This is a genomic window from Micromonospora sp. MGP-C2, assembly GCF_057766525.1.
Map to the genome: position 1 here is coordinate 4,429,353 of NZ_JBYMEN010000002.1, position 56,010 is coordinate 4,485,362.

At 71.1% G+C, this 56,010-nt stretch carries 53 protein-coding genes (2 of these 53 running past the window's edge); 27 read left to right on the forward strand and 26 right to left on the reverse strand.

Going from position 1 to position 56,010, the window contains the following annotated elements; translation table 11 throughout:
- Positions 1-1,030, forward strand: partial view of an LCP family protein gene (locus AC3CF1_RS20310; protein ID WP_355160270.1) — the 3' portion only. Its footprint begins 32 nt before the window's first position; 1,030 of the gene's 1,062 nt are visible here — the last part of the coding sequence; its start codon lies beyond the left edge, outside the window; its stop codon occupies positions 1,028-1,030.
- 75 nt (positions 1,031-1,105) lie between these two features.
- Here the strand turns inward: AC3CF1_RS20310 and AC3CF1_RS20315 are convergent, their stop codons facing one another.
- Positions 1,106-2,668: an LPXTG cell wall anchor domain-containing protein gene (locus AC3CF1_RS20315; RefSeq protein WP_488451043.1), complete on the reverse strand. Its 1,563-nt coding sequence runs from the start codon at positions 2,666-2,668 to the stop codon at positions 1,106-1,108.
- Between the two features lie 146 nt (positions 2,669-2,814).
- Entirely contained in the window at positions 2,815-3,027 is a 213-nt protein-coding gene (locus AC3CF1_RS20320) for a hypothetical protein (protein ID WP_088950922.1), read from the reverse strand.
- Between the two features lie 123 nt (positions 3,028-3,150).
- On the opposite strand from AC3CF1_RS20320, the gene AC3CF1_RS20325 reads away from it, so the two are divergent.
- Together AC3CF1_RS20325 and fbaA are read left to right on the forward strand one after the other, a co-directional pair.
- A complete protein-coding gene (locus AC3CF1_RS20325; RefSeq protein WP_088950923.1) occupies positions 3,151-3,534 on the forward strand; it encodes a phage holin family protein in 384 nt (127 codons plus the stop codon).
- Between the two features lie 135 nt (positions 3,535-3,669).
- On the forward strand, positions 3,670-4,695 hold the full coding sequence (gene fbaA, locus AC3CF1_RS20330) for a class II fructose-bisphosphate aldolase (protein WP_488451044.1): 1,026 nt from the start codon (positions 3,670-3,672) through the stop codon (positions 4,693-4,695).
- A 51-nt stretch (positions 4,696-4,746) separates the two neighbouring features.
- Here fbaA and AC3CF1_RS20335 read toward each other — a convergent pair whose 3' ends face one another.
- The gene (locus AC3CF1_RS20335) at positions 4,747-5,940 is read right to left on the reverse strand and encodes an LOG family protein (RefSeq protein WP_354982130.1); all 1,194 of its coding nucleotides are present in this window, start codon (positions 5,938-5,940) and stop codon (positions 4,747-4,749) included.
- Positions 5,941-6,188: 248 nt separating this feature from the next.
- On the opposite strand from AC3CF1_RS20335, the gene AC3CF1_RS20340 reads away from it, so the two are divergent.
- Positions 6,189-6,617: a DUF3151 domain-containing protein gene (locus AC3CF1_RS20340; protein ID WP_088950926.1), complete on the forward strand. Its 429-nt coding sequence runs from the start codon at positions 6,189-6,191 to the stop codon at positions 6,615-6,617.
- Positions 6,618-6,662: 45 nt separating this feature from the next.
- Here AC3CF1_RS20340 and AC3CF1_RS20345 read toward each other — a convergent pair whose 3' ends face one another.
- Positions 6,663-8,936 carry a MinD/ParA family ATP-binding protein gene (locus tag AC3CF1_RS20345; protein WP_488451045.1) on the reverse strand — a complete coding sequence of 758 codons (2,274 nt, stop codon included), beginning with the start codon at positions 8,934-8,936 and terminating at the stop codon, positions 6,663-6,665.
- 93 nt (positions 8,937-9,029) lie between these two features.
- Positions 9,030-10,148, reverse strand: a complete 1,119-nt coding sequence (locus tag AC3CF1_RS20350) for a diacylglycerol kinase family protein (RefSeq protein ID WP_488451046.1) — start codon at positions 10,146-10,148, stop codon at positions 9,030-9,032.
- 124 nt (positions 10,149-10,272) lie between these two features.
- Here AC3CF1_RS20350 and AC3CF1_RS20355 point away from each other — a divergent pair, with 124 nt between their 5' ends.
- The 3 genes from AC3CF1_RS20355 (at position 10,273) to purD (ending at position 14,010) form a co-directional block, all read left to right on the forward strand.
- Positions 10,273-11,562, forward strand: coding sequence for an adenylosuccinate synthase (locus tag AC3CF1_RS20355; RefSeq protein WP_088950929.1), 1,290 nt, complete (start codon positions 10,273-10,275; stop codon positions 11,560-11,562).
- Between the two features lie 167 nt (positions 11,563-11,729).
- Positions 11,730-12,659, forward strand: coding sequence for a type IV toxin-antitoxin system AbiEi family antitoxin (locus AC3CF1_RS20360; protein ID WP_488451047.1), 930 nt, complete (start codon positions 11,730-11,732; stop codon positions 12,657-12,659).
- Between the two features lie 100 nt (positions 12,660-12,759).
- A complete protein-coding gene (purD, locus tag AC3CF1_RS20365) occupies positions 12,760-14,010 on the forward strand; it encodes a phosphoribosylamine--glycine ligase (RefSeq protein ID WP_330464480.1) in 1,251 nt (416 codons plus the stop codon).
- Positions 14,011-14,041: 31 nt separating this feature from the next.
- Here purD and AC3CF1_RS20370 read toward each other — a convergent pair whose 3' ends face one another.
- The 3 genes from AC3CF1_RS20370 to AC3CF1_RS20380 all read right to left on the reverse strand — a co-directional run bounded on the left by AC3CF1_RS20370 (position 14,042) and on the right by AC3CF1_RS20380 (position 17,469).
- On the reverse strand, positions 14,042-15,604 hold the full coding sequence (locus AC3CF1_RS20370; RefSeq protein WP_488451048.1) for an AMP-binding protein: 1,563 nt from the start codon (positions 15,602-15,604) through the stop codon (positions 14,042-14,044).
- A gap of 196 nt (positions 15,605-15,800) precedes the next feature.
- Positions 15,801-17,015: an acyl-CoA dehydrogenase family protein gene (locus AC3CF1_RS20375; RefSeq protein ID WP_327647896.1), complete on the reverse strand. Its 1,215-nt coding sequence runs from the start codon at positions 17,013-17,015 to the stop codon at positions 15,801-15,803.
- Position 17,016: 1 nt separating this feature from the next.
- A complete protein-coding gene (locus tag AC3CF1_RS20380; protein ID WP_354982121.1) occupies positions 17,017-17,469 on the reverse strand; it encodes an SCP2 sterol-binding domain-containing protein in 453 nt (150 codons plus the stop codon).
- 68 nt (positions 17,470-17,537) lie between these two features.
- On the opposite strand from AC3CF1_RS20380, the gene AC3CF1_RS20385 reads away from it, so the two are divergent.
- The gene (locus tag AC3CF1_RS20385) at positions 17,538-18,176 is read left to right on the forward strand and encodes a TetR/AcrR family transcriptional regulator (RefSeq protein ID WP_088950934.1); all 639 of its coding nucleotides are present in this window, start codon (positions 17,538-17,540) and stop codon (positions 18,174-18,176) included.
- A gap of 157 nt (positions 18,177-18,333) precedes the next feature.
- On the opposite strand, the gene AC3CF1_RS20390 is transcribed toward AC3CF1_RS20385, so the two are convergent.
- The 7 genes from AC3CF1_RS20390 to AC3CF1_RS20420 form a co-directional block, all read right to left on the reverse strand.
- A complete protein-coding gene (locus AC3CF1_RS20390) occupies positions 18,334-18,951 on the reverse strand; it encodes a DedA family protein (protein WP_488451049.1) in 618 nt (205 codons plus the stop codon).
- Positions 18,952-19,021: 70 nt separating this feature from the next.
- Positions 19,022-20,281, reverse strand: coding sequence for an adenylosuccinate synthetase (locus AC3CF1_RS20395; protein WP_488451050.1), 1,260 nt, complete (start codon positions 20,279-20,281; stop codon positions 19,022-19,024).
- Positions 20,278-21,237: a hypothetical protein gene (locus AC3CF1_RS20400; RefSeq protein ID WP_088950937.1), complete on the reverse strand. Its 960-nt coding sequence runs from the start codon at positions 21,235-21,237 to the stop codon at positions 20,278-20,280. Before AC3CF1_RS20400 ends, AC3CF1_RS20395 begins: the two co-directional genes overlap by 4 nt.
- Before the next feature lie 11 nt (positions 21,238-21,248).
- Entirely contained in the window at positions 21,249-22,223 is a 975-nt protein-coding gene (locus tag AC3CF1_RS20405) for a protein kinase family protein (RefSeq protein ID WP_354982118.1), read from the reverse strand.
- Positions 22,220-22,972: an NUDIX hydrolase gene (locus tag AC3CF1_RS20410; RefSeq protein ID WP_488451051.1), complete on the reverse strand. Its 753-nt coding sequence runs from the start codon at positions 22,970-22,972 to the stop codon at positions 22,220-22,222. Before AC3CF1_RS20410 ends, AC3CF1_RS20405 begins: the two co-directional genes overlap by 4 nt.
- Positions 22,973-23,052: 80 nt before the next feature.
- Positions 23,053-23,928, reverse strand: coding sequence for a MaoC/PaaZ C-terminal domain-containing protein (locus tag AC3CF1_RS20415; RefSeq protein WP_488452110.1), 876 nt, complete (start codon positions 23,926-23,928; stop codon positions 23,053-23,055).
- A gap of 80 nt (positions 23,929-24,008) precedes the next feature.
- Positions 24,009-25,373 (reverse strand): 3-oxoacyl-ACP reductase, encoded by a 1,365-nt coding sequence (locus AC3CF1_RS20420; RefSeq protein ID WP_488451052.1) that lies wholly within the window; start codon positions 25,371-25,373, stop codon positions 24,009-24,011.
- A gap of 55 nt (positions 25,374-25,428) precedes the next feature.
- On the opposite strand from AC3CF1_RS20420, the gene AC3CF1_RS20425 reads away from it, so the two are divergent.
- Both AC3CF1_RS20425 and purB read left to right on the forward strand, forming a co-directional pair.
- Entirely contained in the window at positions 25,429-26,721 is a 1,293-nt protein-coding gene (locus AC3CF1_RS20425; RefSeq protein WP_088950941.1) for an acetyl-CoA C-acetyltransferase, read from the forward strand.
- A gap of 68 nt (positions 26,722-26,789) precedes the next feature.
- Positions 26,790-28,214, forward strand: a complete 1,425-nt coding sequence (purB, locus tag AC3CF1_RS20430) for an adenylosuccinate lyase (protein WP_488451053.1) — start codon at positions 26,790-26,792, stop codon at positions 28,212-28,214.
- Positions 28,215-28,335: 121 nt separating this feature from the next.
- Here purB and AC3CF1_RS20435 read toward each other — a convergent pair whose 3' ends face one another.
- Together AC3CF1_RS20435 and AC3CF1_RS20440 are read right to left on the reverse strand one after the other, a co-directional pair.
- On the reverse strand, positions 28,336-28,899 hold the full coding sequence (locus AC3CF1_RS20435) for a YbjQ family protein (protein ID WP_354982115.1): 564 nt from the start codon (positions 28,897-28,899) through the stop codon (positions 28,336-28,338).
- 24 nt (positions 28,900-28,923) lie between these two features.
- Positions 28,924-29,607 (reverse strand): S1 family peptidase, encoded by a 684-nt coding sequence (locus AC3CF1_RS20440; protein WP_088950943.1) that lies wholly within the window; start codon positions 29,605-29,607, stop codon positions 28,924-28,926.
- A 356-nt stretch (positions 29,608-29,963) separates the two neighbouring features.
- On the opposite strand from AC3CF1_RS20440, the gene purS reads away from it, so the two are divergent.
- The 4 genes from purS to AC3CF1_RS20460 all read left to right on the forward strand — a co-directional run bounded on the left by purS (position 29,964) and on the right by AC3CF1_RS20460 (position 34,404).
- Positions 29,964-30,227, forward strand: coding sequence for a phosphoribosylformylglycinamidine synthase subunit PurS (purS, locus tag AC3CF1_RS20445; RefSeq protein ID WP_030491392.1), 264 nt, complete (start codon positions 29,964-29,966; stop codon positions 30,225-30,227).
- On the forward strand, positions 30,224-30,907 hold the full coding sequence (gene purQ / locus AC3CF1_RS20450; protein ID WP_088950944.1) for a phosphoribosylformylglycinamidine synthase subunit PurQ: 684 nt from the start codon (positions 30,224-30,226) through the stop codon (positions 30,905-30,907). The genes purS and purQ overlap by 4 nt, the downstream gene beginning before the upstream one ends.
- Before the next feature lie 67 nt (positions 30,908-30,974).
- Positions 30,975-33,644: a phosphoribosylformylglycinamidine synthase subunit PurL gene (purL, locus tag AC3CF1_RS20455; RefSeq protein ID WP_088950945.1), complete on the forward strand. Its 2,670-nt coding sequence runs from the start codon at positions 30,975-30,977 to the stop codon at positions 33,642-33,644.
- Between the two features lie 4 nt (positions 33,645-33,648).
- On the forward strand, positions 33,649-34,404 hold the full coding sequence (locus AC3CF1_RS20460; RefSeq protein ID WP_488452111.1) for a 2-phosphosulfolactate phosphatase: 756 nt from the start codon (positions 33,649-33,651) through the stop codon (positions 34,402-34,404).
- Positions 34,405-34,477: 73 nt separating this feature from the next.
- Here the strand turns inward: AC3CF1_RS20460 and AC3CF1_RS20465 are convergent, their stop codons facing one another.
- Positions 34,478-37,024, reverse strand: coding sequence for an NPP1 family protein (locus tag AC3CF1_RS20465; RefSeq protein ID WP_488451054.1), 2,547 nt, complete (start codon positions 37,022-37,024; stop codon positions 34,478-34,480).
- Positions 37,025-37,256: 232 nt separating this feature from the next.
- Positions 37,257-39,155 carry a carboxypeptidase-like regulatory domain-containing protein gene (locus AC3CF1_RS20470; RefSeq protein ID WP_435794499.1) on the reverse strand — a complete coding sequence of 633 codons (1,899 nt, stop codon included), beginning with the start codon at positions 39,153-39,155 and terminating at the stop codon, positions 37,257-37,259.
- A 346-nt stretch (positions 39,156-39,501) separates the two neighbouring features.
- Between AC3CF1_RS20470 and AC3CF1_RS20475 the strand changes: the two genes are divergently transcribed.
- From AC3CF1_RS20475 to amcA, 5 genes are all read left to right on the forward strand, one after another.
- Positions 39,502-39,825 carry a sterol carrier family protein gene (locus AC3CF1_RS20475; RefSeq protein WP_355160215.1) on the forward strand — a complete coding sequence of 108 codons (324 nt, stop codon included), beginning with the start codon at positions 39,502-39,504 and terminating at the stop codon, positions 39,823-39,825.
- Between the two features lie 167 nt (positions 39,826-39,992).
- On the forward strand, positions 39,993-41,531 hold the full coding sequence (gene purF, locus AC3CF1_RS20480) for an amidophosphoribosyltransferase (protein ID WP_088950947.1): 1,539 nt from the start codon (positions 39,993-39,995) through the stop codon (positions 41,529-41,531).
- Positions 41,532-41,590: 59 nt separating this feature from the next.
- Entirely contained in the window at positions 41,591-42,745 is a 1,155-nt protein-coding gene (gene purM, locus AC3CF1_RS20485; RefSeq protein ID WP_141912148.1) for a phosphoribosylformylglycinamidine cyclo-ligase, read from the forward strand.
- Positions 42,746-42,871: 126 nt separating this feature from the next.
- Positions 42,872-43,963: a cyclophane-forming radical SAM peptide maturase AmcB gene (amcB, locus tag AC3CF1_RS20490; protein WP_354982226.1), complete on the forward strand. Its 1,092-nt coding sequence runs from the start codon at positions 42,872-42,874 to the stop codon at positions 43,961-43,963.
- Positions 43,944-44,171: a multiple cyclophane-containing RiPP AmcA gene (amcA, locus tag AC3CF1_RS20495; protein ID WP_088950950.1), complete on the forward strand. Its 228-nt coding sequence runs from the start codon at positions 43,944-43,946 to the stop codon at positions 44,169-44,171. The genes amcB and amcA overlap by 20 nt, the downstream gene beginning before the upstream one ends.
- A 137-nt stretch (positions 44,172-44,308) precedes the next feature.
- On the opposite strand, the gene AC3CF1_RS20500 is transcribed toward amcA, so the two are convergent.
- Positions 44,309-44,524: a DUF3073 domain-containing protein gene (locus AC3CF1_RS20500; RefSeq protein WP_088950951.1), complete on the reverse strand. Its 216-nt coding sequence runs from the start codon at positions 44,522-44,524 to the stop codon at positions 44,309-44,311.
- A 303-nt stretch (positions 44,525-44,827) separates the two neighbouring features.
- Complete coding sequence (locus AC3CF1_RS20505) at positions 44,828-45,910, reverse strand: Glu/Leu/Phe/Val family dehydrogenase (protein WP_355160206.1); 1,083 nt, start codon at positions 45,908-45,910, stop codon at positions 44,828-44,830.
- A 193-nt stretch (positions 45,911-46,103) separates the two neighbouring features.
- On the opposite strand from AC3CF1_RS20505, the gene AC3CF1_RS20510 reads away from it, so the two are divergent.
- Positions 46,104-46,943 carry a DUF8083 family protein gene (locus tag AC3CF1_RS20510; protein ID WP_488451055.1) on the forward strand — a complete coding sequence of 280 codons (840 nt, stop codon included), beginning with the start codon at positions 46,104-46,106 and terminating at the stop codon, positions 46,941-46,943.
- Between the two features lie 251 nt (positions 46,944-47,194).
- A complete protein-coding gene (locus AC3CF1_RS20515; protein ID WP_007073996.1) occupies positions 47,195-47,404 on the forward strand; it encodes a BldC family transcriptional regulator in 210 nt (69 codons plus the stop codon).
- 84 nt (positions 47,405-47,488) lie between these two features.
- On the opposite strand, the gene AC3CF1_RS20520 is transcribed toward AC3CF1_RS20515, so the two are convergent.
- Entirely contained in the window at positions 47,489-47,878 is a 390-nt protein-coding gene (locus AC3CF1_RS20520; RefSeq protein WP_088950953.1) for a PPOX class F420-dependent oxidoreductase, read from the reverse strand.
- Positions 47,879-47,932: 54 nt separating this feature from the next.
- On the opposite strand from AC3CF1_RS20520, the gene AC3CF1_RS20525 reads away from it, so the two are divergent.
- Positions 47,933-48,712, forward strand: a complete 780-nt coding sequence (locus AC3CF1_RS20525; protein ID WP_354982111.1) for a class I SAM-dependent methyltransferase — start codon at positions 47,933-47,935, stop codon at positions 48,710-48,712.
- A 50-nt stretch (positions 48,713-48,762) separates the two neighbouring features.
- On the opposite strand, the gene AC3CF1_RS20530 is transcribed toward AC3CF1_RS20525, so the two are convergent.
- The gene (locus AC3CF1_RS20530; RefSeq protein WP_088950954.1) at positions 48,763-49,050 is read right to left on the reverse strand and encodes a hypothetical protein; all 288 of its coding nucleotides are present in this window, start codon (positions 49,048-49,050) and stop codon (positions 48,763-48,765) included.
- Between the two features lie 175 nt (positions 49,051-49,225).
- Here AC3CF1_RS20530 and AC3CF1_RS20535 point away from each other — a divergent pair, with 175 nt between their 5' ends.
- Together AC3CF1_RS20535 and AC3CF1_RS20540 are read left to right on the forward strand one after the other, a co-directional pair.
- Entirely contained in the window at positions 49,226-50,083 is an 858-nt protein-coding gene (locus tag AC3CF1_RS20535; protein WP_488451056.1) for a 3-hydroxyacyl-CoA dehydrogenase family protein, read from the forward strand.
- A gap of 52 nt (positions 50,084-50,135) precedes the next feature.
- Positions 50,136-50,879 carry an enoyl-CoA hydratase/isomerase family protein gene (locus tag AC3CF1_RS20540; RefSeq protein WP_488451057.1) on the forward strand — a complete coding sequence of 248 codons (744 nt, stop codon included), beginning with the start codon at positions 50,136-50,138 and terminating at the stop codon, positions 50,877-50,879.
- A 64-nt stretch (positions 50,880-50,943) separates the two neighbouring features.
- Here the strand turns inward: AC3CF1_RS20540 and AC3CF1_RS20545 are convergent, their stop codons facing one another.
- Positions 50,944-52,287 (reverse strand): ABC transporter substrate-binding protein, encoded by a 1,344-nt coding sequence (locus AC3CF1_RS20545; RefSeq protein ID WP_488451058.1) that lies wholly within the window; start codon positions 52,285-52,287, stop codon positions 50,944-50,946.
- 155 nt (positions 52,288-52,442) lie between these two features.
- Between AC3CF1_RS20545 and AC3CF1_RS20550 the strand changes: the two genes are divergently transcribed.
- The gene (locus tag AC3CF1_RS20550) at positions 52,443-52,832 is read left to right on the forward strand and encodes a hypothetical protein (RefSeq protein WP_488451059.1); all 390 of its coding nucleotides are present in this window, start codon (positions 52,443-52,445) and stop codon (positions 52,830-52,832) included.
- A gap of 57 nt (positions 52,833-52,889) precedes the next feature.
- Here the strand turns inward: AC3CF1_RS20550 and AC3CF1_RS20555 are convergent, their stop codons facing one another.
- Entirely contained in the window at positions 52,890-53,330 is a 441-nt protein-coding gene (locus tag AC3CF1_RS20555) for a hypothetical protein (RefSeq protein WP_099849712.1), read from the reverse strand.
- A gap of 126 nt (positions 53,331-53,456) precedes the next feature.
- Here AC3CF1_RS20555 and AC3CF1_RS20560 point away from each other — a divergent pair, with 126 nt between their 5' ends.
- The gene (locus AC3CF1_RS20560; RefSeq protein WP_488451060.1) at positions 53,457-54,164 is read left to right on the forward strand and encodes a DUF2786 domain-containing protein; all 708 of its coding nucleotides are present in this window, start codon (positions 53,457-53,459) and stop codon (positions 54,162-54,164) included.
- Positions 54,165-54,177: 13 nt separating this feature from the next.
- Here the strand turns inward: AC3CF1_RS20560 and AC3CF1_RS20565 are convergent, their stop codons facing one another.
- Complete coding sequence (locus AC3CF1_RS20565; RefSeq protein WP_354982105.1) at positions 54,178-54,702, reverse strand: SRPBCC family protein; 525 nt, start codon at positions 54,700-54,702, stop codon at positions 54,178-54,180.
- 165 nt (positions 54,703-54,867) lie between these two features.
- On the opposite strand from AC3CF1_RS20565, the gene AC3CF1_RS20570 reads away from it, so the two are divergent.
- Positions 54,868-56,010: the 5' portion of a hypothetical protein gene (locus AC3CF1_RS20570; protein WP_488451061.1), read on the forward strand. It continues 24 nt past the right edge of the window; the window shows 1,143 of its 1,167 coding nt (coding positions 1-1,143); its start codon is at positions 54,868-54,870; the stop codon falls past the right edge of the window.

Genomic DNA, 56,010 nt, shown 5'->3' on the forward strand with positions numbered 1-56,010 from the left:
CCGGCACGAGCCGTTGACCCCGTCGACAGGTCCGCTGCGGGCCGCGATCGACCGGATAGCCGCGACCCGCCGTCGTCGCCGGCAGCGGTTCCAGGCCACCGGCGTCACGCTCGCCCTGCTCGCGGCGCTCGGCGTCGGCGTGCCGCAGTTGCGCCCCGACCGGCCGGCATCGGATTCGTTCCAGTCCGGACAATCGGCTGGCTCGTCGAACGGGTCGCTGAACGTCCTGCTGGTCGGCGTGGACGGCTTCGGGGAGGAACCGCCGTACCGGTTGGCGGACTCCGTCCTGCTGGTGCACGTCCCGGCCGACCGGAGCCGGCCGTACCTCATCTCGTTGCCGCGCGACCTGGAAGTGTCGGTCCCCGGACGGGGGATCGACAAGCTCAACAGCGCGTTCTTCACCGGTGCCACCGAGCCCCGGCCCGACCTGGACGCCGGCTACGACCTCACCCGCCGGGTGGTCGCGGACCTGACCGGGGTACGCGTCGACGCCGGCGCGGTGCTGACCTTCGCGGGGCTGCGCCGGATCACCGACGCGGTCGACGGGGTGAAGGTCTGCCTCCCGAAGGAGGTGAAGTCCTGGCACACCCGCCGGACCTTCCCGGCCGGTTGTCAGCAGCTCGACGGAGCTGCCTCGGTCGACCTGCTGCGGCAACGGCGGGACCTGCCCTCCGGTGCGCTCGACCGGGACCGTAACGCCCAGCGCTACGTCGCCGCGCTGATCCGGCGGGCTGTCGCGCAGGACGTGCTGACCAACCCGGCCCGGCTCGCCGCGCTGCTGTCCGCGGCCGGTAAGGGGATGACGGTCGACGACGACGGCCTGCCGCTGACCCGGCTGATGGCGGTGCTACCCGAGCTCAAGAGCGTCGACCCGGTGGGGCTCAGCCTTCCGGTCGGCCCGCCGGTGCACCCCTCGGCGCGGCTGCCGCTGGATCCGAAGCAGGGCCCGGCGTTCCTCGCCGCGTTGGGCGAGGACCGGTTGGCACAGTGGGTGGCGCAGCACCCGGAGCAGGTCAACCCCATCAAGTGAGGTGACCCCCACGGACCGCGACAGCGCCGCGCCACCCTGGTACGGGACGGCGGGGCGCTGGTCACGCGGGGTGGGTCAGGCGACGAAGCGGCTGGCTCGGCGCCGGGCGAGCAGGTAGGCGCCCGCACCGGCGACGAGCAGCAAGCCGCCGAGGCCGGCGATCTGCCCGGTGGAGGTGCCGGTGATGGGCAGCGAACCACCGCCACCACCGCTGCCTCCACCGTCGCCACCGCCGCCACCGCCGCCCGGGGCCGGGTTGACCACGATGGTGGCGCGGTCGTTGGCCGGTTTGATGTCGTCCTCGAAGTTGCCGCCGCCGGGGCACTCGCACGGCGCGTTGACCCACACCGAGCCCCGGGCATTGCGGATGACCTTGTCGATGCGCAGCCGGAAGTCGATGGTGTAGGTCTCACCGGCTATCAGGAGCATCTCCGACTCGCACTGGTACGTGCGGGTGCCTGGCCGCAACTGGCAGTTTCCGGGGACCTCGACGGCGGTGGTGCCCGGTGGCAGCTCGACGACCGTGTGGGTGGCGGCCTCCCAGTCCGCGTTCGTCTTGTCGAGCGTCGCGGGGCCGTTGTTCCGGAAGCCGACGGTTGCCGTGACGACGGCACCGGCCCCGCCCCTGAGCGTGTCGCCGATCGCCGCGAGATCGGTGCCGTTCCTGCCAGTGACCTTGATGGTCCATCCGGTGTAGTCGTAGCCCGGGCCGACGTCGGTCTGGTCGGCCTGCCGCATCCGGCTGGGTGCCTCGGCCAGGGTCAGCTTCGGGCCGATCCCGCGGGTGGCGGCCCGAGCGCCGGCGGCCTCCCGCACCCGGGTCAGGTCCTCGAAGTCGGCAGTCGTCAGGAACTGCGCGTAGCCGGACTGGTTGGTCGGTGCGTAGGTGTCCTTGGCGAGTTCGAAATTCAGTGTGGTGGCGAGTCCCTCGCCCACCGGGATCTCCTCGTCAAACCGGCAGGACTCCAGGTGGTCGCCCGAGTAGAGGCAGTTGCTGAACCGATCCCTGGTTCGGATCGAGTAGCCGAGGTCGAAGACCGCGACGAATCCCGTGATGGTCTTCTTGCCGGCGTTGGACACGGCCAGCGGCACGCTGACCTTTCCGCCCGGCTTGGAGGTGTGCTCGGTGAACGGCCCGCCGGCCAGGTCCACCCCCTCGCCGATGCGGACCTGCGAGGTGTAGCTGCCCCGCTGCCCGCCGGCCGCCTGAAAGCTGACCACGACGTCGCCGGAGTCGCCGACCTGCGCGTCCTGGGTGGCGGCCATGTTCACCCGCTGGGTCACGCCGCGGTGGATTCCGCTGCCACGAGGCGGGAGCTCGCTGAGGGAGACGCCGTAGCGCTCCTCGCAGACGAGAACGCCGGGCTCCGGTGCCGCGCACTCCTGCCCATCGGCGGGGGCGACGGTGATCTTGCTGGCGAGGGAGCGGTAGTCGTACCGCACGGAGACGTCGTTGAGGGTCGTCGGCTCGTCGGCGTACAGGAGCAGGCGGTTGGTTTTCGTCGAGCCGACGGCCAGTGTGGTGTCCTGGAAGTAGGGCTCGATTTCGGCAGCGGCGACGGCCGGGGTGGCGGAGGCGGCGACCAACGCGCCTGCGGCGCCGAGTCCTACCAGGCAGCGGAGCCAATGCTTGAGCATGGGGGTCCTCCCGTGGGATACAGGTGGCGCCCGTCCAACCTAGGCAGACCCCGGCTCCTCCGACAGACCTAGCGGATCGATGACTGTCTAACGAGCCGAACGGCTGAGCAGGTCTGTCGCAACGGACAGCCGACCCTGCGACGGGGTCAGCGGTAGTCGTCCTCGTCACCGGTGACCACCCGGGCCTGCTCCATCGCGTCCCAGTCGTCGACCTCGAGGCCGCGCTGGGGCTCGCCGTCGGCGTCGGCGGGGCCGACCACCGTGGCCTGCTCGACCGCGTCGGCCGAATCGGCCTCGGGGTCGCGCTCGTCAGGGGCGAGGTGGTCGCCGGGAATGAAGTCCTCGTCGGGCTGACCCATCGTCCCTCCCGGGGTCTCGGGGCACGGTTCCCACCCACCGTACGGGTTGCGTCGGCGCCGCGCCCGGAAGCGGAGTAGGCGGAATCAGCCCTCGACGACGCGACCCGATGCCAGGATGGTGCCGTGGGCTTCCTCATTCGACTGGCGATCACCGCGGTCGCTCTGTGGATAACCACCCTGATCGTGCCCGGTGTCGACGTGCACGGTCGCTCGGGTGGCAACACCGCGCTCACCCTGATCGTGGTGGCGCTGATCTTCGGCGTGATCAACGCCGTGCTGAAGCCGTTGATCAAGGTCGTCGGCTGCGTGTTCTACCTGCTGACCCTGGGCCTGTTCGCGCTCGTGGTCAACGCCCTGCTGTTCCTGCTCACCGACCGGATCGCCCGCGGGCTCGACCTGCCGTTCCAGGTGGACGGTTTCTGGGCCGCGTTCTGGGGAGCCATCGTGATGACAGTGGTCACCTGGCTGATCAGCGTCATCGTGCCGGACAACCTGGACCGCCGGTGAACAGCTGACACCCGGGTCGGTTGTTCCGGCGCACCTCACCTACGGGATACTGCCGGGCGGAGGACAGCGCGGTCCGGCGCACAAATGAACAACAGCGGCCAGCACGGCCGAGAGTGGTAAGTAAGGAGCGTCAACATGCCCATCGCTTCCCCCGAGGCTTACGCGGAGATGCTGGACCGCGCCAAGGCTGGCCGGTACGCGTACCCCGCGATCAACGTGACCTCCTCCCAGACGCTGAACGCGGCGCTCAAGGGCTTCGCCGACGCGGAGAGCGACGGCATCATCCAGGTCTCCACCGGTGGCGCCGAATACCTCTCCGGCCCGTCGATCAAGGACATGGTCACCGGCGCGGTGGCGTTCGCCGCGTACGCGCACGAGGTCGCCAAGAAGTACTCGGTGAACATCGCCCTGCACACCGACCACTGCCCGAAGGACAAGCTGGACGGGTTCGTGCGTCCGCTGATGGGCATCTCGCAGGAGCGGGTGAAGCGCGGCGAGGAGCCGCTGTACCAGTCGCACATGTGGGACGGTTCGGCCGTGCCGGTCGCGGAGAACCTGGAGATCGCCGCCCAGCTCCTCGACGAGGCCGCCAAGGCCAAGATCGTCCTTGAGATCGAGGTCGGTGTCGTCGGTGGCGAGGAGGATGGCGTCGAGAACGCCATCAACGACAAGCTCTACACCACCACCGATGACGGCCTGGCCATGGTCGAGGCGCTCGGCCTGGGCGAGAAGGGCCGTTACATGGCGGCGCTGACCTTCGGCAACGTGCACGGCGTCTACAAGCCGGGCAACGTCAAGCTGCGTCCGGAGATCCTCAAGCAGATCCAGGACGCCGTCGGCGCCAAGTACGGCAAGGACAAGCCGCTCAGCCTGGTCTTCCACGGCGGCTCGGGGTCCCTGCTGAGCGAGATCCGTGAGGCCCTGGACTACGGCGTGGTGAAGATGAACATCGACACCGACACCCAGTACGCCTTCACCCGGCCCGTCGTGGACCACATGCTGCGCAACTACGACGGCGTGCTGAAGATCGACGGCGAGGTCGGCAACAAGAAGCAGTACGACCCGCGTGCCTGGGGCAAGGTCGCCGAGGCTGGCCTGGCCGCCCGGGTCGTCGAGGCGTGCGAGCACCTTCGCTCCACCGGCACCACGATGACCAAGTAACGACGTACCACCGACGGCCGGCTCCCCCTCGGGGGAGCCGGCCGTCGTCGTTCAGGCGGTGAGCAGGCGGACGGCCTCGCGTACGTCGTCGGTGAGGTGGATCGTCGCCGACAGGTCACCGAACGGGGACGCGGCCAGCAGCGGACGCAACAGCGCCTCCACCGGCAACTCCACCGTCCAGTACGCGCGGTCCAGGAAGATGTACGCGCCGCTGGCCCCGTCGGTGCCGTAGTAGGTCTTGGTGGCCGCCTGGAACACCTCCTGCACCGTGCCCGCCCGCCCCGGCGCGAAGACGATGCCGCCCCGGGCGAGTCGCAGGATGGTGTCCTCCCGGATCGCGTTGGAGAAGTACTTGGCGATCCGCCCGGCGAACAGGTTCGCCGGCTCGTGCCCGTACAGCCAGGTCGGGATGGCCAGTCCACCGGCTCGCGCCCAGCCCAGGTCGTCGCCACGCTGACGGGGAACGCTCGCGTACCGCTGCCGGACCGTCAGCGCGGTGGCCGTGTACAGGTGGTGGTCGGTGAAGTCCGGTGCGGTGGCCAGCAGGTCGATCGCCGCCGTCACGTCGGTCGCCGGCCGGTCCGCCAGGTAGGCGCCGAGGTTCGCCGCCTCCATCACCCCGGGACCGCCGCCGGTCACCACCAGGCGGTCGGCCCGCGCCAGCTCCCAACCCAGCACTGCCGCCATCCGGTACGCGGGACTGCCGCGCCGCACCGCGTGCCCACCCATGATGCCCACCACCGACTGCGGCCCGTGCCCTGCCAGCCAGGCGCGGGTGGCGTCGGTCAACGCGTTGTCCACGCCGTGGTCGTGCAGCCGCTGACCCAGCGCCTCCTTGACGTCCGGCAGCGCGCCGCCGTGCGCCCGGTAGTGGTCGTACACCCGGGTGTCGTACATCCCGGTGAACCCACCCTCGGCAAACCCCTCAGCCAGTTCCTCCGGGGTGTAGAGGTGTGTCGGCTGGGTCGGGTAAGGCAGCCCCGAGAACGGCGGCACCACGTTGGCGCCGCGTCGGACCAGGTCGGCGCCGACGTCCCGGGACGCGAAGCGGCAGCCCACGAAGAGGGTGCCGGCGACGTCGACGCCGGTCAGGTCGGGCACCGGTGCGAGGTCGAGACGCAGGCCCTGCACGGTCAGCCCGCTCAGTCGGCCGGCGGCCAGTTGGCGGTCGAACTCGTCCCGGGTCTGGATCTCGCCCGCGTGCAGGTGCGGCTCGATGACGTCCGCAGGAGGTGGGGTCGGCACCCGGCCATCCTGCCCCCGCAGCGGGTGCGGCCAAACCTCGGGCCCGGGTTGAAACGACAGGAGCCCGGTGGTCGTGGCCACCGGGCTCCTGCGTTGCCGGTTCCTGGGGAGGCTCCGGACCATTAGTTGTAGTGGAAAACACCTGGCAGCGGCATAGGCCGCAGGCGTGACCAACTCCTCAGCCGTTCAGCGGAACGTGTCGGCCGACCCGCTCGCGTGTCGCCCTGTCCAGCGGGTTGAATGGGGCGATGCAGAACCTTTTGCCAGAGCCACCGGCCACCCGCCTGCCCGCGAACAACGAGGCCGACGCCGCCCTGGCTGCCGCCGAGGAGGCCGGCACCGATGAGGCGTTCGCCAGCGTGGCGGCCGGCTTTCCCACCTACAGCGCGGCCTGGGCGGAGCTCGCGGCCCGGTCCTTCGCGCAGGGCCAGGTCGTGACCGCGTACGCCTACGCGCGCACCGGCTACCACCGGGGCCTCGACCAGCTGCGCCGCAGCGGGTGGAAGGGGCACGGCCCGGTGCCGTGGTCGAACGAGCCCAACCGGGGCTTCCTCCGCTGCCTCTACGTGCTGTCCCGAGCTGCGGACGAGATCGGCGAGGCCGACGAGGCAGCCCGCTGCGCCCAGTTCCTGCGTGACTGCGACCCGGCGGCGGCGGACGCGCTCGCGAGCAACTGAGCCCGATCCGACGGCCGGCCCGACACCGGGCCGGCCGTCGGAGGCTCACAGCCCTTCGGCGACCGCGGCGGCGATCTTGAGCCAGGCGTCCCGGGTGGCCGAGGAGAGCCCGCCGTACCGGATCGGCTCACCCGTGTCGATGAGCCGCTCGTACGGGGCCAGCAGCACCGCCCGGGTGCGGGCCGCGAAGTGCTCCTGGATGGCCGGCAGGTCGATCTCCTTGCGGGACGGCGGCATCGACACCACAGTCACCGCCTGGCGGACCAGCCGTTGCCGGCCGCTCTGCTCCAGGTGGTCGAGCATTCGGGCGGCCGTCTCCGCCGAGTCGTTACGGGCCGACATGGTGACCACCAACTGGTCGGTGGCGTCCATCGAGGCCTGCCAGTTCTGCGCCCGCACGTTGTTGCCGGTGTCCACGAAGATCAGTTTGTAGAACCGGCTGACCACCTCGCGGATCTCGGCGAACGCGGCCGCGGTCAACATCTCGCCGCCCGTGGCCGACTCGTCCGAGGCCAGGACGTCGAACATTCCCTCGCCCTGCGAGCGCACGTACTGCGACAGGTCGCCGACCCGCCCGTGCGCGCCCTGGAACTGCCCGAGGTCACGCAGCATGTCCCGCACAGTGCGGGAGTGGAAGTCCTGCTGGGCGCGCATCCCCAGGGTGCCCTGGGTCTCGTTGTTGTCCCACGCCAGCACGTAGCCACCGCGCTTCTGACCGAACGTCATCGCGAGCAGCAGGATGGCCACCGTCTTACCGGCACCGCCCTTCGGGTTGACCACGGTCACCTGCCGCAGCCCGCCGAAGTTGCGGCGCACCATCTCGATGTCCCGCTTGAGCTCCTGCTCGTGCCGCCCGGGAGAGAGCCGGAGCAGCCCCATCTTGTTGACCACCGCGCGTACGCCCATGGTCGCCACCGGGTCGGCGGGCCGGACCTGTCGACGCTTGCTGAAGTCCTCGGCGGTCGGCACCGCCGTGGACTCCGGCGTCCAGCTCGCGTCCGGGTATCCGGTGGTCGGCACCTGGGCCACCCCCTCGGCCTCCTGGTAAGGCTGACCAGGAGGTGCGCCGGGCGGGCCCTGCTGCCACGGCGGGGGATACCAGCCAGGGGACGGCGGGAACGGCCCGGGCGGTGCGGCCTGCTGGGGAACCTGCGGCGGCAGGTTGCTGAACTGCGTCAGGTCGGGCGGAGGCGGGATCGGCGTCGGGCCGGCCTGACCGGGAATCGCCGGGTTGAACGCCTGGACGGCCTGGCCGGCCTGGCCAGACTGACCGGCCTGCCCGGGGCCGGCCTGCGGGACGCCGGAGTGCGGCTGCGGCGGGGCCGGGATCGGGGGCGTCGCCGTGGCGCCCTCGTCGTGGGTCGGTGCGGCTGCGCCGGCCGGCCGTTGCGGCGGATACGCCCACGGCGACTCGCTGGCCGGCCGTGCCGCTCCACCAGCGGGCCCGTCCTCGCCGGTCCCGCCAGCCTGCGGCGCTGGTCCGGCCGTCGCGGACTCCGGCGTCGCCGGAGCTGCCGGGGCGGGGCCCGCGGCGGTGCGGCCGGTGGGCTCTGCCGGGGCGGGGGCCGCGGCAGTGGGCTCTGCCGCGGCGGTGCGGCCGGTGGGCTGTGGCACGGTGGCGCGGCCGGTAGACGGGGCACCTGCGGTGGGGTTGTCCAGGGTGAACGGCAGGTCCAGGTCGACACCGCCCGGGTTGACCGGCGGGGCGGGGACGGCGGCCGTGCCGCGGTCACCTGGCTGCGCCTGCGTCGCGCCGGCTGCGGTGCTCGCCCCCTCGGGTCGGCTGTCCGTCGGCCCGAAGGCGGTGTTCGGTGCCGGAGGAACCCCGGTGCCGCCCGGGACGCCGTTGCTCGCCGGAGCGTTGCCCGCTGGCGGCGTGCCCATCGCCGGCGGCGTGCCCGTCGCCGGTGGACCGGGCGGCGTCGCCGCGGCGGTCGGAGCGGCCGCTGGTGGCCAACTCGGCTGCGGCGGCCCCCAGCCCGACCCTCCGCCGGCCGGGCCGCCAGCGCCCCAACCCCCGGGCGCCGGAACGGCACCGCTCAGCGACGGGTAGTCGGACGGCGAGGGTGGCGGCAGCGGGGCAGCTCCGGGCTGTCCGGGGACCGGCGGCCGGTTGATCGGCGGGGCCGCCACCGGCGGCGTAACCGGCCCGGGGGCGGCCGACGACGGCGCGCCCCGCTGCTCGGCGACCGCCGCCCAGGGCGGTACGACGGTCCCCGCGCCCCGGTCGGTCGGATCCGGTGGCCAGAGTGGTTCGATGTCCCGCTCTGGCACCGGCTGCTGGCCGTGCACCTGCGCCCGGTCGGCGTTCTCGTCCATTAGGGCCCTCCCCAGTCCTCCTGCGAGGATAGGCGCATCCGCCCACGAGGGGCGGGCGGCGCAGCCGAGGTCGGCCGCTCCGCGCCGTCGACGTCAGATCGACCAGACCGCCCAGGCGCCCGGCTCGACCCACCAGGAGCGCTTCCGGGTCAGCTCGCCCTCGACACCATCGTCGAGGTACGGCACCTTCCCCTCCCTGGGCAGCACCGAAACCGCCCGGCCACGGGCCCGCCGAACTTCGAGGCGTACCCGTTTGCGGCCGAACGCCGAGCGGACGACCACCGGCACGGCAACCGCGACCTCGACCTGGCCGTCGGCCGGGTCCGGTGCGGTCAGCAGCGTGACGTCGTCGAGCGTCGCGTAGCCGCCGGCGTTGGCGACCGCGCAGGCCAGCAGCGGCTCGTCACCGTCGGTGAGGATGGCGTCGTCGACCTCCACCCGAGCCCGCCAGTGCAGCGGCCGCCCGGCGTCGTCGGCGGCACCGAGCAACGCACCGTCCAGCGTCACCGAACCACCGTCGTTGCGCAGCAGGTCCAGTCGGCGCGGCGTGCCGTCCAACACCGCGGCGGCCACCACCGCCGGGTCACGGGGCAGCCCGAGCTGCGCGGCCAGGTCGCGGTGGGTGCCGCCACGGGCCGGGTCGAGCGGGAGTACGCCCACCGGCGGCAGGTCGGGCAGAGTCCGGTTGCCGGGCAGATCCGCGGGGCGCTTGCTCGGCGCCGGGGCGTACCGCCGGACCAGCCGGCGCAGCACGGCGCGCAACTGCCCGTCGTTGGCCGTCGCGACGACCAGCCGGGTCTTGCCGTCCGGGTCCGGCCAGGTGAGCCCGTCCGGGCGGACCGGCCCGTCGAGCCGCGCCAGCACCGCGTCGATCTCCGCGTCCGAGCGGGCGGTGACCATCTCCACCCGGGCGCCTCGGGCGTTCAGCGCGTCGGCACAGGCCAGCACCGGCACCCGTGGCCGCTCGGTGGCGCACCGCTCGGTGTCACCGCCGGCCTCAGCCCGGGGTGACTGACTGGCGTCGGCCTGGTCGGTGTCGGTCTGGCCGGTCTCGGTCTGGCTCGTCGAGCTGGTGTCGGTCTGGCCGTTGTCGGTCTGGCTCGTCGGGTCGGTGGCGGTCTCGGCCGCACCGCCGCAGCAGGCCCCGCCGCTGCCACAGCCCCCGGGAGCGTCCCGCTCCGAACCGAGGGTGAGCAGCACCACGTCGTACACGGAAGGAGCCTCCTGCCTCTCGACGCGACCCCTGCCGGCCGCGCCGTCATTACTTGTTAACCTGACACCCCGGGCTCGCCAACCGGTCGCCACCTGGCACCCGAGCCTTCTGGAGGCGGAAAAGATGCCAGCGATCGTGCTCCTCGGCGCTCAGTGGGGCGACGAGGGCAAGGGCAAGGTTACCGACCTGCTGGGTGAGCGGGTCGACTACGTCGTGCGCTACTCCGGCGGCAACAACGCCGGCCACACGGTGATCACCCCGGACGGCCAGAAGTACGCGCTGCACCTGATGCCGTCCGGAGCGCTCTCGCCGAACGCGATGATCGTCATCGGCAACGGTGTGGTGGTCGACCCGAAGGTGCTGCTCGCCGAGATCGACGGCCTGGCCGAGCGTGGCGTCGACGTGTCCCGACTGCGGATCTCCGGTGACGCGCACCTGATCATGCCGCACCACCGGGCGCTGGACCGGGTGATCGAGCGCTACCTCGGCTCGTCCCGGATCGGCACCACCGGCCGGGGCATCGGCCCCGCGTACGGCGACAAGGTCGCCCGGATCGGCATCCGCCTGCAGGACCTGCTCGACCCGGGCATCCTGCGCAAGAAGCTGGAACTCGCGCTGCGCGAGAAGAACCAGATCCTGTTCAAGGTCTACAACCGCAAGGCGATCGACCTTGAGGCGACCGTCGAGGAGTACCTGGCGTACGCGGAGCGGCTCAAGCCGTACATCGCGGAGACCCGGGCGATGCTCTGGGACGCGCTGGACCGCGACGAGACGGTCCTGCTGGAGGGTGCCCAGGCCACCATGCTCGACATGGACCACGGCACGTACCCCTTCGTCACCTCGTCGAACCCGACCGCCGGTGGTGCCTGCGTGGGTGCCGGCATCCCGCCGACCGCGATCAGCAAGGTCATCGCGGTGAGCAAGGCGTACACCACCCGGGTCGGCGCGGGACCGTTCCCGACCGAGTTGTTCGACGCCAACGGTGACCACCTGCGCAAGATCGGCGCGGAGTACGGCACGACCACCGGGCGGGAGCGCCGGTGCGGGTGGTTCGACGCGGTCGTGGCCCGGTACGCCTGCCGCCTCAACGGTGTCACCGACCTGGTCATCACCAAGCTGGACGTGCTCACCGGCATGCCCAAGGTGCCGATCTGCGTCGGCTACGAGATCAACGGCGTCCGGGTCGACGACATGCCGATGAGCCAGACGGACTTCCACCACGCCAAGCCCGTCTACGAGGAGCTCGACGGCTGGTGGGAAGACATCACCAAGGCGCGGACGGCCGCCGACCTGCCGGAGAATGCCCGCCGCTACATCGCCCGGGTAGAGGAACTCTGCAACGCCAAGGTGAGCGTCGTAGGCGTAGGCCCAGGCCGAGACGAAAACGTGGTCCTCCACCCCCTCCTCCCCTAACCGCCCAGGGTCCTTGCTTGGTTGATCATGAAGTTATTGCTGTCCTGCCCGGCGTGTCATGGCAATAACTTCATGGTCAACGGGGGCTAGCTGCGGGTTATCCACAGGGGCTCGGTGGTTGTCCACAGGGGGGTGCCCCCGGCTTGTTGGTCGGCCAGGGTGGCTGGGTGGACGCTCTGGACGTTGTGCGGCGGATTTCGGCCGCTCGGAACGGCATCGTGACGATCAAACAGGCGCGAGCTGCCGGCTTGAGCACGTATGAGGTGCAGCGGTTCTGCCGCTCCGGGCGCTGGCGCGCCGTGGCGCGGGGAAGCTACCTCGTGGACGCCGACCTGTATGACGGCGTGCCTCGACGGGCGCGGATCAGAGCGGCGATGGCCTCCTTTGGTCCGGCGGCCACCGCAGTGCTCTCAACAGCGGCTGAGCTGCACGGACTGGCCGGAATGCCGGCCACCGAGTTGATTCATCTGTCGATGCCGGGCCCGGCCGTCCGGCCGGTTCGATCCGCACATCCACAGGTGGTGGTCCACCAGTTGGTCATCCCGCCCGAGCACCTCGTTCGAGTGGATGGGATCACTGCTACAGAGCCACTGCGCACCCTCGCCGACCTCTGTCTGCGGGCTGATCGTTACTCGGCGGTCAGCGTGTTGGACTCGGCGGTGAACCGGCGCCTCGTGGCCCCGAATGACCTGCTCGCCATCCCGCGCCTCGTACGGGGACGGCGGGGTGCGATCGCCGCGCGTGGCTATCTCGGCGAAACGGACGGACGGGCGCAGTCGCCGCTCGAGACGCGTGCCCGCCTCCGCTGCGTCGACGGCAGGGTTGCGCCAGACGCGTTGCAACTCGAGGTCCGCGACGACGACGGCTATCTGCTCGGCATTGGCGATCTCGGCTGGCGTGGGCCCCGGATCATCGCCGAGGCCGACGGCCGCGGTCCGCATGACGTTCCCGAAGCTGCATTCGCCGACCGCCGCCGGCAGAACCGTCTGGTCAATGCCGGCTGGACCGTCCTCCGCTTCACCTGGCAGGACACCCTCCGCCCCGACTACATCCCGTGGACGGTTCGGCAGGCGATCGCCGCTGCCCGGCGCCGTTGACCATGAAGTTATCGCCGAGACACGCCGGGACGGTGAGCAATAACTTCATGATCGACGGCGGTCGACCGGGGTTCGGGTGGGGGACAGTAGGATCTCGGTCGTGCGGGTTCTTTTGGTTGGTGGTGGTGGGCGGGAGCATGCGCTCGCCCTCGGGTTGGTGGCGGATCCGGCTGTTTCCGCGGTTGTTGCCGCACCTGGCAATCCGGGGATCGCCTCGGTGGCTGAGCTGCGGACGGTGAACGCTTCCGATCCGGACGCCGTGGCGGCGCTGGCCGTGGAGACTGCCGCTGACCTGGTGGTGATCGGGCCGGAGGCGCCGCTGGTCGCCGGGGTTGCCGATGCTGTCCGCGCCAAGGGGATCGCCGTCTTCGGTCCATCCGGTGCTGCCGCGCAGCTGGAGGGCTCCAAGGCGTTCGCCAAGGACGTGATGACCGCCGCCGGCGTACCGACCGCTCGGGCGTACGTCTGCACGGACGAGGAGAGCACCGCTCGGGCGCTGGACGAGTTCGGTGCCCCGTACGTGGTGAAGGACGACGGGCTCGCCGCAGGCAAGGGCGTGGTGGTGACCGACGACCGGTCCGCCGCGTTGGCCCACGCGAACGAGTGTGGACGGGTCGTGGTCGAGGAGTTCCTCGACGGCCCGGAGGTCAGCCTCTTCGTGGTGACCGACGGTGAGGCGGCGCTGCCGCTGCTGCCAGCTCAGGACTTCAAGCGCCTCGGCGACGGGGACACGGGGCCGAACACCGGTGGCATGGGGGCGTACGCGCCGCTGGCCTGGGCACCTCCCGGCCTGGTCGACGACGTCATGCGCGACGTGGTCCACCCGACGCTCGCGGAGATGCGCCGCCGGGGCACCCCGTTCGCTGGTCTGCTCTACGTCGGGCTCGCGATCACCGCCGCCGGCCCCCGGGTGATCGAGTTCAACGCGCGCTTCGGTGACCCGGAGACCCAGGTGGTGCTCGCGTTGCTGGAGACCCCGCTGGGCGGGCTGCTGCACGCGTCGGCCACCGGCACGCTGGCCGAGCATCCGCCGCTGCGATGGCGGGACGGCAGCGCTGTCACCGTGGTGCTCGCCTCCGCTGGCTATCCGGCCGCGCCGCGTACCGGCGACGTCATCACCGGCGCGGACCGGCCGGGCATCATCCACGCGGGCACCGCCCGCCGGGCCAGCGACGGCGCGTTGCTCTCCGCCGGCGGCAGGGTCCTCTGCGGTACGGCCACCGGCTCCGACCTGGCCGCCGCGCGGGACGCCGCGTACGCGCTGGTGGACGGGGTGGAGTTGGCCGGCTCGCAGCACCGCACCGACATTGCCGCCGCCGCCATCGACGGCCGGATCACGATCCCGGGGTGAGCAGCCGCCGGGCCGACGGCTGGGCGGCACCTCAGCCGAAGTAGCGGCGCAGTTCGCGGGTGAGCACCTTGCCGGTGGCGTTTCGGGGCAGGTATTTCACGAAGATCACGTCCCGGGGGACGCTGAAGCGCGCGAGATAGCGCCGGACATACTCGCGTACCGCATCGGGATCGAGCGTCTCGTCGGGGTGCAGGGCGAGGAACGCGGACAGACGCTGGCCGTACTCGGGGTCGGGTACGCCGATCACGGCCACTTCGCGGACCTGCGGCAGTTGGGCGAGCAGATCCTCCACTTCGGAGGGGAAGACGTTCTCACCACCGGAGACGATCATGTCGTCGGCCCGTCCGTCGACGAAGAGCAGCCCGTCGGCGTTGAGCCGGCCGAGGTCGCCGGTGTCGAGCAGACCGTCGCGGGTTTCCCGGCTGGTGCCGGAGGTGTAGCCCTCGAAGAGCATCTCGTTGCCGACGAAGATCCGCCCGACCCGTCCGGTCGGCACTGGCTGGCCGTCCTCGTCGAGCATTTCCAGCCGGGTGCCGTGCGGCGGCCGACCGGCGGTGGTGGGTGCCTGGCGCAGGTCCTGCGGGCCGGCGATGGACGCCCAGGACACCTCGGTGGAGCCGTAGAGGTTGTACAGGACGTCGCCATAGGCATCCATGAACTTCGGTGCCAGTCCGCCGGGCAGGGCGGAGCCGCTGACGGCGACGACCTTGAGTGGGGGGCGCGGGTCCGGCGGGGGCACCTCCATCAGTCGCTGCACCATCACGGGTACGGCGAACAGCGCGTCGCAGCGGTTGGCGGTCAGGGCGGCGAGTGTGGCGGCCGGGTCAAAGCGTCGGTGCAGCACGATGGTGGCCCGCAGGGCCAGGCAGACCTGGAGGGCGGCGAATCCCCAGGTGTGGAAGATCGGTGCGGCGATCATCACCCGGGTCCTGGTGTGCAGCGGGATGCGGCCGATGATGGACACCAGTGGGCCGAAGCCTTTCGGCGTGCGACGACGGGCGCCCTTGGGCGTACCGGTGGTGCCGGATGTGAGCACGATGATCCGGCCGTCCTGCTCCGGCGGGCGCAGTTCGCCCGGCAGCGCGCCGGCCACCAGCTCCTCGCGGGCGCGTTCGTCGAGCCGCGGCAGCTCGGCGGGGAGTCCGAGGACCCGCTCGGCGAACTCGTCGTCGTGCACCAGCAGTCGCAGCTGTTGCTCCTCGGCGATGGTGCCGAGCTGGGCCGCGGAGAGCCCGGTGTTGACCAGCACCGCGTCGACGCCGAGCAGGGTGGCGGCGACGATCGTCTCGATCAGCCCGTGGTGGTTGCGGCAGAGCACGCCGATCCGGTCGCCGGTCTGCACGCCGTGCCCGGCCCGCATCGACCTGGCCATCCGTTCGGCCCGGTCGAGCAGGTCGTGGTAGGTCAGCTCGACGCCGTCCTCGTCGACGACCGCCGTCCGGCCGGGATCCCGGGCGGCCGCCTGGCGCAATTCGCCAGCCAGGCTCCACCCCCAGGTACGCAGGGCGTTGAGTTGCGCGGCGACTCGGACCGGGTTGCCGGGGGTGAGCAGTCCGCGACGGGTCAGGGTGGCGACGGTGAACGGCAGGTCCATGCCGCAGACCTCCTAGGGGTGGTGCGCGGACGGGGCAGTGGCCTGCCCGTCCATCAGGGCTTCTTCCTTGATCATGCACTGGGGGCGGCTGAAGGCCCAGTTGGCGTCGGCGCGGGGTGACGAAGACGGCACAGATCGTGGAGTCCGGGCCACCGTCGGCCCGACCCGCCTTGAGGAGGCGCCGGGCCGACGGCGGTCAGCGGATCTGCATCCCGGAGATCGCCCGGGAGATCACCAGTCGTTGGATTTCCGAGGTGCCCTCGAAGATGGTGTAGATCTTGGCGTCCCGGTACCAGCGCTCGACCGGGTGGTCGCGCAGGAAGCCGGCCCCGCCGAGCAACTGCACCGCCTTCTCGGTGACCGACACCGCCACCTCGCCGGCCTTGAGCTTGGACATCGAGCCCTCGCCCGCGGTGAACGGGCGGTTGTTGCGGCCCATCCACGAGGCGCGCCAGACGAGCAGCCGTGCCGCGTCGATTTCCATCCGCATGTCGGCCAGCGCGAACGCGACCGCCTGGTTCTCGATGATGGGCCGTCCGAACTGGACCCGGTCCTTCGCGTAGTCCAGGGCGTACTCGTAGGCGGCCCGGGCCACGCCGAGCGCCTGCGCGCCGACCGTGGGTCGGGACAGCTCGAACGTGCGCATCGCGGCCTGTCCGGTGACCCGCTGACCGGAGCGGGCCCGGTCGAGGCGTTCCAGCAGGGCGTCCCGCCCGCCGAGCAGGCAGCGGCCGGGCACCCGTACGTCGTCGAGGAAGACGTCGGCGGTGTGTGACGCTCGGAGGCCGAGTTTGCGCAGCTTGCGGGTGGCGGCCAGGCCGGGGGTGCCCGGCGGTACGACGAACGCCGCCTGGCCTCGGGAGCCGAGTGTCGGGTCGACGGAGGCGGTGACCACGTGCACGCCGGCGATCCCACCGTTGGTGGCGTACGCCTTCTGGCCGTTGAGCACCCACTCGTCGGTGGCCTCGTCGTAGACGGCCCGGGTGCGCATCGCGCCGACGTCGGAGCCGGCCTCGGGTTCGCTGGTGCAGAACGCGGCGACGGCCGGTGAGTCGACGTCGCCGAAGCACTGTGGCACCCACTCGACCATCTGGTCGGGGGTGCCGGCGCCGTAGATGGCGGCGACGGCGAGTGAGGTGCCGAAGATGGAGAGGCCGATGCCGGCGTCACCCCAGAAGAGTTCCTCGCTGGCGATCGGCAGGGAGAGCCCGGTCGGGTCGGCCCAGCAGGTGGCGAGGAACTCGAAGCCGTAGAGGCCGACCTTGGCGGCTTCCTGGATCACCGGCCACGGGGTGTCCTCGCGCTCGTCCCACTCGGCGGCGGCCGGGCGCACGACCTCGGCGGCGAAGCCGTGCACCCAGTCGCGTAGATCCCGCTGTTCCTCATTCAGGTCAAGCGAGAACTCAGCCATGTCAGGCCTTGGGGATGTCGAACAGGTTGGCGATGTTGGCGGCGAGGCCGAGGTCGCCCTTTGCCTTCAGCTTGCCGGTCATGAACATCATCACCGGGTTGGCGCCACCGGAGACGATCTTCAGGAACTCGACCGGCCCCATGGTGAGGCTCAGCTTCGGGTCGTGCTGCGGGGTCTCGTTCACGGCGCACGCGCCGTCGGCGATGACCACCTCGTAGGTGTCGCTGCCGCCGTCGGGGCGACCGGTGATGATCCAGTGGATGACCGCGTTGGTCGAGCCGGCCCGGTCCGCGCGGAACAGCGACGGCATCCGGCCGAACACCTCGCCCAGGACCTTGTCGCGCATGTCACCGGACATCACCTGAGCGATCTTGTCGTCCGGGGTGGACTTGACCAGCTGGGCGAACTCCTTGGGGCCGACGTTGGCGAAGGTGGCCGGGTCGAAGTCAGTCATCAGGTGTGCCTTCCGGAAGATTTGGCTACTCGTGCGTAACCCTACGCACGAGTAGGTATGCTCGCAAGGTGTCCACCGTCCCCGCCTTCAAGCGCCTGCCACGCGCCGTCCGCGAGCAGCAAATGCTCGACGCGGCCGTGAAGGTCTTCTCCCGTCGCGGCTTCCACGCCGCCAGCATGGACGAGATCGCGGAGGACGCCGGCATCTCCAAGCCCATGGTGTACGCGTACCTCGGCACCAAGGAGGAGCTCTTCGTCGCCTGCCTGCACCGGGAGGGCACCCGGATGATGCAGGCCATCGCGGGAGCCGCCGCCCCCGACCTGCCGGCCGACGAGCGGCTCTGGCGTGGGCTGAGGGCGTTCTTCGGCTTCGTGGGCGCATACCGGGACGGCTGGGCGGTGCTCTACCGGCAGGCCCGGGGCGAGCAGCCGTTCGCCGGGGAGCTGGCCGCGATGCGGGCTCGGCTGGTCGAGGTGGTCGCCGGGATGCTCGACCACGCGCTGCGAGCCGAGGGCCGTGAGATCACCGCCGTCGACCTGGAAGTCGTCGCGTACGCCCTGGTCGGCGCGACCGAGTCGCTGGCCGACTGGCTCGCGGACCACCCGGACGCCGACCCGGAGAAGACGGCCACCCGGATGATGAACGTGGCCTGGCTCGGCGCCGCCCAGCTCCTGCACGGAGCGACCTGGCGCCCACCGGTCGACTGACCGGTCACCGCACCGGGGTCCGACCCAGCGGCGCGGTCACCGGCGCCGGCCGTCGGTCGGACGCTGGCGAAACTCCAGGCGGGCGACCGTGTGCAGCTGGCCATCCTGGTGCACGACGCTGACCTGCCGTGACGGGTGGCAGGGTGGTCCGGCCCGGTCAGTGGCGGGCGGCCGCCCGGCGGTGCGCCCGGTGCCGCAGCCACCGGACGCCCTCGATGCCCAGCGTGATGATCACCGAGAGGCCGATCCCAGCGAGGACGCCCTTGACGGGGTGGCGCTCGAAGGCCAGCCCACCGAAGTAGCCGAGCAGCCCGCAGTACAGGGCCCAGGTGACCGTCGCGATCGCGTCGTAGAGAAGGAACGACCGGCGGGGATACCGCACCGCGCCCATGGTGAGGGTGACCGCGGTCCGGCCGCCCGGCAGGTAGCGGGAGGTGGTCAGGATCAGCCCGCCGCGCCGGTTCAGCGCGCGCCGGGCCCACTCGGAGCTGGCCTGTCGGCGGCTGCCGTCGGGAAACCCGGCGAGCCGGTTCGCGCCACCACCACGCCCGATGGCGTACGACACGTGGTCGCCGACGCAGGCGCCCACGGCGGCGGCGACGATCACCGGCGCCAGGTTGGGGTTGCCGCTGGTGGAAAGCACGGCGGCGGTGATGACGGCCGCCTCGCCGGGTACGGCCGGGAAGAACGCGTCGACCGCCGTGAGCCCGAAGATCAGCAGGTACACCCATGGTGAGGTGACCAGCTGTCGGAGCAGGTCGAGCGCGGAGTCCATGCCCCCATGCTCGCCGGGTGCGACCCGCCCGGTGGCCGAGTCGGCGGATCACCTCCTCCGGTCCCGGGCGTCAGGCCGCGCGGACCAGGGCGGGCGGGGCGAGCAGCGGACCGTGCGGGGTCTTGTCGTCGGCGGTGGGGCCGTGCGAGGTCAGCACCACCGGTGCGTCCAGCTCTGCGGACACCGCCTCCGCCCAGTCCGTCGGCGGGTCGTCGTAGAGCGGGCGGGAGCGCAGCAGGCGGGCGGTGAGCGCGGCCTGCCGGTCCAGGCCACCGGGTGGGCCCGGGGTGAGCCGGTCGGTGGTGTCGTAGCGGCGGCAGATCCGTAGTTCGGGGCCGGCGAGGTCGAGGTGGGTCAGGGCCAGGCCGTCGACCCCACCGGCCACGGCGAGGGCGTACCGGTGGGCGACCGCGTCGAAGTGGCCGAACCGGAACCGGCCCTGCCACGGGTTCGTCGGGTTGTGTGGATCGGCCAGCGGCAGGGTCGGGTCCTCGGTCACCAGCGGGCCCGCCCCGTGCCGGGTGGTGACCAGCCGGAGCACCCCGATCCTGGTCGCGCGGGGCTGGCCCGCCTCGGCGAGCAGACTGTCGGCGTTGGCGAACGTGGTGGTGCTCCACGTCGTGTACGGGTGGAAGCCGTGCCACTCGTCGAGCAGCACCCCCTGCGCGCCCTCGAAGACGCAGGTCCCCGAGCGCAACGCCCCGGTGAGCCAGCTCCCGTCGACGATCGCGACCCGCCCAGCGAACCCGGCGAACGCGGGCAGGCAGTCCTCGACCGGTGGCGCGTCCAGTGGGCCGAGCTCTGCGGTCAGCCGCTCCCGCAGGGCGGTCAACCGGCGACGCAGCAGCGTTGGGCTGCGGCAGTCGGCGACCCGGGGCGCGTCGTCCGGGTGGGCGAGACCGTACGCAACGGTCTCGCCCACCCCCAGCCCGCAGGAGCCGTGCCGGTCGGCTCCCCGGGCGATCTCCCGGGACTGGTTGGCGGCCCGGTGGTACGGGGTGGCGAGCAGCGCGTCGGAGTCGACGGTGAGTCGGTCGAGCGCGTCGGTCACCCCGACCATGGCGAGATGGTCGGCCTCGGCGGCCAGCGCCAGCGGATCCACCACGACGTGCCGCGACAGGTGCGTACGGACACCGGGATGGAACGTGCCGGCGCCGAACTGCGCGAACGTGTGGTGCCGCCCGTCGCGCAGCACGACGTTGTGCGCCGCCTGCGCGCCCCCGTTGAAGCGGACCACCGTGTGCACGGGCCGGGTGGCGCAGAGCCAGTCCACCACCGTGCCCTTGCCGGCGTCCCCGTAGCCGAGGTCGACCACCGCCACGTGCCTCACAGCCGGGTCACCCCACCGGTGGTGTCGGTGAACGCGGGCAGCGTCGACACCTCGGCCCGCCGTCCCCGGCCGAGGCGGGCCAGTGCCTTCGAGACGGTGCCGGTGGCGCTGGAACCGGCGTGGTCCAGGTGGCGCAGGCCCTCGTCCAGGTCGATGGCCTGCTCGCCGAGGCCGATGGTGAGCGCGATGGTCTCGCAGACGGCGTCGAGGTCGTCGAGCACCACGGCGTTCTGCCCGAGCAGGCCCCGCCAGAAGTCGAGCACCTTGGCGTTGCCGGCGTAGTGGCTGCCGGCGGGGAGCAGGAAGTAGGTGTCCCAGCGGCGGGTCACCTCGTCGAAGATCTGCCGCAGCGGCACGTCCTCGGTCAGGTCGTCGCCCATCAGACGGGCCACCTCCCGGGCCTTCACCTGGGGGTACGCCAGCTCGTCGCCGATGATGAACAGGTAGCCGCGCCGGCCGCGCTTCTCCCAGTTGTCGGTGGCGGTGTGCCGGGCCATGAAGTACATGGCCAGCTCGTACGACTCGCTCATCTGCCCGCCGCCCCCGCCTTCGAGGACGATCCGGCCGAGGTCGTCGTCCATCCGGTTGTCCGACTCGAACTGGCCCACCTGCAACGGCACCCGGTCGCAGGTGGCGTCGCCGATCGCGCCGAACATGATCTGCGGGTCGCTGGCGTACCCCTGCCGTTGCAGCAGCCCGAGCAGTTGCGGCAGCTTGGTCTGCAGGACACGCGGCACCTTGAGCATCGAGCCGGTCACGTCGAAGAGCACGGCGACGGGCGTCGACCGGGGGTGCTCGTCGGAGTCGCGGCTCTCGCGCATCCCGTCGCGGGGGTCGAGCGCGGTGTGCACGGTGCGCGCCCCGCTGTCGCTGTAGGAGAAGGCGCTCTTGCCGGTGGACCGGCGGTAGCGGTCGGCGGCGTCGTACACGTCGGTGGACCAGATTCCACTGCCCATGACAGCTCTCCTTAGGGGGTGAGGGTGAAGGGTCGGAAGGTGCGTGGCCCGTAGAGCCGGTCCAGCACCTGGTCGAATTCGCGCAGCAGGCGCCAGGCGTCGTCGGGTCGGGCGTCCAGCGACCGCTGCCGGCAACCCTGCGCGAAGGCGTGCAGTTCGCGGGGCGCGCGTGACCCCATCAGCCAGCTCATGCAGCGGCTGGCCATCGCGATGTCGGTGCCCGGGCCGCACTGCCGCTTCCGGGGGACCTCCTCCGGGTACCACGCGTCGTCGTGGCCGGGCACCATTGCCGGGATCGTGCCGCCGATCGGGGCGGAGAAGCACCAGTCGATGAGCACCACGCCGTGGGCGGCCGGCTCGATCAGCACGTGTCGCGGCAGGACCGCGCCGTGCACGATGCCGGCGCTGTGGGCCAGGCCGAGCGCCACCAGCAGCCGCCGCCACATCCAGGCGACGTCGCGGGCGTCCAACCCGTCGGGGTACGCGCGCCGCACCTCGTCGAGGTCGTGCAGGCCGGGCGCGGTGGCGAGCACGTTGATCCGCCGTTCGGCGCCGGTCGCGGCGTCGCGGTGCGGGAACTCGTCGACGAGCCGGGGCACGTACGGCAGGTAGCGCGGGTCGCCGCGCTCGGCGATGGTGTGCAGGGCGTGTGCCTCACGGGCCATCAGGTCGTTGTCGGCGGGCCGCCGGGGGAGCTTGAGCAGCCGGCCGTCGCCGACGTCGTAGAGGTCGGCCAGGTCACCCGAGTGGGCCGGCGCGCGGAGCCGGTAGTCGCCGAGAACGGTGACCTGCCGGGCCTGCCACCGGGTGGTGACGTGGATGAACGCGTCGACTGCCTCGGCGCGTACCGCCGGGTCGGCCGGCAGGCGGTCGGGGTGCAGGGCCGCGACCAGCTCGCGGTAACGCCGGGCCGGCTGGTCCGTGCCGAACAGGTCGGCGTCGGTGCGGGCCGCCGCGACCAAATCGATGGCCGTGGCCGTCCTCATCGCACCGTCTCCTCGCGGGCGGGGCGCAGCAGAGCCGGGTGCAGCAGTCGGGCGTCGCCGGCGCGGTAGAGCCGGGCGCGGGGGCCGCCGCGGGCGCCACCGCGCTCGGTGCTGGCGCCGGTGCTCTCCACGAAGCCCGGCACGGAGAGCACCTTGCGGTGGAAGTTGCCGGCGTGCAGCGGGTGACCCCACACCGTTTCGTAGACGGCGCGCAGCTCGCTGATCGTGAACTCGGCGGCGAGGAAGCGCGTGGCGAGCGGCGTGTATTCCAGCTTGGACCGGGCCCGTTCCAGCGCGTCGTCGATGATCCGGTCGTGGTCGAAGGCGAGCTGCCGGCTGGTCAGCGCGGTCACCGGCAGCCAGATCGCCTCGTCGGCGTCGGTGCCGGCGGCCGGGTCCGGCAGGTCGGGGGCGAACGCGAGGTGGGCGATCGAGACGACGCGCATCCGCGGGTCGCGGTCGGGCGCGCCGTAGCTGCCCAACTGCTCCAGGTGTACGCGGCGCAGCCCCTCGCCGCCGAGCCCGGTCTCCTCGGCCAGCTCGCGCCGGGCGCCAGCGGTCAGGTCCTCGTCGGGTTGGACGAACCCACCGGGCAGCGCCCAGTGCCCCTCGAAGGGTGCCTGGCCGCGCCGGATCAGCAGCAGGTGCAGCGCGTCGTCGCGGATGGTCAGCGCCACCACGTCGACTGTCACGGCAACTGACGGATAGGCCCGGGGGTCGTACGCGGCCAGGAACTCCTGCTCGTTCATCGCGTCTCTCTCATTCTGAGAACATCTCGCTGTGAGAACAACCTAGCGCATGCGAGCGCCCCTGCCAAGAGGGGTGCCCGTCAGCGCACCAGACCTGCCAGGTGCGGTCGGCCGCGCGAGTCGTGCAGGGCGAACCCGCCGTCCGGCAGGAGAGCGAAGCTCACAGTGCTCGGAAGCGGGACGGGAAGCTTGAAGGCGACCTCGACGGTGTAGGCGTCCGGCAGCCGGTTCTCAAGTGCGGCCAGGCAGCGCGCCTTGCTCCACATGCCGTGCGCGATCGGCCGGTGGAAGCCGAAGAGCCGCGCTCCGAGCCGGGACGTGTGGATCGGGTTGTGGTCCCCGGACACCCGCGCGTACTCCGTGCCGACCCGGGGCTCCACCCGCCAGCGGGACGTGCCGGCCGGCGCCTCGGAGTGTCCACTCCGGTCGCCCCCGCCAGACTTGCGCTCCCGACCCAGGTACGTCGAGACACCCTCCCAGACCTTCTCGCCGGCGACCGAGCCGACCAGCACCACGTCCACCTGCCGCCCCCGGTCGTGCGGGCGCAGGTTCTCCGCGTACGTCGTGAAGTCGAGGGTCTCGTCGGCGGTGATCGGGCGGTGCACGGTGATCCGGTTGCCGATGTGCACCAGACCGATCAGTGGAAAGGGGAACCCCGTCGCGGTCATCAGCCGCAGGGTCAGCGGGAAGCCCATGACGTGCGGAAACGTGCCCGGCAGGCGATCGGTGAGCCGGAACCCGCAGACCCGGTCGTAGGCGGCCAGATGCGCCCGGTCGACGCTCACCCCGCCCACTGCCAACTCGACGCCCGGCACGCCGGGGCCGCGCCGCCCGCCGCCCGGACCGGGCAGCGCGCCGAGCAACGCCCGACGGTAGAGCGCCCCGGCCGCCGGCATCCGAGGCAGTTCGACCCGGTCACGGCCGGCGGGCTCCGGCCGGAGTGCCGCGGCCCGCATCTCCGCCGACAGTGTCTCCGTCGGGCCGTCGATCAGCTCGTGCAGGGAGAGGTCGTCGTCCGGCTGCCTCCGCGTGCCCATCACGCCCCCAGCAGGCTCTGGCCGCAGACCCGGACCACGTTTCCGCTGACCGCACCGCTGGCCGGCCAGGCCAACCAGCCGATCGTCTCCGCCACGTCCACCGGAAGCCCGCCCTGGGCCAGGCTGTTCATCCGCCGGCCCGCCTCGCGGACCACCAGCGGGATACGCGCGGTCAGCCGGGTCTCGATGAAGCCGGGGGCCACCGCGTTGACGCTGATCCCCCGCCCACGCAGAGCCGGGGCGAGCGAGTCGACCAGGCCGATCACACCGGCCTTGCTGGTGGCGTAGTTGGTCTGCCCCCGGTTGCCGGCGATTCCGGCGATCGAGGAGACCGAGACGATTCGCCCGCCGGTCGGGATGAGCCCCCGCCCCAGCAGCATGTCGTTGATCCGTTCCTGGCTGGAGAGGTTGACGTCGATGACCTGGTCCCACTGGTCGGCGTCCATCCGGCCGAGCGTCTTGTCCCGGGTGATGCCGGCGTTGTGCACCACCACGTCGACCCGGCCGTGTCGGCCGGCCAGGTGATCGGCGAGCCGGGTCGGTGCGTCCGGTGCGGTCAGGTCGAGTTGCACCGCCGTACCGCCGATGTCGTTCGTCACCGCGGCCAGCGCGTCACCGGCGGCCGGGATGTCCAGTGCCACCACCTGTGCGCCGTCGCGGGCGAGCACCCGGGCCAGCGCCGCGCCGATGCCCCGGGCGGCGCCGGTGACCAGCACGACCTGCCCGTCCAGTGGGCGGTCCCAGTCGGCCGGGGCGGTCGCCTCGCCGGCGCCGACCCGGATCACCTGACCCGAGACGTACGCGGACCGCCCGGACAGCAGGAATCGGAGCGTCGACTCGAGGCTGGTGAGGACGCCGTTCTCGGCGCGGGTCACGTAGACGAGTTGGGCGGTGGTGCCCCGGCCGAACTCCTTGCCGATGCTGCGCACCAGCCCTTCCAGGGCACGCTGGGCGGTCGCCTCGCGGGGCATCGGGCACTCCTGCGGTGGGGTGCCCAGCACGATCACCCGACCGCCGGGCAGCATGGCCCGGGCCTGCGGGTGGAAGAAGTCGTAGAGCTGGCGCAGCTCGGTCGAGTCGATGATCCCGGTTGCGTCGAAGAGCAGTGCGCCGTACCGCCGTGGGTTGTCGCCGGGGGCGGTGTCGGCGGCCGGGTCGGCCAGCTCGACCCCGGCGGCGGTGAGGATCCTGGCGACTGGCTCGGCGAGCAGGCCGCCGGTGGCCGTGCCGAGCAGGGCCGGCCCGGGCAGCAGCGGGTCGCCGGGAGAGTGCCGGCGCAGTCGGGGCGGGTCGGGCAGCCCGAGGCGCTTGACCAGCGTGCGGCCGGCAGCCGATTGGACGAAGCTCGCGTACCTGTCGGTCATGGGCGTAGCCTACTGGCGAGTAGGGTTCGAGCAACACATGTCGAGGAGGCGGATCGTGCAGAGCATCCGGAGGGTCGCGGTCATCGGGGGCAACCGCATCCCCTTCGCCCGTTCCAACTCGCGCTACGCGGACGCGTCGAACGCCGACCTGCTCGGCGCCGCGCTGGACGGCCTGATCGCCCGGTACGGGCTGGCCGGGCAGCGCGTCGGTGAGGTGGTGACCGGCGCGGTGCTCAAGCACTCCCGCGACTTCAACCTCACCCGCGAGGTGGTCCTCGGCTCCCGGCTCGACCCGCACACCCCGGCGTACGACATCCAGCAGGCCTGCGGCACCGGCCTGGAGGCGGCGATCCTCGTCGCCAACAAGATCGCCCTCGGTCAACTCGACGTGGGCATCGCCGGCGGTGTCGACACCACCTCCGACGCGCCGCTCGCGGTCAACGAGGAGATGCGCCGCACGCTGCTCAAGCTCAACTCGGCCCGCACGCTGGGCGAACGGCTCAAGGTCGCGGCGAAGCTGCGCCCACTCCAGCCGTTCAAGCCGGAGATCCCGCGCAACGCCGAACCCCGCACCGGCCTGTCCATGGGCGACCACGCTGCCCGCACCGCGGTGCGCTGGCAGATCGACAGGCGATCCCAGGACGAGCTGGCCCTGCGCTCGCACCAGCGGCTCGCCGCCGCGTACGACAGGGGTTTCTTCGACGACCTGATGACGCCGTACCTGGGGCTGACCCGCGACGCGAACCTGCGCCCGGACACCAGCGTGGAGAAGCTCGGCTCGCTCAAGCCGGTCTTCGGCACCCGCGGCCCGGACGCCGAGCAGGCCACCATGACCGCCGGCAACTCGTCACCGCTCACCGACGGGGCATCCACAGTGCTGCTCGCCAGCGAGGAGTGGGCGGCCGCGCACAACCTGCCGGTGCTGGCCTGGTTCAGCTGGTCGGAGACGGCAGCGGTGGACTTCGTGCACGGCGACGAGGGGCTGTTGATGGCCCCCGCGTACGCGGTGCCCCGGATGCTGGCCCGTGCCGGTCTGACGTTGCAGGATTTCGACTACTACGAGATCCACGAGGCGTTCGCGTCCCAGGTGCTGGCCACCCTCGCCGCCTGGGAGTCGCCGGAGTTCTGCAAGGACCGGCTCGGCCTGGACGCGCCGCTGGGCGCGATCGACACCGACCGGCTCAACGTCAACGGCTCGTCGCTGGCCGCCGGGCACCCGTTCGCCGCCACCGGCGGGCGGATCGTGGCGACCCTGGCCAAGCTGCTGGCCGAGCGGGGCAGCGGACGCGGGCTGATCTCCATCTGCGCGGCCGGTGGTCAGGGTGTGACCGCCATCCTGGAGCGTTGACGGCGGCAGCCCCGGACAGCCCCGGCCCGGTCCAGGTGTCGACCGGTGGGTGCGGGACAATGAGGTACGTGACGACGATCCCCAACGTGCTGGCCAACCGGTACGCCTCGCCCGAATTGGTCGCCCTCTGGTCTCCGGAGGAGAAGGTCCGGATGGAGCGGCGGCTCTGGCTCGCCGTGCTGCGCGCCCAGCGGGATCTGGGCGTCGCGGTGCCGGACGGTGTGGTCGAGGCGTACGAGCGGGTGCTCGACCAGGTCGACCTCGCTTCGATCGCGGAGCGGGAGCGGGTCACCCGGCATGACGTGAAGGCCCGGATCGAGGAGTTCAGCGCGCTCGCCGGGCACGAGCACGTGCACAAGGGCATGACCTCTCGGGATCTCACCGAGAACGTCGAGCAGCTCCAGGTGCTCGCCTCGCTGGAGCTGATCCGGGACCGCGTCGTGGCCACCCTGGCCCGGCTCGCCTTCCTCGCGTACGAGCACAGCGACCTGGTCATGACCGGCCGTTCCCACAACGTGGCGGCGCAGGCCACCACGCTGGGCAAGCGCTTCGCGTCGGCGGCGGAGGAGCTGCTGATCGCGTACGAGCGGCTGGAGGACCTGATCGCCCGCTACCCGCTGCGGGGGATCAAGGGTCCGGTCGGCACTGCCGCCGACCAGCTGGACCTCTTCGACGGCGACGCCGACAAGGTGGCCGAGCTGGAGCGGCGCGTCGCCGAGCACCTGGGCTTCTCCCGCGTACTGAACAGCGTCGGGCAGGTCTACCCGCGCTCACTGGACTTCGACGTGCTGGCCGCACTGGCCCAGACCGCCGCCGCGCCGTCGTCGCTGGCCACCACGATCCGACTGATGGTCGGTCAGGAGCTGGCGACCGAGGGCTTCAAGCCGGGCCAGGTCGGCTCCAGCGCGATGCCGCACAAGATGAACACCCGCTCTTCGGAGCGGGTGAACGGCTTCGCGGTGATCATCCGGGGTTACCTGTCGATGGTCGGCGAGCTGGCCGGCGACCAGTGGAACGAGGGCGACGTGTCGTGCTCGGTGGTCCGCCGGGTGGCCCTGCCGGACGCGTTCTTCGCCGCCGACGGGCTGTTCCAGACGTTCCTGACAGTGCTCGACGAGTTCGGCGCGTACCCGGCGGTGATCAACCGGGAGCTGGAGCGGTTCCTGCCGTTCCTGGCCACCACGAAGATCCTGGTGGCGGCGGTCCGGCGTGGCGTCGGCCGCGAGGTCGCGCACGAGGTGATCAAGGAGCACGCGGTCGCTGTGGCCCTGGCGATGCGCGAAAAGGGCTCGCCGGAGAACGACCTGTTCGACCGCCTGGCGGCGGACGGCCGACTCGGCCTGTCCCGCGCCGACATCGACACCCTGGTCGCCGACCGCTCCGCCTTCGTCGGCGCCGCCGCCGCCCAGGTGGCAGCGGTAACCAGCCGCATCACCAAGGTGGTCGAAACCCACCCGGAAGCCGCCACCTACAGCCCGCCCCCAATCCTCTAAACCCACCCCCACCCCACCCCACCCCTGCCGTCCGTTGATCATGAAGTTATTGCCATGACACGCCGATGTGGCGGGCAACAACTTCATGATTAACAGGACTGAGGTGGGGCCTGGGGTGGGGTTATTCGCCGGTTGGGGTTTCGGCGGCGGTTCTGAGGTTGGGTGCGCTGGCCGGTTCGGCGATGCCGCCGGGCGACTCGGTGAAGCCCGCTACCTCCGCGGTCTCCGCGGCGACCACTGGCTGGTCGGCCGGCATGACCTCGGGCATCTTGGGCACGACGACCACGGCCGTCCCGTACGCGCAGATCTCCATCCACATCTCACCGCAGTCCCGGCTGTCGAACCGCATGCCGATCACCGCGTTCGCCCCGAGCCGCAGGGCCTCCTCGCCGAGCCGGGCCACCGAGTCGGTGCGCCACCGGGTCAGGTTGTCCGGAGCCATCGGGTCGTACGCGCCACCGCGCAGGTTCTTGACCCCCTCGCGGTACGGGTTGCGCGTCCTGGCCATCGATGACACCACCTCACCGAGAATCTGGCGGATCTCGTAGCCGGGCAGTTGCTCTGTCGTCACGACCAGCACGTTTCCGATGCTGTCAGGAGTGGCGTGACCCGATCGGGTGCATTGTTCACCTGATCGGATGCTGCAAAACGACGCGGCGCGGACGGCCGGCACGCCGCCGACCATCCGCGCCGCAGCGGGCGTTAACCGTCAGACACCGGCCACCGAGGTGATCCAGGCCCGGTTGTACGCAACGCTGCCGTAGTTCTGGATGCTCTGCCCGTCGGCGGTGGAGGCGACGCCGACCTGCTGGCCGTTGTAGAACTGCGGGCCACCCGAGTCGCCCCGCCACGCGTTGCCGCTGATCTCGGTGCTCCGGATCGCCTGCCCGCCGTACGCGTCGGTGACGCTGTTGCTGGTCACCCGCACGGTGGCGGTCTTCAGCTGGCTCGACGCGGAGCAACCGCTGTAGCAGGTCATGCCCCAGCCGTAGATCGAGTTCGTCGAGTTGAGGGGCGGGTTGCTGCTGGCCAGGCTGACCGTCGAGGTGCTGACGGTGCTGGAGAGTCGCATGAGGGCGAGGTCGTTGCGGGTGTAGGTGGCGCTGACCGTACGGGTGACGCCGCCGGAGGAGCGGTACACGCTGCCGACCCGGACGGACATGGTGCCGCTGATGCAGTGCCGGGCGGTGAGCACCCATTGCGGGGAGATCACGCTGCCGGAGCAGGTGAACGAGCCGTTGCTCATGACCGCCGCCGCCCAGGGGGCGGACGAGACGGTGGTGCCGCCGATGATGGGTTGCGGGCCGGGCGGGGCGGCGGACGCGCCGGACGCGGTGCCGAGGGCGCCGACCAGCGCGATGCTGAGTACGGCGAGCAGGGGGCGGATGCGCATCGGGTGGACTCCTTGGGCGGGGCGGACCCGGGGTCGCCGGGTGTGGATGGGCGACAGCGGGAGGTCCCCTCTGCCGCCTGAATCGACTTACGTCGATGTACAGTAGGGCTCGAGCCGGCCGTTATCAAGGACCTGATCGAGGATCGCCGATGTAACGATTCGGCCTCCCGTTGCGCCGTGTATGCCCTGCTGAGGCCACCTGCCCCGCCTGTGGAGCCGCTCAGAGCGCCAGTAATGTTGATCACTGCTTGAACTGCAGCCGGCCGGTGCGTCCGTGGCCGTATCTGCCAGGTACGCTGGCTGCGCTCGCCCGTTGTGGGTCGGCACCCAACTGCGTACACAGTCAGGAGTGCCCAGTGCCTCGCGTCGTCGTCGACGTCATGCTCAAGCCCGAGATCCTCGATCCGCAGGGCCAGGCCGTCGCAAACGCGCTGCCCCGGCTCGGCGTCGGTGACGTCGCCTCGGTTCGGATCGGCAGGCGGATCGAGATCGAGTTCACCGGTGAACCGGACCTGGACCGCGCTCGGGAGATTGCCGACAAGCTGCTCGCCAACCCGGTCATCGAGGACTTCACCGTCCGCCTGGTCGAGGCCGACGAGACCGCGGACGCCCGCTCGTGACCGCCCGGGTCGGTGTGGTCACCTTCCCTGGCTCGCTCGACGACGGGGACGCGGCCCGAGCGGTCCGGATCGCCGGCGCTGAGCCGGTCCGGCTCTGGCACGGCGACCCGCAGCTGCACGGCGTCGACGCGGTCGTTCTGCCCGGTGGCTTCTCCTACGGTGACTACCTGCGCTGCGGCGCCATCGCCCGGTTCGCCCCGGTGATGGAGACGATCGTGGACGCCGCTCAGGGCGGTCTGCCGGTGCTCGGCATCTGCAACGGCTTCCAGATCCTGTGCGAGGCGCACCTGCTGCCCGGCGCGCTCACCCGCAACCAGCACCTGCACTTCCGTAACCGGGACCAGGTCCTGCGCATCGAGTCGGCCGGCACCGCGTGGACCAACGCGTTCCAGCCCGGCCAGGAGGTGCTCATCCCGGTCAAGAACGGCGAGGGCTGCTACGTCGCGGACACCGCGACGCTGGATCAGCTCGAAGCCGAGGGTCGGGTGGTCGCCCGTTACGTCGGCGGCAACCCCAACGGGTCGATGCGCGACATCGCCGCGATCACCAACGCCGCCGGCAACGTGGTGGGCATCATGCCGCACCCCGAGCACGCGGTGGAGGCGCTCACCGGTCCTTCGCTGGACGGCCTCGGGTTCTTCACGTCGGTCCTCAAGCACCTGGTGGGGGCGCCGGCGTGACCGGCGACACGATCATCGGTCTGCTCAACCGCCGGTCTGGCGGGCACGAGCGCAGCGAGGAGAGGTCATGACCACCCATCCGGACCCGGTACGCGACACACCGGAGGCGTACTCCGCTCCGTCGCAGCCGGCGGAGCCCAGCCTGGCGCAGCCCGTGGCACCGGCCACCGCCCCCGCCCAGCCGGCTCCCGCCGTCTGGACCGAGGGCGTGGACACCGTTCCGCGCGCCGACGGCACCCCGGGCGAGCTTCAGCCGTACACCGAGCTTGGTCTGCGCGACGACGAGTACGACCGGATCCGGCAGATCCTCGGCCGCCGGCCCACGCAGTCCGAGCTCGCGATGTACTCGATCATGTGGAGCGAGCACTGCTCCTACAAGTCGAGCAAGGTGCACCTGCGCCAGTTCGGCGAGAAGGCCCCGCCCAGCGACCGGATGCTCGCCGGCATCGGTGAGAACGCCGGTGTCGTGCAGATCTCCGACGAGCTGGCGGTGACCTTCAAGGTCGAGTCGCACAACCACCCCAGCTTCGTCGAGCCGTACCAGGGTGCGGCCACCGGCGTCGGCGGCATCGTCCGGGACATCCTCGCCATGGGCGCCCGCCCGATCGCGGTGATGGACCCGCTGCGCTTCGGTGCCGCTGACCACCCGGACACCGCCCGCGTGCTCACCGGCGTGGTTGCCGGCGTTGGCGGCTACGGCAACTGCCTCGGCCTGCCCAACATCGGTGGTGAGCTGGTCTTCGACCCCTCCTACCAGGGCAATCCGCTGCTCAACGCGCTCTGCCTGGGCGTGTTGCCGGTCGAGCGGCTGCAGAACAAGGCCGCCGCCGGCCCGGGCAACGTTGTCGTTCTGATGGGCGCCAAGACCGGCCGGGACGGCATCGGCGGCGTGTCGGTGCTGGCCAGCGCGACCTTCGACGAGGGCAGCGAGGCACGTCGACCCGCCGTGCAGGTCGGCGACCCGTTCATCGAGAAGCTGCTGATCGAGGCGTGCCTCGAGCTGTACGACGGCCAACTGGTCGTCGGCATTCAGGACCTCGGCGGCGCCGGCCTGACCTGCGCGCTCACCGAGACCGCCGCCGCGGCCGGCACCGGCATGCGGGTCTGGCTGGAGCGGGTGCCGCTGCGCGAGCCCTCGATGGACCCGCACGAGATCCTGGCCAGCGAGTCGCAGGAGCGGATGCTGCTGGTCGTCGAGCCGGAGAAGCTCGACGCGGTGCTCAAGACCTGCGAGAAGTGGGGCGTTCTCGCCACCGCGATCGGTGAGGTCACCGCACCGGAGCCGGACGGCAGCCCGGGTCGACTGCTGATCACCTGGCAGGACCACCTGGTCGTCGACGTGCCGCCGGGTTCGCTGGTCGACGACGGTCCGGTTTACGCCCGGCCGATGCGTGAGCCGGCCGACCTGATCCTGCTCCAGGCCGACCGGGCCGAGACGCTGCCCCGCCCGGCCGACCCGGAGGCACTGCGGGAGACCGTTCTGCGCATGATCGCGTCGCCGAACCTCGCCGACAAGACCTGGGTCACCGAGCAGTACGACCGCTACGTGCTGGGCAACACGGTGCTCGCCCAGCCGGAGGACGGCGGCGTGATCCGGATCGACGAGCGGACCGGGTTGGGTGTGGCCCTGTCGGTTGACGGCAACGGCCGGTACGCCAGGCTCGACCCGTACAACGGCACCAAGCTGGCCCTGGCCGAGGCGTACCGGAACGTGGCGGTGACCGGCGCGAAGCCGATCGCCGTCACCGACTGCCTCAACTTCGGCTCCCCGGAGGACCCGGGCGTCATGTGGCAGTTCGCCGAGGCCGTCCGCGGCCTGGCGGACGGCTGCCTGGAGCTGGGCATCCCGGTGACCGGCGGCAACGTCAGCTTCTACAACCAGACCGGCGCGGCGGCCATCCACCCGACCCCGGTGGTCGGTGTGCTGGGCGTGCTGGACAACGTCGCCGACCGGGTGCCGATGGGCTTCGTGCCGCGCGCCGGTGGCGACCACGACCAGCTCTACCTGCTCGGCGAGACGAACGTGGAGCTGTCCGGCTCGGAGTGGGCCTGGGTGACGCACGAGCACCTCGGTGGCATCCCGCCGCAGGTCAACCTCGCCCGGGAGAAGGCGCTCGCCGAGCTGCTGGCCGAGGCGGCCCGGGTCGGTCACCTGGCCTCCGCGCACGACCTCTCTGACGGTGGTCTCGCCCAGAGCCTGGTCGAGTCCTGCCTGCGGCGTGGCGTCGGTGCACGGGTCGCGGTGCCGGAGCAGTTCGCCGAGGGCTCGATGCCGTTCGTCTACCTGTTCAGTGAGTCCGCCACCCGGGCGCTGGTCTCGGTGCCGCGGGGCCACGACAAGGCGTTCGCGGCGCTCTGCGCCGAGCGGGGGGTGCCGTTCGAGCTGATCGGTGTCACCGACCCGTCCGGCGGCGCGCTGGAGGTGCACGGCCAGTTCCGGATCAGCCTGGACGAGCTGCGTACCGCGCACACCGAGACGCTGCCGCGCCTCTTCGGGGGTGCCGCCGCCGTCGAGGTGCCCGCGCCGGCCGCCGGCGTGGCGGGTGCGGTCGAGGCCGTCCCGCTGCCGGTCGCGGAGGCCGAGCCGGTCGATCCCGCGGAGGTGGTCTCCGAGCCGATCGCCTCGTTCGGGCCGGTCCCGCAGACCGGTGCCGTCGAGCCGATCGAGTCGGAGCAGCCGGGCACCGCCGCCGAGTCTGACCCCGGTGTCGCCGAGCCGTCGCCTGACGAGCGCTGAGGCGTTGGCGGCCGCCGTCCACGGCCAACCCGGTTCCGGTGCCCGGTTCGACTGGGGGCTGACCGGGGCGGCCGAGCTCGGACGGGTCTGCGCGGCACTGGTGGTGGTGGACGTCCTGTCGTTCACCACCTCGGTGGAGGTGGCGGTCGCCCGTGGCATGCGGGTGCACCCGTTCCCCTGGGGTGAACAGGCCGCGGACTACGCGGTGCGGGTCGGCGCGGTGGCCGCGGTGGGCCGCCGGCAGGTGACGGCCGACCACCCGTGGTCGCTGTCGCCCGCCGCACTGAGCACCGCGCCGGTGGTGGCGGACCTAGTCCTGCCCTCACCCAACGGCTCCGCCATCAGCGCCGCCGCCAGCGCCACCGGCCTGCCGGTGGTCGCGGCGTGTCTGCGCAACGCACCCGCCATCGGGCGTTGGCTGCGCCGCCAGGGGTACGGCACAGTCGACGCCCCGATCGGCGTGATCGCCTCGGGGGAGCGGTGGCCGGACGGCTCGCTGCGCCCGTCGGTGGAGGACCAACTCGGCGCCGCCTCCGTGCTGGACGCTCTCTCCGGCGTGCCGGGTGGGCTGTCCGTGGAGGCGGCCATGGCGCTCGCCGCCCTGGCCAGCACTCCGGACGTGCCCGCCGCGGTACGCGGCAGCGTCTCCGGACGCGAGCTGACCGAGAGTGGTTTCGCCGAGGACGTGGACGTCGCCGTCCAGGTGGGTGTGTCGGCGGTCGTCCCGGTGCTGAGCCAGGGAGTCTTCTCCGCCGCATAGGCGTTCAACGGGCTGAGCCCCGGAGCCGTGGTTCGGTTCCGGGGCTCAGCTTTGGTTGGTCAGGGTGTGGTGGTCAGTTGCCGGTTGGTCGTTTGGGTGTTTGGCAGGTGGTTCGGGCTGATTCGAGGGTGCCGTTGATGGAGGTGACGCAGTATTCGTAGTTCCAGAATCCTGAGGTTAGGTAGGCGATGCCGTGGGTGGGTTCGGTGAATGTTTGTTCGCTTGGGGTCAGGGGGCTGCCGTTGGTGAGGTCGCGGGTCCAGACGCGGTAGCCGGCGGCTGTGTCGTTTTTGGTCCAGGTGAGTTGGACGGTGTTGGCGTCGAGGGGGTTGATTTGTAGGCCGGTGGGTGCGGTGGGGGTTGTGGTGCCGACCCTGATGGGGCGTGCGTTGTTGGGGACGCCGGAGCCGGTGGTGTTCCAGCTGGCTACCGCGATGATGTAGCGGTGGTTGGGTTTGAGGTTGTCGATGCGGGCGGAGAAGCCTTTGATGCCGGTGCTGGAGAGGATGGCGTTGGGGGTGTCCTGGTCCCAGTAGATGACTTCGTAGCGTTCGATGGCGCCCGGGTTGGTGGGTACGCCCCAGGTGATGGTGAAGCCGGTGGCGGTGGGCTGGGTGATGATTCCGGTGGGTCCGGGGGGTGCTGTCGGGTTGGCTGTCGCGGTTCTGGTGGGTGACCAGGCGGATTTTTGGTCGTCGGTGTCGCCGTTGTCGGTGCGGACCTGGTATTCCCAGGTCAGGCCTTTGACGGAGAGGGTTTCGTGGCGGTTGGCTTGTACGCGGGATTCGTTCCAGGTGGTGGTGCCGACCATCCGGGAGCGGACGGTGTATCCGTGAGCGCCGAAGACCTTGTTCCAGTTGACGGTGACGCCTTGAGGGCCTTCGCCGGCGGTGACTCCGTCGGGTGTGGGGGTGGGTCGGTTGGGGATGGTGGTGGGGATGTCGAGGGGTTTGGTGCCGTATCCGAAGTCGTTGTGCAGCGTTTCGGTGAATGCTCGGGCGATTTGGTATTCGCCTCTGGCGTTGGGGTGCAGTCCGTCGTAGCCGGCGGGGCAGCTGGTCGGTCCGCATTCGTAGTTTTCGCGCCACTTGACTAGCTTCACTGGTGACTGGTCGGTGTGCCAGGTCGGGATCGCCTGGGCCAGCCGGGAGTTGTAGTCATTGGTTTTGTCGGGTAGTTGTTCGTTGCCGCCCAGCAGGGTGCGTTGCGGAACGTTGGCTATCGCGAGCTTGATGTTGGGATTGGCTTTGCGGGCTTCGTCGACCAACGTTTTCGTGCTGTCCAGGGTCCCCTGGGCGTCGCTGACGAACCAGCCCAGATCGTTGAAGCCCAGGCCGAGCAGGATAAGGTCAGGCTTCTGCTGCCGCACCTCGTACTGGATCAGGCTCTTGGCAACCGCTGCCTGCTGGCCCCACATCGCGAAGTGTTCGTCATCGTCGAAGCTCATTCGCTGGTCGTACTTGCCGTCGAAACGTGTCGACTTATCCTCAGGCTCGGGTAATTGCCCTTGCAGAGTTGGCGGTTTGCGTCCGGGTGCCCGGGCCGGCACGGTGCCCTTATAGGGGCCAACGAACTCAGCGTCCACGCCCTGTTCCCTGAACCACTCCGACAGCCGGTAACGCCAGGTCCAGTCGCCCTCGTCACCCTGACTCATCGAATCACCCACCACCATCACCCTGACGGTGCCGGTCGGAGCAGGGCCGGGGACGGGAGGGCCCGGCGGCGTACCGGGCGAACCCTCGTCGAGGTCGTAATCGAACGAGAAGGCGGGTGGTTTGTATTCATCGTGGCAGGGGATCGGCGGTATGGGGCATACATCCCTTTTGGGCATTGCCTTTTCGAGGTCACCTGCGAAGTTGGGATCTTTGAGCGCAATCGACGCTTTATCGAAATTATGGTCGAACAGCGCCGTGCGATACCTATCCTCTAGACCGTTGTAGGAGATCAGGGGTGATCTCTTCCATTCCTGGTGGTGGTTCTGGGGCTGTTCGCCCGCTCTGGCTGGGCGGAAGACGTGGGTGAATGTGTCGTCCTGGTCGTAAACGATCTTGGGGTGGTTGCCCTCCCATTGAATGTAATCGGCCGGCCAGCGAAAGTAGCCGCCGTGGGCCGACGTCGACACGTACTTGGCCTCATCGCCCTGGACCCAGACCACGACGTGTTCCCAGTCGTGGCGGTGACCGCCAGTGCCGAAGTCCTTCTCGAAGTAGTAGTCGTAGAGGTAGGCGCACCAGCCGGAGTTGCACCGTTGCCTGGAATAGGTGTTGGTGTTTCGCAGGTCCGCCTCGTCACGGCAGCTATCGTTGCCGTTCTCGTCGAGGCCCTCGGCCAGCTCGGGATTGTTGCCGTTCTGCCCGATGGCCGGGACGTTGTAGCAGCTGTTTCCGTCGTAGCTGAGGACCGGCTGCCACTTCAGGTCAGCCTCGGTGGCATTTTCCGGAAGTGCGGTCGGTGGGTTGCCGTTAGCGGCGGCGGCAGGGGAAGCCGGGACAAGGACACTGAACGTCGCCAGGACGATCGCTGTCGCGGCGGCGAGCAGGGCGCGCGGGCGGCGGGGGAGCTGGCGGCCCCTGCCTCGCTGAAGGTCGGGGAGAACCGGTGGTCGTGCTGCGTCGACCACGGGGGAAGAATCCGACAAAGGGGTACACCTGTCTCTCGGGGATCTTGAGACAGTTCTTCCACGACAGGCCTGCCCTGTCAACGATAGATTTAAATTAATAAACCTCCACTAGGCCCGGTCCAGGCCCCCTGGTACCCCGGCTTACGGCGAGGCGACGCCCTCCCATGCAGAGAGAGCGGCTGCCCGACCGGGCAGCCGCTCTCGTCGTTGGAGGTCGGGGGAGGTCGCCCGATCAGTCGTCCAGCCAGTCGAGGCGTCGGCCGCCCCGCTCGGTCGGCGGGGGGGTGTCCGGCCGGGCCCGCCCGCCCTGCTGGTCGTAGCCCCGGTTGTCGTAGCCGCCGGGCTGCGGGGGCTCCTGGCCGTAGCCACCACCCTGCTCGTAACCGCCGGCCTGCTGGCTGCTGCCGTAGCCGCCCTGGTCGTAGCCCCGGTCGTCGTAGCCGCCGCCGCGCTGCTGTGGGGCTTCCTGCCCGTAGCCGCCGCGCTGTGGGGCTTCCTGCCCGTAGCCGCCGCCCTGCTCGTAGCCGCCGGTCTGCTGGCCGTAGCCGCCCTGGTCGTACGCGCTGGTCTGCTGGCCGTAGCCGCCTGCTGGCTCCGCAGCCCGGCCGCCGCCGTACGGGGCCGGGTCCGGCTGGCCGTAGCCCTGCCCCTGCTCGGGCTGGTAGACGCCGGTCGCGTACGGGTCGGCCGGAGCCGGGTACTGGGTGTTGTCGCCGGTGTACCGGCCGGTCGGCTCGTCGTACCGTTCGCCGTAGGCCGCTCCGCCAGCGGGAGCCGGCGGGTAGGCAGCAGTCCCGGCCGGCGCGGTGTAGTCACGGCTGCCGTAGCCGCCGCCGGAGGCCGGAGCGTTGCCGTAGGCCGGTGCGCCGCCATAGCCAGCGCCGGAGCCGGGCGCGGCGCCGTAGCCGTCACCGGCCGCGCCAGCGCCGTAAGCGCCTTCGGGACCTGCCGGAGTGCCGTAGCCGCCACCGGAGGCAGGCGCGTTGCCGTAGCCGCCACCCGAGGCGGGCGCGTTGCCGTACCCGCCTGCGCCGTACCCGCCCGGTGCTGGCTCGTCGCCGTAACCGGCGCCGCCCCAGCCCTGCTGGCCCGCACCGCCGTACGCCTGTGCAGGCGCGGCGTACGGATCCGGCGGAACGTCGTCGACCACCGGGCGGTGCATCATCGTCGGCGCATCGCTCAGCGCCGCGCCGCCGACCATGGTCGGGTCCGCCCCGCCGCCGGGCCGTCCGCCGACCACCCGGGTCGCTTCGGCGCCACGGAAACCGCCCCGCGCAGGTGGGACCGGACCACCGCCAGCCGCCGCAGGGGCGTCGTCGTCGCCGCCGTTCTCCCTGCGCTTCATCCAGAGCAGCACGATCGTGCCGACGCCGGCGGCCACGAGAAGACCGCCGAGCAGAATGATCAGGTAAGAACCCATGCCGCCGCCGCTGTCCTCGTTGTTCGAGGCGTTCGCCGCGGCACCTGGGCTGGCGTCCTCGGAGGCCTGGTCCTCGGCGCCCTCGTCGGTCGCCTCCTCGGTGGGGGTGGCCTCGGTGCTGGCTGACGGCGTGGCGCTGGGCGTCACCTCGACCTTGATCGCGAGGCTGATCCGCTGCCCGGTGATGGACTGCCCGGCGGCGGCGTTGATGGTCTTCCGGGCCACGACGTTGTCGAAGGTCGCACCCAGGTCGATCCGGCCCGGTGCGATCGGGTTGGCCGTGGTGCCGGTGAAGCGGAAGTTGCCGCTGCCGTCGCTGGTGGTGTCGAAGGTCTTGCCGGTGCTGTCCAGCAGCATGACCACCGCGTTGGGCACGGCCTTGCTGTCGGCCTGCGAGACCACCTTGCCGGAGACCGACTGCACGGTCTGCTTGGTCGGTGGCGGAGCCGCGGCCTTGCCCTTGACCGTCAGCGCGACGGTGGCGGTGTCCGGGCCCGAATCGGCCTCGACGGCCACCGTGACGGTCGCTGTCGCGTCGCCGGCGTTGTCGTTGGCCGCGATCCTGACCAGCACCGACCTGGCTTGGGGGTTGCCCAGACCGGGGAAATCGACGTCGCCGCAGCCGCTGGCGCAGCTGACGCCCGACGGCAGACCGGACAGGCCGATCTTCGCCTTCCGGTCGTTGTCACCGGGAGTGACGCGCACGGTCACCGTGGCATCGCTTCCGGCGTTTACGGTGACGGAGCCGGGGGAAACTTCGACATCTGCGGCCATAGCTGGTGTGGCGGGGACGGCGAGCAGAGCGCCGGCAACCAGCGCTACGACCACACCGGCCCGCTGCTTCCAGGCACGTCGGTGTGTTGACACGTCCACCGCCTTCCGGGCTGACTTCCTCTGACCGGCGGGGCGCCGGGCCGGGGATCATCACGGTTCAGATACGCCGTCGGCAACTATGCCTTGTCCGACCGGATCGGCGCGACCCAGGGCCAGCGTCAGGTAGTTGGCCTGCGGGTCGTATCGTCCCGTCGTGTCCTCTCCGCACAGTAAGTCCGCTGCCGTGACGGCGGCGTTGTTGGCGCTCGACGAGGGGCGTACGCCCGAACGGCCGGTGTTCCGAGAGGCGGTCCGGTCGTTGTTGGCCGTCCTCGCGGAGCGCGCCCCCGGCCGATCGGTGGAGGTGCGCGTCCCACCATACGGGGCGATCCAGTGCGTACCCGGACCTCGACACACCAGGGGAAACCCACCAAACGTCGTCGAGATGGCTCCCGACACCTGGTTGCGGTTGGCGACCGGGAGGATCGGCTGGGTCGAGGCGGTCGCCGAAGGTCGCGTCCAGATGAGCGGTGTCCGTGCGGATCTCTCGGAGTATCTGCCCCTCTAATTATCTCCGAGTCCCACTCACGGTGACGGCCTGCGCAGGAATCGTGACTATCTGTATTGACGGCGATTCGCGTACACTGTCAGGCGACGACAGTGGTCCCGGCAGAGAAGTGTGGATCCGCCCGTGATCCCGCCCGGCCGGTCCAGACCAGCATGAGGGAGCGGTAGGTGCCCCGAGGCGACGGCCGGCTGAGCCACGACCTTGACCCCCAACGACCTGGCCCCCAGGATGCCTGTGGCGTCTTCGGCGTCTGGGCCCCCGGCGAAGAGGTTGCCAATCTGACCTACTTCGGCCTCTACGCCCTGCAGCACCGCGGCCAGGAGGCGGCGGGCATCGCGGTGAGCGATGGCTCCGGCGTGGTGGTCTACAAGGACCTCGGGCTGGTGGCCCAGGTCTTCGACGAGCCCACCCTGGCGAGCCTGCGCGGCCATCTGGCCATCGGGCACGCCCGCTACTCCACCACCGGCGCATCGAACTGGGAGAACGCCCAGCCGACGATCCGGTCGACCACCTCCGGCACGACCATCGCGCTGGCTCACAACGGCAACCTGGTCAACACCGCCGAGCTGGAGAAGGAGGTCGCCGAGCGCGGCCTCGTCGCGGACGGTTCGACCAACGACACCTCCCTGGTGACGATGCTGCTCGCCAGCCGACCGGATCTGTCGGTCGAGGCGGCCGCACTGGAGGTGCTGCCGCAGCTGCGTGGCGCGTTCAGCTTCGTCTTCATGGACGAGTCGACCCTCTACGCGGCCCGCGATCCGCACGGCGTCCGCCCGCTGGTGCTCGGCCGCCTGGAGCGCGGCTGGGTGGTGGCCAGTGAGACCGCCGCACTGGACATCGTCGGTGCCAGCGTGGTGCGCGAGGTCGAGCCGGGCGAGCTGATCGCGATCGACGAGAACGGCCTGCGCTCCACCCGGTTCGCGGCGCCGGAGCCGAAGGGCTGTCTCTTCGAGTACGTCTACATCGCCCGCCCGGACGCCACGATCGCCGGGCGCAACGTCCACTCGGCGCGGGTGCAGATCGGCCGGCAGTTGGCCAAGGAGCACCCGGTCGAGGCCGACCTGGTGATCCCGGTGCCCGAGTCGGGCACCCCGGCCGCGATCGGCTACGCGGAGGCGTCCGGCATCACCTACGGCGCCGGCCTGATGAAGAACCCGTACGTGGGGCGCACCTTCATCCAGCCGTCGCAGACCCTGCGGCAGCTCGGCATCCGGCTCAAGCTCAACCCGCTGCGGGAGAACGTCCGGGGCAAGCGGTTGGTGGTCGTGGACGACTCGATCGTGCGCGGCAACACCCAGCGCGCCATCGTGCGGATGTTGCGTGAGGCGGGGGCGCTGGAGGTGCACGTCCGGATCTCCTCGCCACCGGTCAGCTGGCCGTGTTTCTACGGCATCGACTTCGCCACCCGGGCGGAACTGCTGGCCAACGGGTTGGACAACGACGGCATCCGGCGCTCCATCGGCGCCGACACGCTGGGTTACGTCTCGCTTCCTGGCCTGATCGCCGCGACCGAGCAGCCGAAGACCAGGCTGTGTCGGGCGTGTTTCGATGGGGAGTACCCGATCGAGCTGCCGGCCGGCAACCTGATCGGCAAGCACGTGCTCGAAGGGGTGGGCCGACGGGTCGCCAACTCGGCGCCGGAGGCCCCGCACACCAACGGCTCGTTCGTCGCCACTCCGGGTGGCGTTACCGCAAACCGCCCGTAGCACCAACCGGCGCGGCCCGGCCACCGCCGGCGCGGCACCGAGAACCAAAGGGGAGAACCGTGACGCACGTGTCCGAGCGCAACGGCGCAGGAAGCAGCCCGACCGGCGCCGGCGGCGACCGTCAGCCCTGGACGGCCGGCGCTGGCCGTCAGGCGCGCAAACGCTCGGTCTCGTACGCCGATGCCGGGGTCTCGATCGACGCGGGCGACCGCGCGGTGGAGTTGCTCAAGTCGAAGGTGCGCCAGACCCGCCGGCCCGAGGTGATGGGTGACCTGGGCGGGTTCGCTGGCCTGTTCCGGCTGGACACGAAGAAGTACAAGAGCCCGATCCTGGCGTCCTCCACCGATGGTGTGGGCACCAAGCTGGTGATCGCTCAGCAGATGGACATCCACGACACGGTCGGCATCGACCTGGTGGCCATGGTCGTGGACGACCTGGTGGCCTGCGGCGCCGAGCCGCTGTTCCTGCTCGACTACATCGCCACCGGCGAGGTCGTTCCGGACAAGGTCGCCGAGATCGGGGCGGGCATCGCCGACGGCTGCCGTTACGCCGGCTGCGCGTTGCTGGGCGGGGAGACCGCCGAGCACCCCGGTGTGCTGCGCCCGGACGAGTACGACATCTCCGCGACCGGTGTCGGCGTGGTCGAGGAGGCGGACATCCTCAGCCCGGACCGGGTCGAGGTGGGCGACGTGGTGATCGCCATGCGCTCCTCCGGTCTGCACTCCAACGGCTACTCGCTGGTCCGGCACGTGCTGCTCGGCGCGGCCCGGATGCGCCTGGACATCGTGATCGACGACTTCGGTCGGCAGCGGACCCTCGGTGAGGAGCTGCTCACCCCGACCAAGATCTACGCCAAGGACTGCCTCAAGCTGATCGCCGAGGCGGAGGTGCGGGCGCTGTCCCACATCACCGGTGGCGGCATCCCCGGCAACCTGGTCCGGGTTCTGCCCGAGCACGTCGACGCTGTGGTCAACCGCTCCACCTGGAAGCCGCAGCCGATCTTCGACCTGATCCAGTCGAAGGGTCGGATCGACGACCAGGACATGGAGTCGACCTTCAACATGGGTGTCGGCATGTTCGCGATCGTGTCGGCCGAGGACGCCGACCGGGCGCTGGCCACGCTGACCGGCCGTGGGGTCGAGGCCTGGCAGGCCGGCGAGATCATCGAGGGCACCGGCAACGTGCAGATGGTTGGTCAGCACACCCGAGGATGATCACGTTCCGGTGATCGTACGGGCACCTGATCAGGGCTTCACCCGAGTGGCCTATGCCACCTAGCCTGAAGGGCTCAGGCTTGGCGGAGGAGGGCGATGGCTGCTCGGGGACAGTCGTTCAGCGGGATGCGGGGTCTTTCCACCGTCCCGTCGTACGTCGTCATGCAGCCCACCACCCTGTGCAACCTCGACTGCGCGTACTGCTACCTGCCGTTTCGTGCCACCGACCAGCGGATGTCGGTGGCGGTGGCCGAGGCGGTGGCGGCGGCGGTCAACCCGTGGGCGGCGGCCGGCCGGTTCTCCGTGGTGTGGCACGGCGGCGAGCCGTTGGCGGCCGGCCGGGAGCACCTGGCCGACCTGATGGCGCCGTTCGACCCCGAGGTCGAGCATCACGTGCAGACCAACGCCACGCTGATCGACGACGACTGGTGTGACTTCTTCGCCCGGCACGAGATGCGGGTGAGCGTGAGCGTCGACGGGCCGCGGGCCCGCAACGGCGACCGGGTCAACCGGGGCGGCCAGCCGGCGTACGACCGGATCCTGCGCGGCGTCGCGGCGCTGCGCCGTCATGGTCTGCCCTTCTCCGCCCTGGCCGTGGTGTCCCAGCCGGGCCCGGGGCTCGCCACCGAGCTGTACGACTACTTCCTCGAACTGGGCTGCGATGTGCTGGGCATCAACATCGAGGAGACCGAGGGGGTCAACACCCGGGACAACCGCCACGACTCCTCGGCGGTGACCGCGTTCTGGGCGGAGCTGGTCGCGGCGTGGCGCCGTGACCCCCGGATCCACCTCCGCGAGGTCGAGTGGACGTTGCGCTACGCCGCGGCGGTCCTCGACAACTCGGCTGACGGGGTGCTGCCCCGCCAACTGGACCCGATCCCGACCATCGGTCACGACGGCTCGGTGACCGTGCTGTCCCCGGAGTTGGCGGGCTTCACCGACCCGCGCTACGGCGATTTCAGCAGCGGCAACGTCCTGCACGCTCCGCTGGCGGAGATTCTCGGCGGAGCGGCGGCGACCCCGTGGGTGGGGGAGTTCCTGGCCGGGGTGGAGGCCTGTCGGGTGTCCTGCCCCTACTTCGGCTTCTGTGGCGGTGGCCACGCGGCCAACCGCTACTTCGAGCTGGGGCGTTTTGACGGTACGGAGACCGAGCACTGCCGAAACAGCAAGATCCGCCTATTGGATGGAGTGTTGGAGCATGCCCGAGAGCACCAGTAACCGGCGGCCTGAGCGCGAGGCGGATGACGGAGTCAACGAGCGGGTGCGGGAGGCGGCCCCTGCGCTCGTCGCGCTGCTGCAGGAGGCGGAGGACGCCAGGCGGCTGCGCTCGGAGGTGTCGGGCGGCGATGGTGCCAGCGCGGTCTGCGCCTGGAACCACTTCGAGAACATCCCGACCTTCTACAACTGGAACAACCGCCCGCGCTGACGGGAGCCGTGAACAGGGGCCTGTCGAGCGGCCGGATTAACTCCGGTCGGGTCAGGCCCCTGATCGTCGGCAGCTGAACCTGCACGGGACGTGCGTGAGCACGCGGGTATCACCGCGTGCTCAGCTGCGTCGAGAGGTCAGCGGGCCGGACGGACCCAGGGATCCGGATCGTCGTCCGCGTGATCCTCATCATCGTCGTCGACGAACTCTTTAGAGTCGTCGTCGAAGTGGTGCTCAGACTTACCAGCACCCGCCAGTTCGCGCTGCAAGGCGGTGAGGTCGGTGTTCGGGGAGTGGTACTTCAACTCCCGGGCCACCTTTGTCTGCTTGGCCTTAGCACGGCCGCGCCCCATGGCTCGACCCCCTCGCACAGAATGCGGGGCAGCCCGAAGGCGGGCCCCGATGACGTCAGGCATCTCTCGTGGCTCTTACGGTACATGGGGATGCCACCGTTCGGCACCTCGGGTTACCGTCAGCCGGCTCTGCGCGTCGCGTCGATCCGGCCGTCACCCAGTGTACCGGGTAAGGAGCGGAACGGTTAGCGCCCGTGACGCCGGACAAACCGCATCAAAATTCGATCCGGCCCTCAGCCTACCGAGCCGCGCCGGCACGGGGGGCCCGGAGGCGGATCCCGTCGATCCGCCTCCGGGGAATGCTCAGCGCAGGTGGATCGACCGCAGTCGGCCGACCTCCGCCATCCGGCGCTCGGCCAGCCGGTCCGCGGCGACCGCTGGTGGCACGCCCTCGGCGTCGGCCAGGCCCAGGATCTCCCGGGTGGTGTCGTAGATCCGGGTTGCCCGCAGCTTCGCCCGGTCGAAGTTGAAGCCCTCGATCTCGTCGGCGACCTGGATCACACCGCCGGCGTTGACCACGTAGTCCGGCGTGTAGAGGATGCCCCGGTCGGCCAGCAGCTTCTCGATGCCCGGGTGGGCGAGCTGGTTGTTCGCCGCACCGGTCACCACCTTGGCGCGCAGCGCCGGCACGGTGTCGTCGTTCAGCGCGCCGCCCAGCGCGCACGGCGCGTACACGTCGATGTCCGCGGCAACCAGCGCGCTGGCGTCGTCCATCAGCGTGACCTGCGGGTGGTTGCTGCGAACCCAGGCCAGCGCCTTCGGGTTGACGTCGGTGGCGACCACCTCGGCGCCGTCCTCCAGCAGGTGGCCGGTGAGGTATTTGCCGACCTTGCCCAGACCGGCGACGCCGACCCGGCGGCCACGCAGGCTCGGGGTGCCCCAGACGTGCTCGGCGGCGGCCCGCATGCCCTGGAAGACACCCCAGGCGGTGAGGATCGACGAGTCGCCGGCGCCGCCGTGCTCCACGCTGCGTCCGGTCACGTAGCGGGTCTCCCGTGCCACGACGTCCATGTCCGCCACGTAGGTGCCGACGTCGCACGCGGTGTAGTAGCGACCGCCCAGCGACTCCACGAAGCGACCGTACGCGCGCAGCAGCGCCTCGCTCTTGATCTGCTCGGGATCACCCCAGATGACGGCCTTGCCACCGCCCAGGTCCAGCCCGGCGAGCGCGTTCTTGTACGCCATCCCACGGGACAGGTCGAGCACATCGGCGAGGGCGTCGTCCTCGCTGGCGTACGGGTAGAAGCGGGTGCCGCCGAGCGCCGGCCCCAGCGCGGTGGAGTAGATCCCGATGATCGCCTTCAGGCCGCTCTGCTTGTCCTGGCAGAAGACGACCTGTTCGTGACCGGTCGATACCGGATCGTCGGTGCTCGCGAATACGCCCATGGTTGGCTCCTGGAGTGGTGTGCGTCCTTGTGGGACGCGGACCTGGTGGACCCCGGCGGGGATGCTGCCGGTGAGATCGAGCCTAGTATCGGCCGCCCTGGAGACGCTCGACGCGCCGCCGCCGTCCCACGTTGCGGCGCGCGTGGTCCGGCCGCTGACCTCATACGGCTGTGGTTCGTGGGAGGATCGCGCCGTGCCGTCGCTCTTCGCTTCTTACCTGCGCGTGTACGAACCGTTGACCGCCTTCGACCGGGACTGGCAGAGCTACTGGCGCCGCTACGTGTCCGAGGGGCGGGCGGTGGCCCCGGTCGAGGGGCCCGGCCGACAGCGGACGGCGGTGATCGAGGCGCTGGGCGCGGGCTGGACCCGGCTGCCGGACCTGCCGGAGGAGGCGTACGTCCTGGAGACGGACGACAGCCTGCTGGTCTGCCCGTGGAACCTGCGGATCCGGGTCGCTGAGGCGGCGCTCAGCGCTCGGGACGGGGTGCCCTCGGTGCTCGCCGACGCCTTCGTGCCGCCGGTGCTCGCAGGCCAGGCCAGGGCGGTCGTCGACGACTGGCGCAGCGGGGCCCGGGTGCTGGAGCACGGGGTGCCCCGGGTGCACGAGCAGATCGCCACCTGGGGGGTGCCTCTGCGGTGGTTCGTGCTCTTCGAGCCGGCCGAGCGGGACCTGGTCACCCAGCCGGGCCGGCGGGCGCTGCGCTACCGGACCGAGATCTCCAAGGCCCGTCGCCGGTCCTCACGGGCGCTGTCGGTGCTGCGCAAGTCGGTGGGCGAGGCTCCGATCACCGAGGCGGTGGAGGAGGCGGCGCGCTGGCTGGAGGAGTTCCATCCGCGTTCGGTGGTCGAGCTGGACTACGGCGGCCTGGTCGACCTGCTCTCCGACGAGACCCTCACCGCGGACGACTCGCCCGAGTTGGTCGCCACCGGCCTCGCGGGGCTGTCGCGCGGTGAGGCCGAGGAGGCGTCCGCCGCGTACGACACGTTGGTGGCCCGGTGGCGTGCCGTGCAGCTGCTGGAGCGGTGCAACTAGGGGCATATCGCCCGAGGAGCGCTCCCAAGGTGAGGTGTGCTCGTAGTTGACGCATCACGAACCGTGATCATGAGTCCGAATAAGGTACTTTCTGCCGTGTAAAAGTCGTAAAAATCGGGCATGGTTCATCCGTCCGTCTAGGGACCTTCATCCGTTCGGCCCATGTCGGACATCGGGGACTAGCCGGACCATGGGAGACGCGTCGGCCGGCGGGACCCCGGCCGATGTCTATACATGTGGAGGAGTGACCGATGGCATCGCGAACGCACGAACCAGAGCCGCTACTCACGCCGGCCGAGGTGGCGTCGATGTTCCGTGTCGACCCGAAGACGGTGACCCGGTGGGCAAAGGCTGGCAAGCTCAGTGCCATCCGCACCCTGGGTGGCCACCGTCGATACCGCGAGTCGGAGGTCAGGGCGCTGTTGCAGGGTCAGATCCCGCAGCAGCGGCAGGGCGACTGAAGCGGCAATAGTTTTCCGGTCAGGGGCGGTGGATCTCGATCCGCCGCCCCTTTCCATGTCCTCAGTGGCCGCCGCCGCTGCGTCTCAGCGCCGCGTCTCGGCCAGCGTCACCCGGATGCCGACAGTGCCGCCCTCGCCGCGCCGCAGCCGGCTGCCGAGCAGGCTGAGTCGACCGATCAGGCGGTACTTGTGCTTGAGCAGGTCCCGTACCCGACCGGTGTCGCCGTTGCCGTAGATCGTCGCGTGGGCTGGCACCTCCGCCCCGTGTGGCCGCCCCCGCACGTCGCACGGGGCCACAGTCACCTCACCGTTGTGGCGGATCCGCTTCACCTTGCCCGAGTCGGCCCGGGTCCAGACAGCCAACGCCTCGCCATCTCGTACCGCCCAGACGGGGGTCGGCACCGCCCGACCGTCCTTGCGGAAGGTCGTGAGCAGGATGTACTTCTCGGCCGACAGCCGGTCCAGCATGGTCACGCCGCCAGGATACGGCCGCTACCGGCCGCTGAGTGGACAGATAGCGTGAACGTCGTGACGGTTGAGCCTCGAATCGGTGACGTGGTCGGCGAACTGCTGCGGGACACGCTCGCGGTGGCCAGCGGGGTGGGCCCTCGACCCCTGGTCGGTGGGCGCCTGCCCCGGCCGGTCATCGAGATCATCGAGCGGGACGACGGTCTGATCAACGGCGCGCCGGCGGCCCACTATCTGGACGGTCCGCAGGACTGGCAGCCGTACGACCACCGCGCGGTGGACCGGGCCCGCGGCGAAACGCTGGACGTCGGCACCGGCGCCGGGCGGATCGCCCTGCTGCTCCAGGAGCGCGGCGTACCGGTCACCGGGCTGGACACCTCCGCGGGCGCGCTGGCCGTGAGTCGACGCCGCGGCGTCCGGCAGCTGGTGCACGGCACCGTCGACACGCATGTCGCGGACGGGCAGCGTTACGACACGTTCCTGCTGCTCGGCAACAACCTCGGGCTGTTCGAGGGGCGGGAGCGTGCCCCGGTGTTCCTGGCCGCGCTCGCCGCGCTGGCCCGACCGGGGGCGCAGATCATCGCGCACGGCACCGACCCGTACGGCACCCGTGACCCGGTGCACACGAGCTATCACGAGCGCAACCGCAGTCGGGGTCGGCTCGGCGGTCAGCTCCGGCTCCGGTTGCGCTACCGGGAGCTGAGCACCGAATGGTTCGACTATCTGGTCTGCTCGGCGGAGGAGTTCGCCTCGCTGGTGCACGGCACCGGCTGGCGGTTGACCGATGTGGACGACCGCGACAAGCCCTACTACCTGGCCACCCTGCGGCGCGCCGACTGAGCGACGGCCCCCGCGCTCCGCATCACGGAGGACAGGGGCCGTCGTACGGCTCAGACCTGGACGGTCGGGGGAAGCTGCTCGGGCGGCAGACCGCCGTCGCCGTCGACCACCTCGTCCGGCTGGCCGTCCTCGTCGATGTCGACCATGGTGATGTCCACCTTGCCGTCACCGTCGGTGTCGAACTGGAACAGGTCCGCCTTGCCGTCGCCGTCGGTGTCCACCACCCACACGTCGGTCTTGCCGTCGTTGTTGGTGTCGGCGCGCAGCAGCTCGACCCGCTCGTCGCCCCGGGTCTCCACGGTCTGCCCGTCAGTGACGCTCTCCGGTGCCTGGCTCATCTCGGTGGTCCTTCCCTCGGTTGACGGGCCGTCAGTACCCGATCCCGCGCTCCCCCACGCATGAGCCGGGTCGTCGAGCTGTCTAGGGTCGCACCATGAGCGAGCGGAGCGGGCGGAACACCCCGGTCGGCGTGGCGGGGACCCCGCGCGCCGACAGGCGGGACAGGGAGGCGTGATGAGCGATCGTTTCGTGGTCGTCGGTGCCGGCACGATGGGGCTCGGCATCGCGTACGTGGCGGCCGGGGCCGGTCACGCCGTGGAGTTGGTCGAGGTGGACCTCGAGCGGGGCGCCTCCGCGCTGAACCGGCTCGCCGACCTGTGGGAGCGGGCGGTGCAGCGCGGGAAGCTGAGCGCCGACGAGGCCGCCGCGAACCGGCAGCGGGTCACGCTGCGTCCCACGCTCGCCGACGTCGCTCCCGCCCCCGAGGTGATCGTGGAGGCGGTGCCGGAGCGGCTCGAGGAGAAGCGGGCAGTGCTGCGGGACGCCGCCGCGCTGCGCCCCGCGCTGCTGGGCAGCAACACCTCCAGCATCGCCATCGGTGAGCTGGCCGCTGGGCTGGACGCGCCCGAGCGCTTCCTCGGCCTGCACTTCTTCAACCCGGTCTGGGCGATGGCCCTGCTGGAGATCGTGGTCGGCCCGGCCACCGCCGAGGAGACCACGGCCGCGGCCGTCGCGCTCGCCGGCCGGTTGGGCAAGGACCCCGTCGTCGTACGCGACCTGCCCGGCTTCGCCACCTCACGGCTCGGGGTCACCCTCGGGCTGGAGGCGATCCGGATGGTCGCCGACGGGGTGGCCAGCCCTGCCGACATCGACAAGGCGATGGTGCTGGGCTACCGGCACCCGATCGGGCCGTTGGAACTCACCGACCTGGTCGGCCTCGACGTGCGGCTGGACATCGCCCGCACCCTCCAGGCCGCGTACGGCGACCGCTTCGCACCGCCGCCCCTGCTCGTGGAGATGGTGGCCGACGGGCGGCTGGGCAAGAAGTCGGGGCAGGGCTTCTACCAGTGGAAAGCCGGGGTCAAGCAGTGAGCGCGAGGAGTGAGCTTGCGAGCCCCGCAGTCGCGAACGGAAGGTGGGCGCAGTGAGCGGGCTGCGGATCGAGGAGCGGCCGGACCGGCTGGTGGTCACCCTGGACCGGCCGGAGAAGCGCAACGCCATCGACGCCGAGCTGATCGCCGAGCTGCACCAGGTCTGCGCCGAGCTGGAGGCGCGTCCCCGACTGCTGCTGCTCACCGGTGGCGCGGCGGGCATCTTCGCCGGTGGCGCCGACATCGGCCAACTGCGTGAACGGGGCCGCACCGACGCCCTCGCCGCGATCAACTCCGCTGCCTTCGCCCGGATCAGGGCGTTGCCGATGCCCACCGTCGCCGCCGTCGACGGCCCGGCGATGGGCGGTGGCGCGGAGCTGGCGTACGCCTGCGATCTGCGGGTGTGCACGGCGCGGGCGGTCTTCGGTCAGCCGGAGGTGCGGTTGGGCATCCTGGCCGGCGCTGGCGCGACCCACCGGCTGCCCGCGTTGGTCGGTGAGGGCCGGGCCAAGGAGCTGCTCTTCACGGGCCGGCGGGTGGACGCCGCGGAGGCGCTGCGGATCGGCCTGGTGAACCGGGTGGTGGATGAGCCCGACGAGTTGCTGACGGTGGCGCACGCGCTGCTGGACGAGATCGCCCTGGGTTCGCCGCTGGCGCTGCGGCTGACCAAGCTCGCGGTCGACGCGCCCGCCGCCGCGCATCCGCAGCTCGACCTGGTCAGTCAGGCGGTGCTCTTCGAGGACGAGGAGAAGCACCGGCGGATGACCGAGTTCCTGGAGCGCCGCCGGCCGCGGTGACTCCTGGAGACGAAACGGCCGCACCGGCGAGCGCCGGTGCGGCCTTCGTTTGCCTGTGGTCGTGCTACTGCCGGATCTGCACCTCGGCGTCGGCCAGGCCGCGGATCACCTGGGCGGACTCGCCGAAGCCGATGATCAGCACGGCGTCCGCGCCGAAGTCCTTGATCTCCTTCGCACCCCGGCTGAAGTCGACGGGTGCCGCCTTGGCGTCGGCCGGCGGCTCGTACGTCAGCAGCTTGAGTCGATCGGCAGCGATACCGGCCTTCTCCAGCTCCTCACGGACGGTGCCCTGGAGGCCCTCACCGTAGGAGTCCTTGCGAGCCACGATGACGATCTTCTGCGAACCGTCGCGGAGGATGACGTCGGCCAACGCCCGGCCCTGGAGGCTGTCCGGTGGGGCGGTGCGGAAGTAGAGGCCCTGGTCGTCCACGTCGGTCAGGCTGCTGTCGGTGTTCGACGGGGAGAAGAGGATCTTCCCGGCCTGCACCACGTTCGGCAGCACGGCCCGGGAGATGCCCGAACCACCAGCGCCGATGATCACGCTGACGCCAGCCGCCGCGTGCCGGGCCACCGTCGCCTTGGCCACGTCCGGGTTGGTGCCGTCGTCGCCGTCCAGCCACGTCACCGGCTTGCCCAGTGCGCCGCCGGCGGCGTTGATCTCCTTGATCGCCAGCGCGGCGCCGGCGGCCATCGGCGGGTAGGCGATCGACAGGTCACCGGTTTTCGGCAGCAGACCACCCAGGATCAACGGTTCCTGCTCGGGGTCGCCGCCAGGGCGCTGCTTCTTCGGCTTCGGTGGCGTCTTGGTGCTCGCCGCCGACTCGATGCCCGCGCCGACGAACTCGGTCTTGCCGTCGTTGATCTGCTGCCCGTCGAAGGTCAGCGTGGCGTAGCTCGCGGTGGCCGGCTCACCCTTGTCGGTGAAGCCCGCCCGGGTCAGCGAAACCCCGCGGTACTCGATGTCCTGCCCGTTGCGGGCCAGCGTGAGGCAGCTGACCGGGTCCTCGCAGCGCTGCCCGTCGTTGGTCACCGCGACGATCTGCTTCGCGATGGCAGCCGGGTCGGTGCTTCCGGCCAGCTGCGCGGCGAGCACGGCGATCACCACCGCGTCGTACGTCTCGGCCGAGTACACGTAGTCCGTCAGCGCCGGATCGACGGCCCGTAGCCGGCCCTTGAAGTCCTCGGGTAGCGGAACGAGTGGCGTGGTGCCCTTCATCCCATCCACGAGACCTGCGCGTTCTTTCAACTCCGCGGGGTAGGTGTTGAGCATGTTGCCGTCCGTGCCGTAGAGGCGCACCTGTTGGGCGCTGGTCTCCTTGGCCTTGTCATCCCCGCAAGCGCTTGTGGCGAGCAGGATCGTCGCGCAGGCGGCCAGTGAGGCCACCCGCGAGCGGCGTGATACGAGCATGGTCGTCCTTCCTCCGGCGAAGGTCCGCTGCGCACATTAGCGTGCCGAGGCCGGCCGCGGGACCGTGGAGGTGGCGTAAAGCGCAGGTAGCTCGCCTTGAACACGCACAGTGACGGTTGTCGGAGCCCTTGACCGGGCGTCCTACTGTGCGCTGCGTGACGGACCTACCACAGCAGACGTTCGACGACGCGGCCGCCGTGCTCCACTCGGCGCTGACCGGGGATGGAGAAGCGGTGGTGGGAGCGTTCGACGCGGTCGTCGACCGGGCCGGCCTGAGCGGCGCGTACGGGGTCGCGTGGTGCCTGGCCGCGACGATGCTCGGTGACGCTCCGGCGACCAGCGGTGCGGCCCTGGACTTCCCGGGAATCGACCAGGCTGAGTATGACACCCGCTGGGTGGCCCGCTTCGTCAGCGCGTACGCCAACCGGGACGAGCCGACCGGGGAGGCGCTGTTCGGTGCCGCGGCAGCCGACGGGCTGCTGCCCGACTGCCTGCTCACGCTCGCCGGCTCGACGATCGCCACCCTGCGCAGCCGTGCCGGGTGACCGGCCGCCGGCTCGCGGCGTCCGTCGGGGGGCGGACGCCGCGACCGCGCGGACCACTCAGAACGCGTGGTACGCGATCAGCGGCTCGTACTCGTAGCGCAGGTTCTCGAAGCGGACCCGGAAGTTGACCCCGTCCCGGACGTCGGTCGCCACCGTGATCCAGCCCGAGTTGGCCGGCAGGTAGGTCCAGTAGTTGCAGGCACTCGTCTTGTCCACGAAGATCACGCACGCCTCGGTGGCGTACACGCTCGCGTTGCGGACGTTGATGTCGCGACAGCGGGTCGTGGTGCGGTACTGGCCGGCCGAGCCGCCGTAGCGGCCCGTCTCGAAGTACGACCGGACCGCCCCGCCGTAACAGGTGGCGAGTGGGGCGAACGCGTTCGCCCCGGAGCTGACGGGTGCGGTCGGTGTTGTCGGCTCCGCCTGCGCGGGTGTGCCGGCGAAGAGCAGGGTGGTGGCCGTGGCGACGGCGAGCAGGCGAGCGGTCGGGGATGACATGCGTGCCTCCGAAAGCGGGTGACTGACCGTCCGTATTGGACTGATCATCCGACCGTGACGATGATACGTATCGATCAATGGCGCCGTGACCCCGTGATGTCCGGCCCGTGTGGTAGCTCTGTAGGCATGTCCGAGGCGATGCTCAGCAAGGTGCGCAAGCTGCTGGCCCAGGCCGAGGACCCGGCCTGTACGCCCGCCGAGGCCGCCGCGTTCACCGCCAAGGCGACCGAGTTGATCGCCCGCTACGGGGTGGACCGGGCGCTGCTCGCCGTCCGCGACCCGACCACCGACCCCGTCGGTGACCGGGTGCTGGACATCGTCGCCCCGTACGCCCGCGACAAGGTCGGCCTGCTCGCCGCGGTCGCCGAGCCACTGCGCTGCCGTTGCGTACGCCGCCGGCAGGGCAACGGCTTCGCGCTGCACCTCTTCGGCTTCGCCAGCGACCTGGAACGGGTCGACCTGCTCTTCACCTCACTGCTCGTACAGGCGGCGCACGGCCTGGCCGCCACCGCCGTGCCGGCCGACGACCACCCCGCCGCCTTCCGCCGGTCCTGGCTCGCCGGTTTCGCGAAAGTGATCGGGGGTCGGCTCTGGGCGGCCGAGACGGCGGCGGCCAGCGAGTCAGGCACGCCGTCGGTGGCGCTGGTGCTGGCCGACCGGTCCGACCGGGTGCAGCGACGGCTCACCGAGGAATACCCGCGGCTGCGCACCGCACCGCCGCGCCGGCTCGGCGGCACCGGCTTCGGTTCGGGGGCGGAGGCCGGCCAACGCGCCAACCTGGGTGGTCGGGACCTCGGCGGCCGCTCCGCTGGCGACCGGCAGCTCGGTCGGTGACTCCGTGCGCCCGTCAGGCGGAAGTGCCGGGGCCGCGTGACACAGTGGCGACGTAGCGGGTGAGCAGCTCGTGCCAGCCGGCGGTGAGCGCCTTGCGATAACCCTCGGCAGCCTCGCCGTGCCGGTCGAAGTGCCGGTGCTCCAACTCGACCCGGGTGCGCTCTGGCCCATCGGGAAGGAACAGCACCTCGACCTCGCTGGCCCGGGCCGGGTCCGGCACCGGCGCCCGGTCGGGGCCGATCTGCCAGACGAAGACCAGCCGCCGCGGTGGATCCCAGGTGAGCACCCGACCCCAGTCGGCGCGGAAACCGTACGGGCCGATCTCGTAGAGCATCCCGCCGGCGCGCGGCTCCATGCCCAGCTCCGCGAGAGCGTCCGGGCCGGACCAGGTGTACTCGGTGACCCACCAGTCAGTCAGCTCGTCGGTGAACACCGCGAACGCGTGCTCGGCGGCGCCCGGGACGAGGAGACTGCACCGTAGGGAGAACCGGTCGACGTCCTGCCGGATGTCGGCCGGATCAGTCATTTCCTGTCCCATAGGCCCGGACCATACCGGCTGATGCCCGCGTGTGCAGCTTCGCGCGGTGCCCGGTTCCAGACAGAGGGTCGCCGACTCGTCACGGACGGGATGCCCCGCCGGAAAGCGGGTAAGCGCGCCGAACGCCCGGACGACCGGGACGTTGTGCAGGCGGGGCGGGAGATCATGAGCGAGAGCGCGCAACAGCGAGGGCCGGACCGGAACGTCGAGAGCGCGGACCCCGACGTCCTGCTCGACATCCCGAAGGTCTCCGTCGACTCGATCCGACTGGCCGTCGACGGCCTGGACGCCGACCTGTCGCTGCGGGCCCGGGTGGCCAACCTGCTCCAGGTCGACGCCGGCGTACGGGTGCACCTGAACGGCGGCGAGCTGGACATCAATGGGGTGCAAGCCGAGGCGCAGTTGCGGGTGCGGCTGGAGCAGCTGACGAGGATCCTGGGCCGGGCGCTCGACACACTCGACGCCAACCCGGAGATCATCGAGGCGCTCGCCCGGACGGCCGTCACCACCGTCGACGACGTGAACCGCAGCGCGCAGCAGCTGGCCCCGGGGTCGATGGGGGCCGCTGAGGTGCGGGGGTCGGCGCGGCGCTCCAACGGCGTACTCCAGGAGTTTGGTCAGCAGGTCGGTGTGGTCGGGGCCGTCGACCGCGCCCAGCAAGGCCCCGGTCGGCCGGGGCCGGGTCCGGGTCAGCCGGGTCCGGGTGGGCCAGGGGCGGGTCCGGGCGGGCCAGGTTCGGGTGGGCCGGGGGCTGGTCCGGGTCGGCCTGGGGCGGGGCCCGGCGGCGCGGGGAAGGGTCCTGGGGGCCCTGGGCCCCATGCCGGAGGTCCGGGACCCAGTGCGGGCGGACCCGGGTCTCAAGCGGGTGGCCCCGGGCCGGGCCAGAAGTCGCAGCCGGAGTCCGGTGGGCCGCAGGGCGGCCGGGCTCCGGAAGGCCGACCGCACGAGGAGCCACGCCACGCTGAGGAGCAGCGGCACGAGGAGTCGCGCCACCCCGAGGGGCAGCGGCACGGCGAGCGACACCACCCCGAGGGTCAGCGGGCCGCGGGCCCGGGTGACGGGAAACGGCCGGCCGGCGCGGACCGGGGCGCTGAGGGTCCGGCGGGGTCGTCCACCGGGGAGCGTGGGGGCCGACCAGACCAGTCGGCGGGCCCCGGGCCAAGCCCATCCGGCGATCGTGACGGCGGTGGTGGGTTGCTGGGCGGGGCGCAGAGCGCAGCGCAGCTCGCCGAACAGGCGGGGGAGACCCTGCGGCAGGCCGGGCGCAGCGTGTGGGAGGCGATCCAGAGCGGCGTGGCGCAGCACCGC

Excerpts from the sequence above, each read along its gene's own strand:
- fbaA (WP_488451044.1), top strand. The coding sequence starts at position 3,670 with ATGCCCATCGCTTCCCCCGAGGCTTACGCGGAGATGCTGGACCGCGCC.
- AC3CF1_RS20390 (WP_488451049.1), bottom strand. The coding sequence starts at position 18,951 with ATGGACTCCGCGCTCGACCTGCTCCGACAGCTGGTCACCTCACCATGG.
- AC3CF1_RS20565 (WP_354982105.1), bottom strand. The coding sequence starts at position 54,702 with ATGGGACAGGAAATGACTGATCCGGCCGACATCCGGCAGGACGTCGAC.
- AC3CF1_RS20505 (WP_355160206.1), bottom strand. The coding sequence starts at position 45,910 with ATGGGCGTATTCGCGAGCACCGACGATCCGGTATCGACCGGTCACGAA.
- AC3CF1_RS20315 (WP_488451043.1), bottom strand. The coding sequence starts at position 2,668 with ATGCTCAAGCATTGGCTCCGCTGCCTGGTAGGACTCGGCGCCGCAGGC.
- AC3CF1_RS20420 (WP_488451052.1), bottom strand. The coding sequence starts at position 25,373 with ATGACCGACAGGTACGCGAGCTTCGTCCAATCGGCTGCCGGCCGCACG.
- AC3CF1_RS20400 (WP_088950937.1), bottom strand. The coding sequence starts at position 21,237 with ATGGGCAGTGGAATCTGGTCCACCGACGTGTACGACGCCGCCGACCGC.
- AC3CF1_RS20340 (WP_088950926.1), top strand. The coding sequence starts at position 6,189 with ATGCAGAACCTTTTGCCAGAGCCACCGGCCACCCGCCTGCCCGCGAAC.
- AC3CF1_RS20370 (WP_488451048.1), bottom strand. The coding sequence starts at position 15,604 with ATGGACCTGCCGTTCACCGTCGCCACCCTGACCCGTCGCGGACTGCTC.
- AC3CF1_RS20415 (WP_488452110.1), bottom strand. The coding sequence starts at position 23,928 with ATGCGGGCCGCGGCACTCCGGCCGGAGCCCGCCGGCCGTGACCGGGTC.
- AC3CF1_RS20410 (WP_488451051.1), bottom strand. The coding sequence starts at position 22,972 with ATGAACGAGCAGGAGTTCCTGGCCGCGTACGACCCCCGGGCCTATCCG.
- AC3CF1_RS20320 (WP_088950922.1), bottom strand. The coding sequence starts at position 3,027 with ATGGGTCAGCCCGACGAGGACTTCATTCCCGGCGACCACCTCGCCCCT.
- AC3CF1_RS20515 (WP_007073996.1), top strand. The coding sequence starts at position 47,195 with ATGGCATCGCGAACGCACGAACCAGAGCCGCTACTCACGCCGGCCGAG.
- purL (WP_088950945.1), top strand. The coding sequence starts at position 30,975 with ATGACCACCCATCCGGACCCGGTACGCGACACACCGGAGGCGTACTCC.
- AC3CF1_RS20555 (WP_099849712.1), bottom strand. The coding sequence starts at position 53,330 with ATGTCATCCCCGACCGCTCGCCTGCTCGCCGTCGCCACGGCCACCACC.
- AC3CF1_RS20375 (WP_327647896.1), bottom strand. The coding sequence starts at position 17,015 with ATGGCTGAGTTCTCGCTTGACCTGAATGAGGAACAGCGGGATCTACGC.
- AC3CF1_RS20345 (WP_488451045.1), bottom strand. The coding sequence starts at position 8,936 with ATGGACGAGAACGCCGACCGGGCGCAGGTGCACGGCCAGCAGCCGGTG.
- amcB (WP_354982226.1), top strand. The coding sequence starts at position 42,872 with ATGCGGGGTCTTTCCACCGTCCCGTCGTACGTCGTCATGCAGCCCACC.
- amcA (WP_088950950.1), top strand. The coding sequence starts at position 43,944 with ATGCCCGAGAGCACCAGTAACCGGCGGCCTGAGCGCGAGGCGGATGAC.
- AC3CF1_RS20530 (WP_088950954.1), bottom strand. The coding sequence starts at position 49,050 with ATGAGCCAGGCACCGGAGAGCGTCACTGACGGGCAGACCGTGGAGACC.
- AC3CF1_RS20355 (WP_088950929.1), top strand. The coding sequence starts at position 10,273 with ATGCCAGCGATCGTGCTCCTCGGCGCTCAGTGGGGCGACGAGGGCAAG.
- AC3CF1_RS20500 (WP_088950951.1), bottom strand. The coding sequence starts at position 44,524 with ATGGGGCGCGGCCGTGCTAAGGCCAAGCAGACAAAGGTGGCCCGGGAG.
- AC3CF1_RS20380 (WP_354982121.1), bottom strand. The coding sequence starts at position 17,469 with ATGACTGACTTCGACCCGGCCACCTTCGCCAACGTCGGCCCCAAGGAG.
- AC3CF1_RS20440 (WP_088950943.1), bottom strand. The coding sequence starts at position 29,607 with ATGCGCATCCGCCCCCTGCTCGCCGTACTCAGCATCGCGCTGGTCGGC.
- AC3CF1_RS20435 (WP_354982115.1), bottom strand. The coding sequence starts at position 28,899 with ATGGTCGGCGGCGTGCCGGCCGTCCGCGCCGCGTCGTTTTGCAGCATC.
- AC3CF1_RS20545 (WP_488451058.1), bottom strand. The coding sequence starts at position 52,287 with ATGCTCGTATCACGCCGCTCGCGGGTGGCCTCACTGGCCGCCTGCGCG.
- AC3CF1_RS20405 (WP_354982118.1), bottom strand. The coding sequence starts at position 22,223 with ATGAGGACGGCCACGGCCATCGATTTGGTCGCGGCGGCCCGCACCGAC.
- AC3CF1_RS20560 (WP_488451060.1), top strand. The coding sequence starts at position 53,457 with ATGTCCGAGGCGATGCTCAGCAAGGTGCGCAAGCTGCTGGCCCAGGCC.
- AC3CF1_RS20535 (WP_488451056.1), top strand. The coding sequence starts at position 49,226 with ATGAGCGATCGTTTCGTGGTCGTCGGTGCCGGCACGATGGGGCTCGGC.